Raw genomic sequence first — 56,592 nt, 5'->3', positions numbered from 1 at the left:
CTGACAGCCAGGCCCCGCAACAGTGGGCGCCGCTGCAAGGCGAGGCGGCGGCCAGCCAGCCGCAGGCCGAACCGCTGGAACTGCGCTGGTGGGAGAGCTTCCACGACGCCCGCCTGAGTGCCTTGATCCAACGCGTTGCCGAGCGCAATCTTGACCTGCAGATGGCCAGCGCCCGCCTGCTGCAAAGCCGCGCCCTGCGCAGCACCGTAGCTGCCGACGAAGTACCGTCAGTGGACGTGAACGCCGGCTACAGCCGTGCACGCAACAGTGCCGAAGGCCTGAGTGACCCGTCCGGCAAGGCGGGCAAGGAAGCCTTCAACCTCTGGCAGGGCGACCTGGTGGCCGGTTGGGAGCTGGACCTGTGGGGCCGTGTGCGACGCCAGGTCGAGGCTGCCGATGCCACGGTCGAAGTGGCCGAGAACGACCGCCGCGGCGTGCTGCTGGCATTGCTTTCGGAAACCGCCGGCAACTACATCCAGCTGCGCGCCGTGCAGCACACCATCGATGTGACCCGCGACAACCTCAAGGTCGCCCAGCACAGCCTGAAGTTGTCCGAGAACCGCCAGGCCGAAGGTGTCGCCACGCGCCTGGACGTGGCTCAGGCCAGTGCCCAGGTCGCCTCGATCGAGTCGCGCCTGCCTAGCCTGGAAGCGCGGCGCGACGACTTGATCAACGCCCTCAGCCTGCTTGCCGCCGAACCGCCGCGCAGCCTGCAGGCCGAGTTGCTGCAGGGCGGCGAACTGCCTGCACCACAGCAGAAGTTCGCCATTGGCCTGCCGTCCGAACTGGCCGAACGCCGCCCGGACATTCGCCAGGCCGAGGCTCGTTTGCATGCTGCCACCGCCAGCATTGGCGTGGCCAAGGCCGACTTCTACCCCAGCATCCGGCTGTCGGGCAGTGTCGGGTTCCAGGCCATGCAGCTGTCCGATTTCGGCGCCTGGGATTCACGCCGCTTCGCCTTCGGGCCGCAGCTGTCGCTGCCGATCTTCGAGGGTGGCCGGCTCAAGGGCACCTTGGAGCTGCGCGAGGCGCAGCAGCAGGAAGCGGCGCTGAACTACCGCAAGGTGGTGCTGGGTGCCTGGCATGAAATCGACGATGTGCTACGCCTGTACAACGCCAGCCAGCTGCGCCGCGACCACTTGGCCGAGGCGGTGCGGCAGAACCGCATCGCCCTGGAAACTGCCCAGCGCCAGTATGTGGAAGGGGCGGTGGACTTTCTCAATGTGCTGACGGTGCAGGGGGCTTTGCTGGCCAGCGAGGAGCAGTGGATCGACAGTTCTGCGGCGGTGTCGCAGGCGCTGGTGGGGTTGTACAAGGCCCTGGGTGGTGGCTGGCAGGCGTTTGATGAGCAGCCAGCGAAGAAAGTGTGATTTTTTGGGGCTGCAAAGCAGCCCCGGCAATTGTCCTGATTACCGAGGAGGCACAGATGCACATTTCCCTGAACGGCAAGCGCGCCATCGTCAGCGGCTCCACCGCCGGCATCGGCCTGGCCATCGCCATCGGCCTGGCCGAGGCGGGGGCCGAAGTGGTCCTCAACGGTCGCACCCAGGCCCGGGTCGACGAAGCCCTCAAGGTAGTGCGCGAGCGCCTGCCGCAGGCGCGCATAATCAGCATCGCTGCCGACCTGAGCACCCAGGCCGGCGCGCAGACGCTTTTCAAGCAGGTGCCGCACACCGACATCCTGGTCAACAACCTGGGCATCTTCGAGCCCAAGCCGTTCTTCGAGATCGAGGATGAAGACTGGCAGCGTTTCTTCGACGTCAATGTGCTCAGTGCCGTTCGCCTGTCGCGCCACTATGCCCCGGGCATGGCCGAGCGCAAATGGGGGCGAGTGGTGTTCCTGTCCAGTGAGTCTGCACTGCAGATCCCGACCGAGATGGTTCATTACGGCATGACCAAGACCGCATTGCTGGCGGTGTCGCGCGGGCTGGCCGAGACCCTGGCTGGCACTGGGGTGACGGTGAACTCGGTGTTGCCGGGGCCTACGCGTTCGGAAGGCGTGGGCGATTTCTTTGCCAGGCTGGCCGAGGAGCAGGGGGTGTCGACTGAAGAGCTGGAAGCCAACTTCCTGGCCGAGCACCGGCCGACCTCGCTGATCAAGCGGCTGGCGACGGTGGAGGAGGTGGCGAACATGGTGGTGTACCTGGCGTCGATGCAGGCCAGTGCCACTACCGGGGCTGCCTTGCGGGTGGATGGCGGGGTGCTGCGTTCCATTGCCTGATCTGTTTTGCCTGTGCTGGCCTCTTCGCGGGTAAACCCGCTCCCACAGGGATCGCACAGGACTCAAATTCTGTGGGGTACCTGTGGGAGCGGGTTTACCCGCGAAGAGGCCAGCACAGGTAACCATTCGATCAGAGCGGGCGCAGCAGGCCAAACCGCTTGCGCAACGCCCAATCCAGCACCCGCCGTGGCAGTAACCGGGCCATCAATGGCAACGCCGTACTGCCGTTCCCCAACCGCACCACCGCTGGCACCGGCGACTTCCCGACCGCCGCCAACACGCCCTGGGCAAACACTGCCGCCGAGGTGGGCTTGTCCTGCGAAGCCCGTGCCCGTGCCTGCACATGCTCGCGCAACGGCCACCACGCCGAATCCGCCGCCAGCACCTGCTCGGCCTGGCGCTGGGCATTGCTGGCGAACTGCGAGGCAATCGCCCCTGGCTGCACTTCCATAACCTGCACACCAAACGGCGCCAGTTCCAGGCGCAAGGCATCGCTCAGGGCATGCACGGCGGCTTTCGAGGCGCAGTAGGCGCCGGCGAACGGCGTGACCAGCACGCCTGATACGCTGCCGATGTTCACCACCAGGCCCCGTGAGCGGCGTAGCTGTGGGAACAATGCGCGGGTAACGCCGACCACGGCGAAGACATTGGTTTCGAACTGCTGGCGCAGGGCATCCACGCCGCCATCAAGCAGCGGGCCCATGGCGCCGTAGCCAGCGTTGTTGATCAGGATATCGAGGTTTTCCAGATCCTCGGCCAGGCGGCCCAGTGCCTCGCTGTCGTTCACATCAAGTTGCCGGGCGGTGAAGCCGGCGGCGTTCAGTTGCTCGACATCCTCAGGTTTGCGGGCGGTGGCCCAGACGTGGTGGCCGGCATCGCGGAAGGCGTCGGCCAGGGCGCGGCCGATGCCGCTGGAACAACCGGTGATCAGGACGGTGGGCATGGTTGGGGCCTGTGTCAGGGAGGATTGGTTTTTCCTGTGCCGGCCTCTTCGCGGGTAAACCCGCTCCTACAGGTACCCCACAGAATTTGAGACCTGTGTAGTCCCTGTGGGAGCGGGTTTACCCGCGAAGAGGCCGGCACAGGCGATACATTAGTTGGCAAACGTACCTTGCAGATGCTCTGCACGAAACTCCAGGGTCTGCGGCCGGTACCCGGAGCGCAGTGGCGGCAGTGGCAGGCAGTCCTTCCACTCGGCCCCTGGCTGCAGTTCACCCGGCCCACGGTAGCGCGGGGCGTTGTAGGTGTTCTCCGCCAGGTTCACGGTATCGCCCGGCGCATACGCCGCCACCCGCCAGCGCAACTCGGTCAGCGGCACGTCATTGCCATTCTTCATGCGCACCTGCAGGGCGCGGTCGGCGGGGCATTGTTCGGGGGCGTAGGTCAGGCGCAGGTCCAGGCGGGCTAGTTGCGAGGTTTCGCGGGTGTCCTGCCAGACGACGAACAGGGCCACCAGGCCCAGGCCACAAACGGCAGCCAGCGAGATCGGCAGGGCCTTGGCCGGGTAGCGCAACAGCAGCACCAGCCAGGTGAGGATGAGGAAGGCACCGATGATCATGGGACGTGCAGACCTTGATTGCGCGGGGTCTGACCATCGTAGCCCGAAATGGAGAGTGGCTCAAAAAGCGGGGCCGCAAAGCGGCCCCAGGGGTTGCATTACTGCGCGATGGTCTTCACCGAAACACCACGCTCGATGGGTGTAGAGGTACGCCCGTACACATCCTCGAAGCGCTCGATGTCATCCTCGCCCAGGTAGCTGCCGGACTGCACTTCGATGATCTCCAGCGGGATCTTGCCCGGGTTGCGCAGGCGGTGCACCGAGGCGATCGGGATGTAGGTGGACTGGTTCTCGGTCAGCAGGAACACGTTCTCGTCACAGGTCACCTCGGCGGTGCCGGATACCACGATCCAGTGCTCGGCACGGTGGTGGTGCATCTGCAGCGACAGGCTGGCGCCCGGCTTGACGGTGATGTGCTTGACCTGGAAGCGGCCGCCCATGTCCACCGAGTCGTACGAGCCCCACGGGCGATACACTTCCAGGTGGTTCTGGGTTTCGCTGCGGCCCTGCTCGTCGAGGGTCTTGACCATCTGCTTGACGCCCTGGACCTTGTCCTTGTGGGCAATCATCATGGCGTCCTTGGTCTCGACCACCACGATGTTCTCCAGGCCGATCACCGACACCAGCTTGCCGTTGCCGTGGATCATGCAGTTGTGGCTGTCCTGCACCACCACATCGCCCTTGGTGACGTTGCCGTTGTCGTCCTTCTCGTGCACTTCCCACAGCGACGACCAGCAGCCCACGTCGCTCCAGCCAGCCGACATCGGCACCACGCAGGCGCGCTGGGTCTTCTCCATCACCGCGTAGTCGATGGAGTTGTCCGGGCAGCAGGCGAAGGTGGCTTCGTCGATGCTCAGCACATCACCGTCTTCCTGGCTGCGCTCCAGGGCCAGCACGCAGGTGTCGTAGATGTCGCCGTCGTGCTTTTTCAGCTCTTCGAGGAAGCGGCTGGCACGGAACAGGAACATGCCGCTGTTCCAGAAGTAGCCGCCGGCCTGGACGAACTCGGCGGCGCGTTTTTCGTCGGGCTTCTCGACGAACTGCGCCACGCGCGCCACGCCTTCAGGCAGCAGGGCGTCCTGGCTGGAACGGATGTAGCCGTAGCCGGTTTCCGGCTTGGTCGCCGGCACGCCGAACAGCACCATCTCGCCACGCTCGGCGGCCACGGTGGCCAGGGCCAGGGCGCGTTGCAGGGCCTTCTGGTCATCGATCACGTGGTCGGCGGGCAGCACCAGCATCAGCTCGTCGCGGCCTTCGTTGACCAGTTTCATGGCAGCCATGGCCACGGCCGGCGCGGTATTGCGGCCGAACGGTTCCATCAGGATGCCTTGGGTTTCCAGCTTCAGCGCGGCCAGTTGCTCCTGGACGATGAACTTGTGGTCCTTGTTACAGACCACGATCGGCGTGTCCATGCCTTCGAACACCAGGCGTTCCAGGGTTTGCTGGAACAGTGTGTGTTCACCGGTCAGGGCCAGGAACTGCTTGGGGAACTGCTTTCGCGACAGAGGCCACAGACGGGAACCGCTACCACCAGAAAGAATTACCGGGATCATCATGTTTCTCCAATAGTCGTTGAGAGGCAGGGGAATCAGTTGCTAGCCACGGGGCGAGTTACCCACACCGGCGACAAGGCGTTGCCGGAACCCGTTACGTACAGCACTGCGGCTTCGCCGCGCTCCAGGGCGACGGGTTTGACGTCACCCACTTTCTTGTCTCCTTGGAACAGCGCCAGGTTGACCTTGACCGGGTTGATTTCGCGTTCGCCGCGGCCGTTGGCGGCCACCGGCTTGACCACTTCGGTCTTGCCGTCGGCAGTCTTCAGGGTCAGTTGCTGGTCACTCAGGTTCTGCACGCGAACCAGGGCTTTCTGCTTGTTCTTGAACGGCGGCTCTTCGATCAACTGCGGGTTGCCGCTGGCGCTGTTGACCAGGGTGTAGTACTTGTCCGCAGCCAGCTTGACCGGCACGCTCTTGCCACCGACCTGAGCGGTGTAGTCACCCCCTGGCAGGAAGCTGAAGTCACTGCTGCCCTGTGCACCAACCTGTTTGATCTGGGTGTTGCCGACCGAAGCTGCCGCCGGTGCGCTGGAAGCGTTGTAAAGGCGCACGAAGGTCGAGCCTTTCGGCGCGCTCGGGCCATACAGCGCGGCGTCGGCGCCGGCGAAGGCCTGCATGGAGGCCAGGGACAGGCCGGCAGCGAGGGTGAGGGCTTTGGCAATGGAAGTCTTGGTAGTCATATGTATGTTCCTCTGATTAGTGGTTAGTCCGGGTGGACGACAAAGCCAGGTTTTCTTCGGATTTACGGGTGTTCTTCAGCTGGGCGATCCACTGTGGATCGAAGCTGCTGAGGTCGTTCTTCATTGGCAGATAACGTTCGGGGAATTCCCACACCACCACCTGGGGTGCGGCGTTCTTCAAGGCATCGCTTTGCAGGTACTTGAGCATCGGCAGCAGCGGGCCATGGCCGTCTTCGGCGTAGTTGGCCACATCGCTGCGCAGGGCCTGCTGCAGCGCGCCGAGGAAGTTCCAGTGCGGGTTGGCGCTGTAGCTGGTGCCCACCAGCGCAACCGGGATCTGCGTGTCGGCGAACAGTGCGTCACCGGCTTCACCTTCGGCCTCGACCGGGCGAGTGGTGCGTTGCTGCAGGTTGTCCGGGGCCGGCAGAAGGTTGCTGAACAGCGGGTCCAGTGGCAGGAAGTTGGTCAGGTCGCCCTTGTATGGCGCGGTGCCGCCGGCTTCGGTGATGAACGCCTGCGGGTCGCCGTTGAGCAGGCTCTGGCGGCTGACCGCTTCGGCCAGTGCCTGCGCAGCCACTTCGGCGCCCATCGGCGTCCAGTGGGTGTCGGTGCGCAGGAACACCTGGCCGCGCGCCTTGGCCTGCTCCATGGGTGCCATCAGGTCCGGGGCGAACACGTTGGCCTGGCGTGCCTGGGCATGGAACTGGTTGTACAGATCGTCATGCAGACTGGTCGGCAGTTCGTTGCCCAGGTATTCGGCGTACACCCGCGCCTTGGCTGGCACGATCGCCAATACAAGCTGGCTGCCGTGCTGCTGCAGGGTGTCGCGCACGCCACGGATCAGCGCCAGGTTTTCCTGCATCAGCTGCTCGGCACCGGCGGTGGGCTTGAACTCTTCGTCACTGAACAGCCACTGGTCGCGGCCCAGCACCACGCCAGGGCGGCCTTCGTTGAACAGCTTGAAGTCCATCGCCGCCCACAGGTTGGTACCCAGGCGCTTGATCGGGAACTGCTCGTCGTAGTGGGTCTCGGCGGCCTTGGCCAGCTTGCCGTTGAGCAGGGTCATCTGCTCGGTACGCTGGAAGCTTTGCAGGCCACCGGTGGACCAGACGCCCATGCCCACCAGCAGGCCGAGGAACGACAGCGAATAGGTAATGCGTAATGTCCGGGTCATGTCATCAACCTCAGAACTGGAAGTAGAGGAACGGCGAGTAGCTCTGCGCCGAAAGCTTGAGGATCGAGGCTACGAACAGCAGCAGCACCAGGGCGCGGGTCATCACCCGGGTCCAGTCCAGGCCGATCGAACCGTCGCTGTTGACCTGCACCGGGGTGGCCTTGGGCGTTGGCCGGGCGTTGCGGTAGAAGTCGCGCAGGCCGAAGAACGCCAGGGTGATGTAGGCGACCACCAGGGTGGCTACCTGCAGGCCGGTGAGCTGGGCACGGTTGAGTTCCGACAGCTGCCAGTCGCCGAAGCTGAACATGGCGCCGTACATGCGACCGGCCACTTCCAGGTTCTCGGCACGGAAGATCACCCAGCCGACCACCACCAGCAGGAAGGTGAATGCCCACTTCACCGGGTTGAAACGCTGGGGGGTGGTGTCGATGCCCAGCGCGCGCTCGATGGCCAGCCACATGCCGTGCCAGGCGCCCCAGATGATGTAGGTGAAGTTGGCGCCGTGCCACAGGCCACCCAGCAGCATGGTCAGGAACAGGTTGCGGTAGGTGTTGAAGGTGCCTTTGCGGTTACCGCCCAGGGTGATGTACAGGTAGTCGCGCAGCCAGGTCGACAGGCTGATGTGCCAGCGCCGCCAGAACTCGGTGATCGACTGGCTGATGTACGGCTGTTTGAAGTTCTCCATGAAGCGGAAGCCCATCATCAGGCCCAGGCCGATGGCCATGTCGCTGTAGCCGCTGAAGTCGAAGTACAACTGCGCGGTGTAGGCCAGGGCGCCGAGCCAGGCATCCCCGGTGGTCGGGTTCTGCAGGGCGAAGCAGTGGTCGGCCACTACCGCCAGGGTGTCGGCGATGAACACTTTCTTGATGAAGCCCTGCATGAAGCGGGTGCAGCCTTCGGAGAACTTGTCCAGGGTGTGGGTGCGGTTGTTGAACTGGTCGACCAGGTCCTTGAAGCGCAGCACGGGGCCGGCGATCAGGTGCGGGAAGATCGCCACGAACGCCGCGAAGTCGATCAGGTTGCGGGTGGCCGGGGTGTCGCCGCGGTACACGTCGATGATGTAGCTGATCGACTCGAAGATGTAGAACGAGATACCGATCGGCAGCAGCACGTGGGTGAGGATGAACGGCTCCAGGCCGAACGAGGAGATGATCGCGTTGAGGCTGTCGACGCCGAAGTTGGCGTACTTGAAGTAGCCGAGAATCGCCAGGTCCACACCGACGCCGAGCAGCAGCCAGCGCTGCGCGGGCTTGGTGCGCACACCGGCGGCGCCGACTTTCAGGCCGATCCAGTAGTTCCACAGGGTGACCCCGGCGAACAGGGCCAGGAAGTCCACCCGCCACCAGGCGTAGAAGATGTAGCTGGCGACCAGCAGCAGCAGGTTGCGATAGCGTTGCCCGCTCAAGTAGTACAGGCCGAGGAAGATCGGCAAGAACAGGAACAGGAACACGTTGGACGAGAAGACCATCCCGGTTCTCCTTTTTGTTCACAGCATCCGGGGCAAAGCGCCCCCCAAACCCCCCACATGTTCGTGGCGGGCTACCTAGATTCCTGTGGGAGCGGGTTTACCCGCGAAGAGGCCGGCACAGGCACCGCACATGGCAGGTCTGGCCTTTTCGCGGGTAAACCCGCTCCCACAGGGGTTTTACGTTACTTTTTCGATTCCGCGCTCGGGTCATAGACCCGGGTCAGGTCGCCGCCCAGCCGGAAGCTGTTGAACGGCTGCATACCGCGCTTGCGCTGCAGGGTGTCGCCACTGCACGCATACAGGCTGCAGTAGGGCTCCATCCACGAGTACTTGCTGTCGATCTTCAGGTCTTTCATGTCCTGTTTCTCGCCATTGCGGGCCTTGAACGCGCTTGGGTCCTTTGAACCGTTCAGTACCCGCTGCGCCAGGCGCTGCAGGGCGTTGTTGTTCTCGCCGCGCACGTCCACGCCATTGACCTGGGCGAAGCTGGCGATCATCGTCAACGGCGGCAGGGCGTAGTTGTGGTAGGCCAGGGCGCGTTGCTTGCGCTTCAGTTCGTTGGGCAGGAAGCCCTGCTCGTCTACCTGGTTGGCGCCAACCCTGTATTCCTTCACGGCCCAGTCGAACAGGTCGCGACGGTCGGTAGCCACGGCGGTGGCCATTACCGCCCAGGCAGCCCAGTAGCTGTGGTTGTTGATCTTCTCCAGTGGCAGGTCGCTCCAGTCGCGCACGGTCTGCTCGGCCAGGCGGGCGAACCATTTTTCGATCAGCTCGGCCTCGGCCTGGTGCGCGGCCAACGGCTGCGAATTGGAGAACTTCAGGCGCAGCCACGAACCACTCATGCTGCCCAGCGCCCATTTGCGCATAGACTTGCCGGTGTGGTTGTAGTCGGTGGACATCAGCGCATCGGCGCGGGCCCAGCTGCCCAGCCAGGCCAGGGTGCAGTCGAGCTGCGCCGGGCGGCCGTCACGCATGTACTGGCCGATCATCTTGCTCACGCCTTTCTCAAGGGTGGTGATGTCTTCGGTGGACTTGCGAAAGGCCTTTTCCGAGTCGGCGTTGAGTGTTGCCCGCGCCTTGTCCGAGCCTTCGTACTTGCTGCGGAACTGCAGGGCACCGGTATACGGTTTGGGGGCAGCTTCGCAGCGGAAGTTACCGTCGCCGGTCTTGAGCTTTTCGATCCCCTCGTAGTAACCCTGGGGCGGTACCAGCGCGGCGTGCGCGGCACCGCCGCACAACGCCAGGGCGAGCAGGGCGGGGCGGGAAATTCGCTTGAACGGGATCATGGTCGCCTCACTGGCCGGCCTGCGCGGTCTGCGCAGGCACGGCGAAGTTGTTGCGTTTGCAAAGCTTGGCTTCGACCTTCTGGGTACCGCTTTCCGGTCCCTGCACCTCGAACGCCAGCAGGCTCTGGCTGGCCCAGTCCTCGTCTTCGCGCATCTGGAAGACGAAGCGGCCGTCGGTGTCGGAGGTTTCCGGTTTTTCCAGCTTGATGTCCTCGTGGCGGCCGTTGAGGTACCAGAGGGTCGCCTGCAGCACCTTCACCGACGGGTCTTCGAACTTGATGTCCATCTGCATGTTGCGGTTGATCAGGTCTTTGATCACGCCGCCCTTGCCATTGACCATCAGCTCGTTCTTGCCGGGCTTGAGGGTGGCGCTGGCGCTCATCAGGGCCGGGCGGTCATCGCAGCCGTCGTCGAGCAGGCCAAGGATTTGCCGCCAGATGGTTTCCTGGTCCAGGCGATACAGCGGGGAGAATTCCCAGATCAGGATCTTCGGCGGGTTCTTCTGGAATTCTTCGCTGCCCAGGTACTGGATCATCGAACCTTCCAGGCCACCACCAGGGAAGGCCACGTTGAGCACGTCGGCGCCGATGTACTGCTCAAGGAAGCCGGAGAAGTTGTAGTTCTTGCCACTGTGGCTGGTGCCGACCAGTGTGATCTGCGCGTTGCCGCCGTCACCGAACAGATCGTCGCCGCCACCGGTGGAACCTTTCGGCTCGGTGGCGAACTGGTCCATGTACTGGACGGCATAGCTGGTGCCGCACAGCTGGCCGGCCACGTTATGCAGGGTGCCGGTCTTGCCCATGCGCCCGGACTTTTTCGTTTCGAATTCCTTGCGCGGGATGCCTTCGAAGGCCGGCATCTTGTGCACGGTATCGGCCACGATCCTGGCCGCGCGCTCGGCGCCGTAAGGCGTCCAGTGCTGGTCGCCACGGAAGTAGAAGTCCTTGCCCTGGTCGGCAGCGGCCAGCTGTTCGTTGGTCAGGGGCGACAGGTCGGGCACGTTGTAGCCCATGCTGGCAAAGCGCTTGAGCATGGCCTGGTAGTTGCCCAGGGCCTTCTGGTAGTCGAAGGCCGCCTTTTCCGCCGGGTTGAGCATGTTGCGGTTCACCAGGCCACGGGTCGGCTGGTACACCACCACCAGTTCCACGCCGCGCTTCTTGAACGCGTCGTGCACTTGCTGCAGGCGCTTGTAGCCGGCCGGGGTGGTATTGAACTCGGTGCGCAGGTCTTCGCGGGTACGGAACAGCCAGTCGCCCTGGGCCTGCACCAGCGTGGTGAAGTTCTGCTGGTAACGGGTGGTGTAGCGGCTTGGGTCATGCGCTTCAGGGCACAGTTGGCAGCAAGGCTCGGCGCTGAAGGTGGGGGCCTTGACGTCTTCGGCGCGCACGCCCTGGCTGATCGCCAGAAGGGCGGCGGACAGGCCCAGCAGTTTCATCAGATGTGGAGTCATGGTCTGGGCTTCCTTAATCGATCATTTCGGTCTGGCGTTCGACCGGGTCGATCAGCACAGCCTTTTGCTGGCGTACCAGCAGGTCGAGGATTTCGTCCTGGCGTTCGCCGAGGATGCCGTTGAGGCTGATGCCGTTGGCCTTGCGCGGGGCGAGCATGGATACCTTGTAGAGCTCGACCGACAGCGGCGAGTCGATCGACAGCGGGCCCGAGCCGTTGGCCGCCAGTTCGCCACCGACCAGGATCAGCGACACCTTGGTGTCGAACGGGTCGAGGGCGATGTCGCGGTCGGTGTTGGACAGGTCCTTGATGTGGCCGTACACGCCGACCAGGCCGTTGGCCATTGCGACGTTTTCGTACAGGCGGATGTTCACGCTGTTACGCACACGGATGCCGTGGCGGCGGTTGTTGATCAGCTTGTTGCCCCAGATCAGGTTGTCGCCACTTTCGTACAGGGTGATGCCGTCGGTGTGGTTGCGGTAGATCTCGTTGTAGGCAATCAGGTTGTTGACGCTGTTACGGTCGATCACCACGCCAGAGAGCTTGTTGTCGAAGCTCTTGTTGTTGATGATCCAGCTGTCGTTGACCTCACGCGAGACGATGATGCCGTGCTTCTTCTTGGTGCCGTACACCGTGTTGCCGGCGATGATCAGCCGGTGCGAGCGGTCGTGCGGGTCGATGCCGTAGACGATGTTGTCGCGGTAGGTGCTGTCCTTGACCACGAAGTCCTGGGTTTCGTAGCAGTAGAAGCCGTACCACATGTCGCTGAACTCGGAGCCGATGATCCAGCCGGTGGGTTCCGGGCGGCCCATGCGCTTGGCCATGTTCGGCGTGTACTGCGAGATGCTCACGCCGTACGACTTGGACTTGGCGTAGCCGAAGCTGGCCATCTTGGTGTTGACGATGTAGGTCTCGGTACCGCCCCACGACAGCAGGAACGGGCGGAACTCCTTGGGCGAGCGGAAGGTCGCCGGGCCGTTTTCCTTTTCCCGCCAGCCGGTCACCTGGGTGTCGGTGACGAACAGCTTGCCGTCGTTGACCAGGAACGAACCGCCTTCCTGGGACAGGCGCAGTTGCTTGACCTTGCCGTCGATCTCGAGGATGCCCTTCTGCCCGACCACGATCGGCAGGCGCGCCAGGTAGACCCCTGGCTCGACTTCGCTGAGGTACTGCTTGGGTACCTTCTTGCTCAGCTCGACCAGGTCGACATGGCCGTCATCGACGAAGATCGCCTGCGGAATGCCATGCTGGCGCTGGACCCACTCGGCCGCCTTGTTGTCGCCGCCGACGAATTCCTTGAGGGTGTCCTCCTGGAACATGCGGCGCAGGCTGACCTTGCCTTTGTGGCGACGGTCGATTTTCTTCTGCACCGCCTCGGCGGTGTAGCCGGTCAGGTCAGGCAGCTTCGGCGGGTCCATGTGCAGCGGCTCGACCGGTGCACTGGAGACCGTGTAGGTCTTGGCCTGCTGCAGTTCCTTGGCGATCACCTGGGGCTCTGCGGCAGCCACCAGGCCGCTGGCCAGCAGCAAGGCGCTGGCCAACAGGCTGTGACGTAAGTGCGGGTGAAGGTTCATAACGGTAAGTCCTCTACCGGCCTCAGAAGCGCCAGATCACGTCGACGAAGGCGCGGTGCATGTACGAGTCCGCTTCCTTGCCGTAGGCGTCACCCGGCTTGAACACACCGGCGCGCAGGCGCACCAGGGCAGATGGCTCGTCGATGGCCTGGCTCATCGAAGCCGGCAGCAGGCCTTGCTTGAAGTACTTGGTCACGACCACGTCCATTTCCTGGCCAAGGTCTTTTTCGCCATCGACCAGCGGGCGGTTCACACCGTTGTCGTTGACCACCGCATTGATGCCGCTGGAACCGATGTTCTGGTTGCCATCGACACGCCAGAACTTGTGGTAGATGAAGCTGGCGTCGTAGTCGTCGCGCAGCTGCCAGGAGGCGAACAGGGTGGCCGCCTGCAGGTTGCCCAGCTCGCCACGGAAGGCTTCACCGAAGCGGTGCACGCGCGAACGGGTGCCGGTGTAGTTGGAGCGGTTGCTCTCCAGGCCGGTCTGCTCGTAGTTGCTCGAACCGTCGTCGCCACCACCGCCGCTGCCACGGGCGTAGGCCGCACCGACCTGCCATTGCGGGTCGAGGCGCAGGCGGATGCCGAGGTCGGTGGCCCAGGCGTTGACGTCACCGCTCTGCTTGCCGGTGGCCACGGTTTCGTCACCGACGACCTGGCTGCTGAGGGTGTCGCGGTCACCGGTCAGCCAGGTGACGCTGCCCCAGTAGTTGACGGTGTGGTCGTTGCGCCAGTTGTAGGCGTCGCTGTTCGCTTCCAGGCCCAGCCAGGTGAGGTCGCCGGTGCGGGTCTTGTCCAGCGCATCGACGGTTTCGCCCGGGTTCTTCAGGCTGCCGCCGTCGTGGGTGTGGTGGGCGCGTACGCCGACCCAGTGGCCAGGGGTCCACTGCGTGGCGACGTTGCCGTAGAGGTGCGTGCGGTCCTTGTCTTCCGGGGCCAGCTCGGTGAGGTCGGTGCGGTATTCGCTGAAGCGCTGGGCCACGCCCAGGTCGGCCTTGAGCAGGGTGGTGTCGAAGGTCCAGTTCAGCGCCTCGATATTGGTGTCACGCCACATGCCATCGTCGCTGCGCAGGCGCTGGCGACCGAAACGCAGCTGTTCGCCGGGGTAGGCGGTGAGGCCGCTGTAGCCGACCCAGAATTCGCGCATGGCCAGGTAGCTCTTGTCCTGTTCACGGCCGTCGGCGGCGGTGTCGGTGCTGGTGCCGTCGTCGTTCTGGCGCAGGGTATCGGTTTCAATGGTGTCGGTCGCGGTGACGGCTTGGCCCATGGCATAGGCGCTCCAGTTGCCACGCTCGCCATATACCCAAGGGCGCAGATCGAGACCGAGGCCGTTGACGTCGCCGCCGGAGCGGGTGCCCAGGTCACGGTCGTCTTCCGACTGGCCGGTGATCTTCACATCCAGGCCGAAGTTCTTTTCAGCGGTCATTTCCGCCAGGGTCGGGCAGGACCACAGCAGGGCGAAGCTCAGGCCGATGCCAGCTTTCACGAAGGGATTGAGCGTCATAGCGAGTCCTCACCGGTTACTTCTTTTTCGTCGTCTTGCAGGGCTTCGATGGCCAGGGTGCTGTTGGCACCTTGCGCCATGCTGCCGCGCGCCTGCTTCTCTTGTGCCAGCAGTTGCTGGGCCTGGCTGCGCTGGTCAGGCGTAAGTTGCTGGTCGAGCTGCTGCAGCAGTTCAGCGGATTGCGGCGACGGGTTGGCCTGGGCCAGCTGGGCGAATACCCAAGCGTTACCTGGTTGCGGGCGAATGCCGTGGCCTTCGCTGAACAGCTGGGCCAAGGCGTAGTCGGCGCTGTTCTGTCCGCCACGGGCGGCGGCCAGCAGGTGGTCGACGGCCTTCTGCGGCTCGACATTGCCCAGGTAGCCGCGGCGGTACAGCTGGCCCAGGTAGTAATGGGCGCTGACTTCGCCGGCGTCGGCGGCAGCCTGCAGGTGTTCTTCGGCTTTGGCCGCGTCCGCAGGCACGGTCTTGCCTTCGTAGTACAGGCGGCCCAGCAACAGTTCGGCGCGTGGCTGTTCGGCTTCGCGGCCCTTGTCGATGTAGGCCATCAGCTGGTCGGTATCGCCCAGCTCGGGGAAGTCGTACACCAGTTGCGCCAGGCTGACCCAGGACGCCGGGTTGGCCGGGGCCACCTGTTCGAGCAGGTCCTTGGCGGTTTTTTCGTCGGTCTGGCCGAGGCTGCGGTCAGCCAGTACCCGGGCAACGCTGTCGACCCGGGTGGCCGGCACTGCGCCACGGGCGTAGGCAGCCTTGAGCTGGCCGAGCAGGGCAGCCTGCTGGTCGGCCTGGCCGCGCTTCTGGTACACGGTGGCCAGCTCGACGTAGCAGATGTCGGTGGTGTTCAGGGCGGCCTTGCAGATTTTCTCCACTTCGCCCAGGTGCTGGTCGTAGGTGCCCTGGGTGCGGTACAGCAGCACCTGGGCCAGGCCCGCTTCCGGGTTACCGGCGGCGCGCCACTGGTCGATCTGCTGCTGCGCGTTGACCTTGGGGAAGCTCTGCGGGTAGGTCAGGTAGAGCATCGCCAGCGGGATCAGGGTGTTGCTTTCGCCCTGCTTGGCGGCTTGCTTGAGCAGGGTTTCGGCTTCTTCGCGCTCGGCCTGGGTGCTGTCGGGCTTGGCCACCAGCAGGCGGCCAAGGCGCGCCTGGGCACGCGGCGAAATGGCGGCCGCGGCGCGGTAGGTGGCCTCGGCTTCCTTGATTTTCGCCGGATCGCGGGTGGCGACCTTGATGTCGGCCAGGCCCACTTGCGCTTCGCTGTAGCCCAGGTCGGCCAGCGCCTTGTAGTTGCGCTCGGCCAGTGCCGTGTCACCGCGCTTCATGGCTTCGTTGGCCAGGCGCTGGTCGGGCAGGCCTGCACAGCCGGCCAGGGTGATGGCTGCAGCCAGGGCACACAGGCCCAGGCTGGCGCTTTTCTTGTGGGGAATCATGTTGTGGTCCTCTTACAGCCCACGGGCCATGGCTTTGTCGATCAGCCAGTTCAGCGATGGGCCACGGTCGCTGTTGACCGAAGCCGGGCGACCGGCGAGTTCGGCGGGCAGTGCGCTGTCAGGCTTGATCTGCACGCGGATGTCGGCGGCCAGGTCTTCGCTGTTGAGGCTGGCGCTGCTGACGATCTGGCCGGTACGCACTTCGTCTTCGCCGGCTACCTGGAAGTTGACGCGGGTGCCTGGCTTGACCTCGTCGAACTGGCGGTAGGTGAAGCGCGCCTCGACCATCGGGTTGGTGGTGCGCGGGATCAGCTGGAAGATCGGCTGGCCCTTGGCGGCGTACTGGCCGTTGTCCACCAGCTGGCGGGCAACCACGCAATCACACGGGCTGGTGAGGGTGCCGGACAGCTGCTTGCCGAACAGTTCCTCGATCTTCGCCGGCTCCAGCTGTGCGTCTTCCAGGTTGCCCTTGAGCATGTCCAGCATGCTGGTGGTGAAACTGGCCAGTGGCGCGCCCTTGGCGATCTGCCCACCGCTTTCGACCAGGCTGTTCACGGTGCCGTCGCGCGGCATGGTGACGTTGGTGGTGGGCACTGCGACCACGCCGGCTTCGGCATGGCTGACGAAGTACATGCCGTACAGCGACTTGGCGATGAAGCCGAAGGCGGCGACACCGACCACGAACACGCCGAGGGTGACGGTGACCGCCTTGAGACGGCCGAACGCGCTCAGGCCGGCACCGCCGTCCTTCTGCTTGCGCGCCTTGGTGAAGTTGTCGCGCTGCAGGGTGCTGAGCACATCGCCGGCAGTGATCAGCTCACCCGACAGGTGCGAGGTGATGATGTGGCGCAGCGTGGCGATGTCGCGGAGCTCGAGGTTCTGGAACTGCGCGCCGGTACGGCCACTGCCCGGATTGTAGGAGCGCACCTGGAACTCGATGTCCATCGACAGGCCGAGGTTGTCGACCGTGAACTGCAGCCGCCCGCGGAGCACGTCGCCAACCGACAGTTGTTGCTTGGTGTGGAAACTCAGGCCACCGGCGGAGAGGTCGTCGACCTTCACATCGTGGGCCTGGCGCTGAGGGTCGAGGAACCGCAGCTTGGCGGGGATGCGTACCCGGGCATGCTGGCGCTGGGCTTCGGACTCATGCACGACGTTGACGTTCACGGCGGTATTCATGTGGTTTGTTCCTGTTAGTTCCGATCCGGGTTGGGCTCACACGACCATGAACAGCACAGCAACGAAGATGCTGGCAGCCGAGAAGGTCATGGTCCGCGAGGACCAGGTGTTGAACCATTGTTGAAAGCTGGCGAGGTCACGCTTGAGGGCAGTGGGCTGACGCGTCCAGGACTGCTTGTCGAGGCGGAAGAACACGTAGATCTTCATCAGCGCGCCGATGATCTGGTTGTAATAGAGAATCAGCGGGTAGGCCGGGCCTACGTTGTGGCCGGAGCACAGCAGCATGATGGTGAGGATCAGGCGGGTGATGCCGATCCACAGCAGGTACACCAGCAGGAAGCCCAGGCCGAACTTGAGGCTGGCGATCACCGCCACGGTCAGGCCCAGCAGGCTGGTCCACATCGACACGCGCTGGTCGAACAGCACGATGCTGGTGAACAGCCCCAGGCGGCGCAGGCCCAGGCCAAGCGCGCGGGAGTTCTGCCGCAGGTTGTTGCCGTACCAGCGGTACATCAGCTTGCGGCTGGCCTTGAGGAAGCTCTTCTCCGGCGGGTGCTCGACCGTGTTGATGGCGGCGTCCGGCACGTAGAAGGTGTCGTAGCCCAGGCGCATCAGGCTGAACCAGCTGGACTTGTCGTCACCGGTGAGGAACTTGAAGCGGCCCAGGCGCCAGTGCATCAGCGAGTCGCTTTCGACGTCGGCGATGAACTCGGGGTTGGTCACCACGCTGGCGCGGAACATCGACATGCGTCCGGTCATGGTCAGCACGCGCTTGGACAGGGCCATCGAGCACATGTTGATGTGGCGCTGGGCGAAGCGCAGCTTGTGCCACTCGCTCATGATGTAGCCGCCACGCACTTCGCAGAACTCGTTGGTAGTCAGGCCGCCGACGTTGGGGAACAGCTTGAACCACGGCACGGTCTTGCGTACCACGCCATCGCCCAGCACGGTGTCACCGTCGATTACCGCCACCACGGCGTTCTCGTCCGGCAGCATGCGCGAGATCGCACGGAAACCGTAGGCCAGGCCGTCACGCTTGCCGGTACCGGCGATGCGCACGATGTCCAGCTTCACGTGGGCTGGCGGGTTGTATTTGGCCCACAGGCTTTTCACCAGCAGTTCGTCCGACATCTCCACCAGCGAACAGACCACGGTGGTGGGGAAGCCACAGTTGATCGCCTCGCGGATCACCGAGCTGTACACCTGGGCGGTGGTGAGTGCTTCGATGCGGAAGCTGGTCACCATCAGGTACACGTGGGACGGGTCGGCGTCCTTGCCCATTTTCTGAACCTTGCGGCGCAGGTACGGGTATACGCCGTAGAGGAAGATCATGCCGCGGATGAAATGGGTGGCGCCCATGGAATAGCGCCAGATGCCGACTGCGCCGACCAGGAAGATGAAGTGCTTCGACTGCGAGTCGAAGATATCGGCTGGCAGGGCCAGGGCGATCAGCATGAGCAGACTCATGTAGAGCAGCCAACCGGCGCACTGCAACAGCACTGTCTGGATCCTTTGCATGTTCAGCATCCGTCGAGAATTCGGGAAAAGGTGGGCAGCGGGGGTGGGGAGGCCCCCGCTGCCCGGCCAGCACTTACCAGCAGATGCCTTCGGTGCGGCTGGTGGCGCAGGTCGGTTTGCTCATGAAACCGACCAGGTCGATCACGTGCTTGCCGGCCGGCGCTTGCTGGGCCAGTGCACGGAACTGCTCGTCACGGTTGCCCAGGACGATGATGTCGGCGTTGTCGATCACCTTCTGGAAGTCGGCGTTGAGCAGCGACGACACGTGCGGGATCTTCGACTCGATGTAGTCCTTGTTGGCGCCGTGTACGCGGGCGTACTGGACGTTCTCGTCGTAGATATCCAGCTGGTAGCCCTTGCCGATCAGGCGTTCGGCCAGTTCCACCAGCGGGCTTTCACGAAGGTCGTCGGTGCCGGCCTTGAAGCTCAGACCGAGCAGGGCGACCTTGCGCTTGTCGTGGGCTTCGATCAGCTCGAAGGCGTTCTGCACCTGCGATTCGTTGCTGCGCATCAGCGAGTCGAGCAGCGGTGCGCGTACATCGAGGCTGGCGGCGCGATAGGTGAGGGCGCGCACATCCTTGGGCAGGCACGAGCCGCCGAAGGCGAAGCCAGGGCGCATGTAGTACTGGGACAGGTTCAGCACTTTGTCCTGGCAGACCACGTCCATCACGTCACGGCCATCCACGCCTACGGCCTTGGCGATGTTGCCGATCTCGTTGGCGAAGGTGACCTTGGTGGCGTGCCACACGTTGCAGGTGTACTTGATCATCTCGGCCACTTCGATCGGCTTGCGGATGATCGGTGCGTCGAGCTCTTCGTACAGGGCCTGCAAGATGTCGCCGCTGGCGCTGTCCAGTTCGCCGATGACGGTCATCGGTGGCTGGTCGTAGTCCTTGATCGCGGTGCTTTCACGCAGGAATTCCGGGTTGACCGCAACGCCGAAGTCGACGCCGGCTTTCTTGCCCGAGCAGTCTTCGAGGATCGGGATCACCACGTTCTTCACGGTGCCCGGCAGCACGGTGCTGCGTACCACGATGGTGTGGCGGCGCTCGCTGTCACGCAGCACGTAGCCGATTTCGCGGCACACCGATTCGATGTACTCAAGGCCCAGGTCGCCGTTCTTCTTGCTTGGGGTACCCACGCAGATCATCGATACGTCGCTGGCACGGATGGCTTCGGCGAAATCGGTAGTACCGCGCAGGCGGCCGTTGGCGATGCCCTGTTGCAGCAGTGCTTCCAGGCCAGGTTCGACGATGGGCGACTTGCCCTGATTGATCAGGTCGATCTTGGTGCTGGACACGTCCACACCGATCACTTCATGGCCTCGCGCCGTCAGGCAGCCTGCACAGACCGCACCTACATAACCCAAACCAAAGATGCTGATACGCATCGCTATCACCTCATGTGTTTATCACGTCGGCACCTCCGGAGAGAGCCGGACTGGGTTGATTAACAACAGTTTTCGGGCGCACGGATCCATGGCGAAATGCACACTTCGCCGAGCGCAGGCAAAATAAATCCGGAGCGCAAAAAGTTATGCACTCAAATGTGGCAGTAAAAAGCCATTAATTAAAAAACGTGCCCTGGAATGCAGCCGTCTTTATTGCAATGCGCTACATGGCGCTTTGCTGTGCTTGTTTTTTCAAGTGGAAAAATCCTTTGAAATCAACCACTAGGACGAATTGTAAGGGACGCGTCTCTCCTGCATGGACAGGGTTTTCGGGGGTTCCCGTCATACCTGTCGAAGTTGTTGGGGCGGGTAGTGGATACCTGCCGTTGTCATCTGTAAGTCATCTCTCACAGCCCAGGGGCAGGAAAATCGTTACGGCACTATGAGCGATTCGTCGTAGCAGAAGTTCCGGGGTGGGTTCGGCGCGGATGAAAGATTTCTAAATATTTTTTCAGTGGCGGACAATTTCAATCTGATAGCACTCGGTGGTTTTGCCCCGATATATAAAGGGCGAAACTGTTGCGAGATATTTTTATGCCAGCATCGAAAAATATTTTGAAAAATTCGTCAAAAAAGCTACGAACGGTCTTATGGCGCTTGGCTATAAGTTGCGGTGTGTCGTTTTTTTGGCGTCGGATTTGTGGCGTGATGGCGATATGAAGCGTGCCCTGTTGCGGTGCAGGGGAGGTGCGTAATGGCTGCTGGCCTCTTCGCGGCTAAAGCCGCTCCCACAGGTTTTGCACTGATCTTGAGTTCAGTGAAGTACATGTGGGAGCGGCTTTAGCCGCGAAGGGGGCGTGACAGGATCACTCGGAAGGATGATCCCGCAGGAACACCAGGTGGTCCGGCTTCGACTGTTCGGCACTGTAGTAGTACCCCTGCACATCGAACTGCTTGAGCTGCTCCGGGTCGCTGATGCGCTGCTGGATCACGAAGCGGCTCATCATGCCGCGGGCTTTCTTGGCGTAGAAGCTGATGATCTTGTATTGGCCGTTCTTCAGGTCCTTGAAGTCGACGTTGATCACCCGGGCCTTGAGCGCACTGCGTTTCACCGCGCTGAAATACTCGTTGCTGGCCAGGTTCAGCAGCACGTCATCGCCCTGTTCGGCCAAGGCCTGGTTCAGCCATTCGCTGATGCGTGTGCCCCAGAAAGCGTACAGGTCCTTACCCCGGGCGTTGGCCAGCTTGGTGCCCATTTCCAGGCGGTAAGGTTGCATCAGGTCGAGCGGGCGCAGCAGGCCATACAGGCCCGAAAGCATGCGCAAGTGCTGCTGGGCATAGCTGAAATCGTCCTCGCCCAGGCTTTCGGCGTCGAGGCCGGTATACACGTCACCCTTGAACGCCAGCAGCGCTTGCTTGGCATTGGCCGGGGTGAAGTCCGGGGTCCAGCTGCCGAAGCGCGCGGCATTCAGGCCGGCGAGCTTGTCGGACAGGTGCATCAGTTCGCTGATCTGCGCTGGCGACAGATCGCGCAACTGCCGGATCAGCTCCTGAGAGTCGTCCAGGTACTGGGGCAGGGTGAAACGCTCGGTCACCGGCGGGGTGTCGTAGTCGAGGGTCTTGGCGGGTGAAATCACCGTCAGCATCGGGTCGGCTCCTGGCATCGTTGGCCGGGAATTCTACGGGCTGGGCGGTGCAAGTCCAAACTATGGCGACGATAGTCACAGACCATGGTCGGTGCAGAGGCTATAGTGCGCGTTTCGCCGTTGCGGAGCCTTCAACCGTGCGTATTGCCTTTGCCTTGCTGGCCGCTCTGCTGAGCCTGGCCGTGCAAGCCGCCCCTTCAACCCAGGTAAGCCTGGACCGCAGCCTGTGGCCCGAAAAACTGGACAGCCCGGCGTTGTTCGATGTGGCCTCGCGAGCCGAGATCCTCTCGTTCGCCCAGGTGCTGCACGAAAGCGAACTGCTGGACGACGCGGCGCTGGCGGCACGCTTGGGGCTACGGCAGGTCAACCTGCAGAAGGTGCGCCTGGTGCGGGCGCGCATGTGGCAGCGGTTGTGGGAAGGTTATCAACAGGCGCAGCGCAGTTGCGAGCAGGATGCGTCGTTCTGCTATCCGGTTACGTCAATGGCGGAGTTGCGCACGCAGGCAGCGACGTTCGCTGCCGATGTCGGCACGTTCTACACGGGCTGGATCGAGCCGAGCCACCAGTTCCATGTGCGGTACCTGGACGAACAACTGCGCAAGGCTGCGTTGCTGCCACAGACCAGCAGCGAGGTGGAGCGGTTGTCCTCACGCGAGCGCAATGGGGATGAACTGAACGACCGCATGTTCCTGCTGACCTTCGTCGGCGGGCCCGGGCCGGATGGCGGCAGTACCGATCTGCTGGCTGATTATCTGCGCCGGCAAAAGCTTGAAGGCACGTTCTTCGTGCTCGGCAACCGCCTGCAGCAACGCCGCGACGCCGGTGCGGCAGATGCCTTGCGCCAGCTCTATCGTGGGCATTGCGTGGGGATTCAGGGTTGGGAGTACCGCTCCCATGCGCAGTGGACAGACTGGCAGGATTCATTGCGGCGCAGCCAGGCTCGGGTGCAGGCCGACTTGCCGGAGCAGTATGTACCGTTGTTTCGGCCGCCCTACGGGCAGCGCCGGGCCGATGGCGAGGCGTTCATGGCCAGCCAGCAGTTGCAAGTGTCGTTGTGGGACATTGATGCCCAGGATGATGGCGCACTGAGCGCCGAGGCCTCTGCCCAGCGGGTGCTGACCTTGATGCTGCTGTGGCGCAAGGGCGTGATCCAGTTCCATGACAGCCTGCCCAGGGCGCAGCCGGCGGTGGAGTGGTTGTTGCGCAATACGGCGCAGAGCGGGATTGGTTGGGAAGATTGCCAGGGATATGCCAACCGGGGGTGAGAGGGGGCTGCTGCGCAGCCCATCGCCGGCAAGCCAGCTCCAACAGGTACCGTGCATGGCTTGCTGGCGATAGCTACTGCAATGGCAGCCTGATTTTTGACTGTAGTCCTCACGCGCCCCCTCGCCAACCCCTGTTCGTCATTTGGAAAAATAAACTTCACCTACGCGTAAAAAGACTTTTTTTAGTCATCATTTTTGCGGTATGAAGAAACCAGACAGCCGATTCCTGCAGCACAGGTGGCGTCATCCAGGCCCACCTAGCCAGGTTCGCTTCCCGCCCGTAACAACGCGGATACGGGGGCAGCGGCAGTCACTCTGCGGCGTAACAGACCACGCCGTGTGGCTTCGACATAAGGTGACCGAGTATGGATGACCAAGGACGCAACCCTTCCTCCAGCAAGCCTATCCTGTATGTGCTCGATACCAACGTCCTGATTCACGACCCCAACGCGTTACTGAACTTCGAGGAGCACCATGTCGCCATCCCGATGACGGTGCTGGAGGAACTCGACAAGCTCAAGACCGGCAAACAGACCATCGCCGCCGAATGCCGCCAGGCCATTCGCTTGATCGACCAGACCCTTGGTGACGCCTCGCCCAGCGATGTCGAGCAGGGCGTGCCGATCCAGCGTGGCAAGAGCGGGCCCAAGGGCTTCCTGTCCATCCTGATGACTCCGCGCAACGAGCCGAACAAGCTGCTGCCGGAAAACCTCAACGACAACATCATCATCAACCAGTTGCTCGAAGTACGGGCCCGGCGCACCGACCTGGACGTTGTGCTGGTCACCAAAGACATCAACATGCGCCTGAAGGCACGTGCCTGTGGCATCGCGGCCGAGGACTACAGCACCGACCAACTGGTCGATGACGTGTCATTGCTGTCCAAGGGCTACCATTCGGTCACCGGCTCGTTCTGGGACCGGGTGAGCAAGGTCGATACCCGCCAGGAGCGCGGCCGCACCTGGCACCGCGTGCAATTGATCGACAACCTGCCGGCGGTTCACGTCAACGAGTTCATCATCGATGAACAGGGCTTCGTAGGCTGGATCAAGGGTATCCGCAACGACGAACTGCTGTTGCTGGACCTGCACCAGGAACCGCTGCTGCACCAGGAAGCCTGGGGCTTGAAACCGCGGGACATCCACCAGAGCCTGGCGTTGTTCGCCCTGCTTGACCCGGATATCCACCTGGTCAACCTGACCGGCGCCGCCGGTTCCGGCAAGACCATCCTTGCCCTGGCCGCAGCCATCGAACAGACCATGGTAAGCAAGCGCTACCGGCGCATCATCGCCACCCGCAGTGTGCAGGGGCTGGACCAGGAGATCGGCTTCCTGCCGGGCACCGAGGCCGAGAAGATGGAACCTTGGCTGGGCGCCATCACCGACAACCTCGAAGCCTTGCACATGGATGACGAAAGCACCCATGGCAGCGTCGAGTACATCCTCGAGCGCGTGCCGTTACAGTTCAAGTCGCTGAACTACATCCGTGGCCGTAGCTTCCAGCAGAGCCTGATCCTGATCGACGAGTGCCAGAACCTGACGCCGCACCAGATGAAAACCATCATCACCCGTGCCGGCTCCGGGTCCAAGGTGGTCTGCCTGGGCAACCTGGCGCAGATCGATACCCCCTACCTGTCCGCGACCAGCTCGGGCCTGACCTACCTGACCGAGCGCTTCAAGGACTTCCCCCATGGCGTGCACATCACCTTGCAGGGCGTGCCACGCTCGGTGCTGGCCGAGTATGCCGAGTCGCATTTGTAACCCTGTCCGCCGGGCGGTTCGCCGCCCGGCTTTTTCGCGGGCACGGTTGACGCACCCCTCTGCTCAAACCTGACTCACAGGTTTACACTGCGAGTTCCCTTCACAGGAGCAGAGCAGTGCTGACACATCTTGATTCCCAGGGGCGGGCCAACATGGTCGACGTCACTGAAAAGGCCGTGACCGAGCGTGAGGCCACCGCCGAGGCGCGGGTGCGCATGTTGCCGCAGACCTTGCAGATGATCGTCGACGGTGAACACCCCAAGGGCGACGTGTTCGCCGTGGCGCGCATTGCCGGGATCCAGGCGGCGAAGAAGACCAGCGAACTGATCCCGCTGTGCCACCCGCTGATGCTGACCAGCGTCAAGGTCGAGCTGAGTGCCGAGGGGCAGGACGCCGTGCGTATCGTCGCCCGCTGCAAGCTGGCCGGGCAGACCGGCGTGGAGATGGAGGCGCTGACCGCCGCCAGCGTGGCTGCGCTGACGATCTATGACATGTGCAAGGCTGTGGATAAAGGTATGGTCATCGAGCAGGTGCGCCTGCTGGAAAAGCTTGGCGGCAAGAGTGGCCACTACAAGGTGGAGGCGTGATGAAGGTCAAGGTGATGTACTTCGCCCGTTACCGCGAATTGTTGGGCGTGGATGCCGAGCGGGTGGAGGGTGCGTTCAAGGTGCTCGACGATGTGCGCCAGGCCTTGGTGGCCAAGGGTGGGCAGTATGAAGTGCTGGCCGAGCAGAACCTGATGTGTGCGCGCAACGAAGAACTGTGCAAGCTCGATGAGCCGCTGGAAGAGGGCGATGAAGTGGCGTTCTTCCCGCCGGTGACCGGAGGCTGAACATGGCTGTGCGAGTCCAGGAAGGTGCGTTCGACCCGGGAGCCGAGACCAATGCCATGCACGCGGCCAATGTCGGTGTGGGCGCGGTGGTCGGTTTTGTCGGCTACGTGCGGGATTTCAACGATGGCCGCGAGGTGGCGGGGATGTTCCTCGAGCACTATCCGGGCATGACCGAAAAGGCCTTGGCCAGGATCGTGGTGGAGGCAGAGCAGCGCTGGCCGTTGCTCAAGGTGGAGGTGCTGCACCGCATCGGTGCGCTCGAGCCGGGTGAGCCGATCGTGTTCGTCGGCGTGGCCAGTGCCCATCGGCAGGCGGCGTTCGATGCCTGCAACTTCATCATGGACTATCTGAAGACGCGGGCGCCGTTCTGGAAGAAGGAAAATACCCAGGAAGGGGCACGGTGGGTGGAAGGGAAACAGAGTGATCAGGATGCGGCGGAGCGCTGGTAGATCCTTGTTTGATGGCCGGGGCGAAGCCCCGGTTCGCGGGTGAACCCGCTCCCACAGGTGCATCACAGGTTTTGAAAGCTGTGCAGTACCTGTGGGAGCGGGTTTACCCGCGAAGAGGCCGGCACAGGTCAATGATGCTTGCGCGGCACCGGCTTCAGCAGCTCATCCGGCGGCATTTCACACTTGATCTTGCGCCCCAGCAGCTCTTCGATCGCTGGCAGCTGGTACGAGTCATCCTCACCGGCAAAGCTGATCGACACACCACTGGTGCCCGCACGGCCTGTACGGCCAATGCGGTGCACGTAGTCGTCCGGGTCTTCCGGCAGGGTGAAGTTGATCACGTGGCTGATGCCATCGATGTGAATGCCACGCCCCGCCACGTCGGTGGCCACCAGCACGGTGATGCGCCCTTCGCGGAAGTTCTCCAGGGTACGGATACGCTTGTGCTGCGGCACGTCACCCGACAACTGCGCGGCATTGATGCCGTCGCGCACCAGTTTTTCCTCGATGCGCCGCACTTCGTCCTTGCGGTTGGCGAACACCATCACCCGTTCCCACTTGTTCTGGGTCACCAGGTTGTACAGCAGCTTGTACTTGTCGCTGCCGGCCACCGCATAGACGTGCTGCTCCACCGTTTCGCTGGCAACGTTCTCCGGCTCGATCTCGACGATGGCCGGGTTGGTGGTCCACTGCTTGGCCAGGTTCATCACGTCGTCGGTGAAGGTGGCGGAGAACAGCAGGGTCTGGCGCTCGCTTTTCGGCGGCGTCTGGCGAATGATCTGGCGCACCTGGGGGATGAAGCCCATGTCGAGCATGCGGTCGGCTTCGTCCAGCACCATCACTTCGACCATGTCCAGGTGCACCTCACCGCGCTGGTTGAAGTCCAGCAGGCGCCCCGGAGTGGCCACCAGTATGTCGCAATGGCGCGCTTCCAGGGCCTTGAGCTGCTTGTCGAAGTCCATTCCGCCGACGAAGCTCATCACGTTCAGGCCGGTGTACTTGGTCAGGGCGATGGCGTCCTTGGCGATCTGTACCACCAGCTCACGGGTGGGCGCGATGATCAGCGCACGTGGCTCGCCCATGTAGCGTTCCTTCGGCGGCGGCGTCTGCTGCAGCTGGGAAATGATCGAGATCAGGAACGCCGCAGTCTTGCCGGTACCGGTCTGGGCCCGGCCGATGGCGTCCTGACCGCGCAGGGTGTAACCCAGCACCTGTGCCTGGATAGGCGTGCAGTACGGGAAGCCCAGGTCGTGGATGGCATGCATCAGTTCGTTGGACAGCTTGAAGTCGTGGAAGCGGGTCTTGCCTTCCTGTGGCTCGACCACGAAGTCTTCCGGTTTCCACAGGCTGGCCTGCGGCTTGGGCTTGCGCTCGCGACGCGGTTTGTCCTTGGCCGGCTTGTCGGCGGCTGGCGTAACGGCGGCAGGCTGTTCGGCCCGGGGAGTGGGGGTGGCGCGTGGTGCGGCCGGTTTTTCCGCAGGCCGGGCCTCGCTGGCGGGCGCAGGCGCAGGCGGCGTCACGCTGGCAGCAGGAGCGACGGCCTGTGGCGCGGCGTCTCCCTTGCCGAAAATTTTCTTGAGTGCCTTGAGCACGATCGTCTCATCAACTGGTTAAGGAATGTACGCCGGGCAGTGTAATGCAAGATTCAGGCGCGGCGTAGTGGAATAGCCTTACAACTACAGACAGCCCTGGCTTATTGCAATTGCTTGCTCAGCCAGTCGTGGATGTCGCTCAACTCTTCCACCACCACTTCGTGTTCCATCGGGTATTCGTGCCAGCGGGCGGCAACGCCCCAGGTATTGAGGTACTCGAAGGCGGTGCGGCCCATGGAAGGGATCACCACCGGGTCGTGCACACCATGCAGGCACAGGGCCGGGGTGCGTTGCTGGCAGGCGCTCAACTGATGCTGGTCGTTGAAGGTGGGGGCGTAGGTGGACAAGGCGATCACGCCACCCAGCGCTTCTTGCCACTTTATATAGGCAGTGTGCAGAACCACCGCGCCCCCCTGGGAAAAGCCAGCCAGGAAAATCCGCGACAGGCTGATGCCTTTGGCCTGCTCGGCCTTGATCAGGCTAATGACCTGTTCGGCCGATTCCTCCAGCTGCGCCTCGTCGATGGCGCGGGCCGGGGTCATGGCCTTGATGTCGTACCAGCTGGGCATGGCGTAGCCGCCGTTGATGGTTACCGGGCGGGTGGGAGCCTGGGGCATGACGAAACGGGTGCTGAGCAGGCGTTCCTGCATGAATTCGGCCACTGGTAGGAAGTCGTAACGGTCGGCACCCAGGCCGTGCAACCAGATCACACAAGCGTCTGCGGTTTTCTGCGGTTCGAGAATCAGCGGGTTGGTCATGACTGCTCCGAAAGTGTGCGGGTCTTGTTATGGCGTGCGTGAAAAGAAGGCGCTGGAAATGATTGTCGGAAAAAGAATGTCGCAACGATACAACTTTCCCTACTTGACGAGCGCTTAAACGCTACAGCCGCAAATTTTGGTACGCGCTTTGCAATTCACCCAATGATGCAAAGGGCAGGCCGTGACGGTAACACCCTTTGCACGCGAAGGCTGTCACAGAACAGTCCATTGCGCCATTGACCCAATAACAAGCCAATACGGGTCGGATACGCCTCAAAAGGGTGCGGTGCAATTCCGGCTCGATACAACAAGAGCGATTTGGAGGTTGTGAATGAAGATGTTGAAAACCACCCTGGCAGTCCTGACCGCTGCCGCCGCGCTGGGCGCCGTGAGCAACGCCCAGGCCGGCGCCACCCTGGATGCGGTAAAGAAGAAGGGCTTCGTCCAGTGTGGCGTGAGCGACGGTCTTCCAGGCTTCTCGGTACCTGATGCGCAGGGCAAGATCGTTGGCATCGACGCCGACGTGTGTCGCGCTGTGGCCGCCGCCGTGTTCGGCGACGCCACCAAGGTCAAGTTCAGCCAGCTCAACGCCAAGGAACGTTTCACCGCCCTGCAGTCGGGCGAAGTCGACGTGCTGTCGCGCAACACCACCTGGACCAGCTCGCGTGATGCCGGCATGGGCCTGGTATTCGCCGGTGTTACCTACTACGACGGCGTTGGCTTCCTGGCCAACAAAAAGCTGGGTGTATCCAGCGCTAAGGAACTCGATGGCGCGACCATCTGCATCCAGGCCGGTACCACCACCGAGCTGAACGTGTCGGACTACTTCCGCGCCAATGGCCTGAAGTACACCCCGATCACCTTCGACACCTCGGATGAAAGTGCCAAGTCGCTGGAATCGGGCCGTTGCGACGTGCTGACCTCCGACAAGTCGCAGTTGTTCGCCCAGCGCTCCAAGCTGGCCGCGCCGACCGAGTACGTGGTACTGCCGGAAACCATCTCCAAGGAACCGCTGGGCCCGGTGGTGCGTAAAGGCGACGAAGAATGGTTCAGCATCGTCAAGTGGACCCTGTTCGCCATGCTCAACGCCGAAGAGGCGGGCATCACCTCGAAGAATGTCGAGGCCGAAGCCAAAAGCACCAAGAACCCGGACGTCGCCCGCCTGCTGGGCGCGGATGGCGAGTACGGCAAGGACCTCAAGCTGCCCAAGGACTGGGTAGTGCAAATCGTGAAGCAAGTCGGTAACTACGGCGAAGTGTTCGAGAAGAACCTGGGCCAGAGCACCGACCTGAAGATCGACCGTGGCATGAACGCCCTGTGGAACAACGGCGGCATCCAGTACGCGCCACCTGTGCGCTGATGGCTGCACCCTGCGGCGGCATCCCGCCGCCGCAGGCTGTTCGGAACCCTACTTTCCGGGGCACTTCATGCAAAATCGAATCGGCGCACAAAAGGGTTTATCCCTGAGCGATCCACGTGTGCGCGCGTGGCTGTTCCAGATTCTCACGATAGTCTTCGTGGTCGGTCTGGGCTGGTATCTGTTCCACAACACGCAAACCAACCTGCAACACCGGGGTATCACCTCGGGCTTCGACTTTCTCGACCGCAGTGCCGGCTTCGGCATCGCCCAGCACCTGATCCCCTACGTGGAATCAGACAGCTATGCGCGGGTGTTCGTCATCGGCCTGCTCAACACCTTGCTGGTGACGTTCATCGGCGTGGTGCTGGCGACCATCCTTGGCTTCATCATCGGTGTGGCGCGGTTGTCGCCGAACTGGATGATCAACAAGCTGGCGACCGTGTATGTGGAAACCTTCCGCAACATCCCGCCGTTGTTGCAGATCCTGTTCTGGTACTTCGCCGTGTTCCTGACCCTGCCGGGACCGCGGGGCAGCATCACTATCGACGACACCTTCTTCATCAGCAACCGTGGCCTGAACATGCCCGGCGCGTCCATGGCCGAAGGCTTCTGGCCGTTCGTCGTGGCCCTGGTCCTGGCGCTGCTGGCCATCGTGGTGATGGTGCGTTATGCCAACAAGCGCTTCGACGAGACGGGCGAGCCATTCCACAAGTTCTGGGTGGGGCTGGCGCTGTTCATCGCCATCCCAGGCGTTTGCGCACTGCTGTTCGGCAGCCCGGTGCACTGGGAAGTGCCGCAATTGAAAGGATTCAACTTCGTCGGTGGCTGGGTACTGATCCCCGAGCTGCTGGCGCTGACCCTGGCGTTGACCATCTACACTGCTGCGTTCATCGCCGAGATCGTGCGCTCCGGTATCCGTTCGGTCAGCCATGGCCAGACCGAGGCCGCGCGCTCGCTGGGCCTGCGCGAGGGGCCGACCCTGCGCAAGGTGATCATCCCCCAGGCACTGCGGGTGATCATTCCGCCGCTGACCAGCCAGTACCTGAACCTGGCGAAGAACTCGTCGCTGGCGGCCGGTATCGGCTACCCGGAGATGGTCTCGCTGTTCGCCGGTACCGTGCTCAACCAGACCGGCCAGGCCATCGAGGTGATCGCCATCACCATGAGTGTCTATCTCGCCATCAGCATCAGCATTTCGCTGCTGATGAACTGGTACAACAAGCGCATTGCGCTGATCGAGCGGTGAGGATACGCCAGTGAATGCCCATGTTTTCAAACCCGACATGCCGCCACCGGTGAAAACCGTCGGCGTGCTCGCATGGATGCGTGCCAATCTGTTCTCCAGCTGGCTCAATACGCTGCTGACCCTGTTTGCCATCTACCTGGTTTGGCTGATCGTGCCGCCGCTGCTGCAGTGGGCGTTGCTTGATGCCAACTGGGTCGGCACCACCCGCGCCGACTGCACCAAGGAGGGCGCCTGCTGGGTGTTCGTGCAGCAGCGTTTCGGCCAGTTCATGTACGGCTACTACCCGGCCGAGTTGCGCTGGCGCGTGGACCTGACCGTGTGGCTTGCCGTGCTTGGCGCCGCCCCGCTGTTCATCAAACGCTTCCCACGCAAGGCCTTCTACGGCCTTGGCTTCCTGGTGGTGTACCCGCTGCTGGCCTACACCCTGCTGCACGGGGGCGTGCTGGGCCTGGAAAGCGTACCTACCAGCCAGTGGGGCGGGCTGATGCTGACCCTGGTGATTGCCACCGTGGGCATTGTCGGCGCATTGCCGCTGGGAATCCTGCTGGCCCTGGGGCGGCGCTCGAAAATGCCTGCGGTGAAGGTGGTGTGCGTGACCTTCATCGAGTTCTGGCGCGGCGTGCCGCTGATCACCGTGCTGTTCATGTCATCGGTGATGCTGCCGTTGTTCCTGCCTGAGGGCATGAGCTTCGACAAGCTGCTGCGGGCGATGATCGGCGTGATCCTGTTCCAGTCGGCGTATATCGCCGAGGTGGTGCGTGGCGGCCTCCAGGCCATCCCCAAGGGCCAGTACGAAGCTGCCGCGGCCATGGGCCTTGGCTACTGGCGGGCGATGGGCCTGGTGATTCTGCCGCAGGCGCTCAAGCTGGTGATCCCAGGCATCGTCAACACCTTCATTGCCCTGTTCAAGGACACCAGCCTGGTGATCATCATCGGGCTGTTCGACCTGCTGAACAGCGTCAAGCAAGCTGCTGCCGACCCGGCCTGGCTGGGCATGGCTACCGAGGGCTACGTGTTCGCCGCCCTGGTGTTCTGGATTTTCTGTTTCGGTATGTCCCGCTACTCCATGCATCTGGAGCGCAAGCTGGACACTGGCCACAAGCGTTAGGAGTTTCGAAATGAGTGAAGCGATCAAGCAGCCTGCCGGCCCCGAAGGCATCATCCAGATGCAGGGCGTGAACAAGTGGTACGGCCAGTTTCATGTGCTCAAGGACATCAACCTGAACGTGCGTCAGGGCGAGCGCATCGTGCTGTGCGGGCCGTCCGGCTCTGGCAAGTCCACCACCATCCGTTGCCTCAACCGCCTTGAAGAGCACCAGCAGGGGCGCATCGTGGTCGATGGTGTGGAGCTGACCAACGACCTCAAGCAGATCGAGGCCATCCGCCGCGAAGTGGGCATGGTGTTCCAGCACTTCAACCTGTTCCCGCACCTGAGCATCCTGGAGAACTGCACCCTGGCGCCGATGTGGGTGCGCAAGATGCCGCGGCGCAAGGCCGAGGAAATCGCCATGCACTACCTGGAGCGGGTGCGTATTCCGGAGCAGGCGCACAAGTACCCGGGGCAGTTGTCCGGTGGCCAGCAGCAGCGTGTGGCGATTGCCCGCGCGTTGTGCATGAAACCGAAGATCATGCTGTTCGATGAACCGACCTCGGCGCTGGACCCGGAGATGGTCAAGGAAGTGCTCGATACCATGGTGGGCCTGGCCGAGGATGGCATGACCATGCTCTGCGTGACCCACGAGATGGGCTTTGCCCGGACCGTGGCGAACCGGGTGATCTTCATGGACAAGGGCGAGATCGTCGAGCAGGCAGCGCCGGATGACTTCTTCGACCGGCCACGCAGTGACCGGACCAAGTTGTTCCTGAGCCAGATCCTGCATTGATGTAGCCGGGGGCCGCTTTGCGGCCCATTCGCAGCACAAGGCTGCTCCTACAAGGGAAATGCGATCTCCTGTAGGAGCAGCCTTGTGCTGCGAATGGGCTGCGAAGCAGCCCCCCAGAGACCAGATCGCAGCCTTACTTCTCTTCCTTGGCGACTGCCGGCGCCGGTGGCGGCCGCAGGCCCACCTCGGCGATCAGCTTCAACTGCTGCCCATTGCGCATCACCTCGATGGTGATCTTCTCGTTGGGCTTGATCCGCGCCACCTGGTTCATCGACTTGCGCCCATCACCGGCCGGCTCGCCGTTGATGCTCAGGATCACGTCACCCAGCTGCAGCCCGGCCTTTGCCGCCGGCCCTTCGCGGAAGATGCCCGCCACCACGATGCCCGGGCGGTCCTTCATGCCGAACGATTCGGCCAGTTCCTGGCTCAGTGGCTGTACTTCGATGCCCAGCCAGCCACGGATCACCTGGCCGTGCTCGATGATCGACTTCATCACCTCCAGTGCCAGTTTCACCGGGATGGCGAAGCCGATACCTTGCGAACCGCCGGACTTGGAGAAGATCGCCGTGTTGATGCCGATCAGGTTGCCGTTGGCATCCACAAGCGCACCGCCGGAGTTACCCGGGTTGATCGCCGCGTCGGTCTGGATGAAATCTTCGTAGTTGTTCAGGCCCAGCTGGTTGCGGCCAGTGGCGCTGATAATACCCATGGTCACGGTCTGGCCGACCCCGAACGGGTTGCCGATGGCCAGCGACACGTCGCCGATGTGAATGTTGTCGGAGCGGCCGATGGTGATCGCCGGCAGGCTCTTCAGGTCGATTTTCAGCACCGCCAGGTCGGTTTCCGGGTCGCTGCCGATGACCCGGGCCAATGTCTCGCGGCCATCCTTCAGGGCCACGACGATCTGGTCGGCGCCGCTGGTGACGTGGTTATTGGTCAGCAGGTAACCCTCGGGGCTCATGATCACCGCCGAGCCCAGGCTCGACTCCCAGCGGCGCTGCTTGGGCAGGTTGTCGCCGAAGAAACGGCGGAACTGCGGGTCCTCGAACAGCGGGTGGGCGCTCTTGTTCACCACCTTGGTGGTGTACAGGTTGACCACCGCCGGGGCGGCCAGGGTTACCGCGTCGGCATAGGATACCGGGCCCTGCATGATCCGCGTGGTCTGCGGTGCCTGTTGCAGGTTGACGTCCTGGCTGGGCAGGCCGACCCACTCCGGGAAGCGCTGGATGATCAGCATGGCGATCAGTACGCCGGTAAGCAGGGGCCAGCCAAAATAACGCAAAGCCTTGAACATGAATGAATCCTGGAAAGAGCCGGGGATGGTGACCGTGCGGTGGGCATGAGCGCGCGCGATCATACACCGGTTCCCCCAGTGCCGGCGACGGCCCATAATGGCCGGCATTATACGGGCGTTGCATGGGCGTTGTGCCCGAGAAAAACGCAGATTTCGAGGAGATTTTCATGGCCGTCGCTCTGAACACCCTGGTCGAGGAAGCCGAGCGTTACCTGGGCAGCGCGAAGATCCAGGATTATTGCCCCAACGGCCTGCAGGTCGAAGGCCGGCCGCAGGTCAGCCGCATCGTCAGCGGCGTTACCGCCAGCCAGGCGTTGCTGGATGCGGCAGTCGAAGCCGAGGCCGACCTGGTGCTGGTGCACCATGGCTACTTCTGGAAGGGAGAGAACCCCTGCGTCACCGGCATCCGGCAGCGCCGGCTGAAGACCCTGTTGAACAACGACATCAGCCTGCTCGCGTTCCACCTGCCGTTGGACGTGCACCCGGACGTGGGCAACAACGTGCAGCTGGCGCGACAGCTGGACATCACCGTCGAAGGGCCGCTGGACCCGGAGAACCCCAAGGTGGTCGGCCTGGTCGGCTCGCTGGCCGAGCCGATGACCGCGCTCGATTTCGCCCGGCGGGTGCGGGAGGTGCTGGGGCGTGAGCCTCTGCTGGTCGAAGGTGAGCAGATGATCCGACGGGTCGGCTGGTGCACCGGAGGCGGGCAGGGCTACATCGACACGGCGATCGCGGCCGGGGTGGACCTGTACCTGACCGGCGAGGCGTCGGAGCAGACCTACCATAGTGCCCGCGAGAATGGCGTCAGCTTCATTGCCGCCGGGCACCATGCCACCGAGCGGTATGGGGTGCAGGCGCTGGGTGATTACCTGGCGCGGCGCTTTGCCGTGGAGCACCTGTTCATCGATTGCCCGAACCCGATCTGACATCGGCGTCGCCTTCTTCGCGGGTAAACCCGCTCCCACAGGGACAGTGTTGATCCCAGGCCTGCGGGATCCCTGTGGGAGCGGGTTTACCCGCGAATAGGCCAGGCCTGCTGGCCCAAACCCGCAGTCATATCGTTAGACTTTTTCGATCTAGCCAGCCTCCTAAATAGAAGCAGCCGCTGTGATAAAGTGGCTCGCTCGAACACGGCCCGCAGGCCGTCCATAAGATCGTTTTTCGTGAGTAGCCATGGTCGACAAACTGACGCACTTGAAACAGCTGGAGGCGGAGAGCATCCACATCATCCGCGAGGTGGCCGCCGAGTTCGACAACCCGGTGATGCTGTACTCGATCGGCAAGGATTCCGCCGTGATGCTGCACCTGGCGCGCAAGGCCTTTTTCCCAGGCAAGTTGCCGTTCCCGGTGATGCACGTCGACACGCAGTGGAAATTCCAGGAGATGTACAGCTTCCGCGACAAGATGGTCGAGGAAATGGGCCTGGAGCTGATCACCCACGTCAACCCCGAGGGTGTGGCGCAGGGCATCAACCCGTTCACCCATGGCAGCTCCAAGCACACCGACATCATGAAGACCCAGGGCCTGAAGCAGGCGCTGGACAAGCATGGTTTCGATGCCGCCTTCGGTGGTGCGCGCCGCGACGAAGAGAAGTCGCGGGCCAAGGAGCGCGTTTACTCGTTCCGTGACAGCAAGCACCGCTGGGACCCGAAGAACCAGCGCCCGGAACTGTGGAACGTGTACAACGGCAAGGTCAACAAGGGCGAGTCGATCCGCGTCTTCCCGCTGTCGAACTGGACCGAGCTGGACATCTGGCAGTACATCTACCTCGAAGGCATCCCGATCGTGCCGCTGTACTTCGCCGCCGAGCGCGAAGTCATCGAGAAGAACGGCACCCTGATCATGATCGACGACGAGCGCATCCTCGAACATCTCACCGATGAAGAGAAAGCGCGCATCGTCAAGAAAAAGGTGCGTTTCCGTACCCTTGGCTGCTACCCGTTGACGGGTGCTGTCGAGTCGGAAGCCGAGACGCTCACCGACATCATTCAGGAAATGCTCCTGACGCGCACTTCCGAGCGCCAGGGCCGAGTCATCGACCACGATGGCGCCGGTTCCATGGAAGACAAGAAACGTCAGGGCTACTTCTAATTTTCAGGGTTACTCCATGTCGCACCAATCCGATTTGATCAGCGAAGACATCCTCGCTTATCTGGCTCAGCACGAGCGCAAAGAACTGCTGCGTTTTCTCACCTGCGGCAACGTGGATGACGGCAAGAGCACCCTGATCGGGCGCTTGCTGCATGACTCGAAGATGATCTACGAGGACCACCTCGAGGCCATCACTCGCGATTCGAAAAAGGTCGGCACCACCGGCGAGGAAGTCGACCTGGCGCTGCTGGTCGACGGTCTGCAGGCCGAGCGCGAGCAGGGCATCACCATCGATGTCGCCTACCGCTATTTCTCCACCGCCAAGCGCAAGTTCATCATTGCCGACACCCCGGGCCACGAGCAGTACACCCGCAACATGGCCACCGGCGCGTCCACCTGCGACCTGGCGATCATTCTGGTCGATGCCCGCTACGGCGTGCAGACCCAGACCCGCCGCCACAGCTACATTGCCTCGCTGCTGGGCATCAAGCACATCGTCGTCGCGGTCAACAAGATGGACCTCAAAGGCTTCGACCAGGGCGTGTTCGAGTCGATCAAGGCCGACTACCTGAAGTTCGCCGAAGCCATCAACCTGGTGCCGAGCAGCCTGCACTTCGTGCCGATGTCGGCGCTCAAGGGCGACAACGTGGTCAACCACAGCGAGCGTTCGCCGTGGTACGCCGGCCCGACGTTGATGGAAATCCTCGAAACCGTCGAAGTGTCGGCCGACCGCAACTTCACCGACCTGCGCTTCCCGGTGCAGTACGTCAACCGCCCGAACCTGAACTTCCGCGGTTTCGCGGGCACCATCGCCAGCGGCGTGGTGCACAAGGGCGATGAAATCGTCGTGCTGCCGTCGGGCAAGAGCAGCCGCGTCAAGTCCATCGTCACCTACGAAGGCGAGCTGGAAAACGCAGGCCCTGGCCAGGCCGTGACCCTGACCATGGAAGACGAGATCGACATCTCCCGTGGCGACCTGCTGGTGCATGCCGACAACGTCCCGCCGGTCACCGACCAGTTCGACGCCATGCTGGTGTGGATGGCCGAGGAGCCGATGCTCCCGGGCAAGAAATACGACATCAAGCGCGCCACCAGCTACGTGCCGGGCTCGATTGCCAGCATCACCCACAAGGTCGATGTGAACACCCTGGAGCAGGGCGCTGCCAGCGCGCTGCAACTGAACGAGATCGGCCGCGTCAAGGTGTCCCTGGACGCCTCGATTGCCCTGGACGGTTACGAAAGCAACCGCACCACCGGTGCGTTCATCGTCATCGACCGGCTGACCAACGGCACGGTCGGCGCCGGCATGATCATCGCCCCGCCAGTCCTGCCGCACGGCAGCACCGGCCATCATGGCAAGCTGTGCCATGTGGCCACCGAAGAGCGCGCCCTACGCTTCGGCCAGCAGCCTGCCACCGTGCTGTTCAGTGGCCTGTCCGGCGCTGGCAAGAGCACCCTGGCCTATGCCGTGGAGCGCAAGCTGTTCGACATGGGCCGTGCAGTGTACGTGCTCGACGGCCAGAACCTGCGCCATGACCTGAACAAGGGCTTGCCGCAGGACCGCGCAGGCCGCACCGAGAACTGGCGCCGCGCTGCCCATGTGGCGCGCCAGTTCAACGAAGCCGGTCTGCTGACTCTGGCCGCGTTCGTGGCCCCTGATGCAGAAGGCCGGGAACAGGCCAAGGCATTGATCGGCAAGGAGCGCCTGGTGACCGTTTACGTCCAGGCCTCGCCGCTGGCCTGCCGTGAGCGTGACCCGCAAGGCTTGTACGCTGCTGGGGGCGACAACATCCCGGGCGAAAGCTTCCCGTACGATGTGCCGCTGGATGCCGACCTGGTGATCGACACCCAGTCCACCAGTGTGGAAGAGGGCGTGAAGCAGGTGCTGGACGTGTTGCGTCAGCGTGGCGCGATCTAAGCGCTAGCCTGCAAGGAAAACCCCGCCTCGGCGGGGTTTTTTATTGAGCATCTTGCCATGCGTGTAGACCCTGATAGATGGCGTACCTTGTACGGTTTGACCGCTCTCTGCGCTTCATCCTACAAGCTGCGCCGCCTTTTCCTGCTGTGCCGGGCGAAAAAACCGACTTTTGGGTAGGAGGCCCTCCGTTCACTCTGGGTGCTCTAACAACTAAGGAGGCCTAGCGGTGAAATTTCCTCAATATTTTGCGGCATGTACGCTGGTATTGGCTGCTGGATTATCGGGTACGGCACACGCCGATCTTGGGGCCAAATGTTGCCCATTCAGCGATGTTCGGTTGAAGACCGATATCACCGAACTGTTGGGCTCCACCGATACCCTGCTGAAGATTCATGGGGTGCGGATGAAGTGGAAAGAGTCCGGCAGGGATGACCTTGCTGTGCTCGCCCAGGAGGTGCAGAAGGTGTACCCGGAGTTGGTGCATGAAAAAGACGGGTTGCTGACCGTCGATTACGAAAAGCTGGTCGTGCCTTTGATCGAGTCTGTTCGTGAATTGGATCGCCGCATCACGGCTTTGGAAAATTCTGCTGTCTCGCGCTAGTGGAGGAAAAACGACTGTGCGGCTAGCACCAGGGCTTGCCCCAGCTCGTTGAAGCCCTGCCATGGCGGGGCTAAATATGCTTTTCGGACACGGGTATCACCCGCCGTTCCTTCACTGCCTTGTAGGAAAAACTCGAGTAAATCTCCTTAACCCCCGGCAACCGTTGCAGCACTTCCCGGGTGAACTCGCCAAACGACTCCAAATCCCGCGCCAGGATCTCAAGCAAGAAGTCGTAGCGCCCGGAGATGTTGTGGCAGGCGACAATCTCGGGAATTTCCATCAGCCGCTGTTCGAATGCCAGTGCCATGTCCTTGGTGTGCGAGTCCATCATGATGCTGACGAACGCGGTGACGCCAAACCCCAGTGACTTGGGCGAGAGGATGGCCTGGTAGCCGGTGATGTAGCCGTTTTCCTCCAGCAACTTGACCCGCCGCCAGCATGGCGAGGTGGTCAACGCTACCTGGTCGGCAAGTTCGGCAACGGTGAGGCGGGCGTTGTCCTGCAGGGCAGCGAGCAGGGCGCGGTCGGTGCGGTCGAGGCGTGAAGGCATGTTTTGCCCTCCTGGTCCGGTAATTATTGTTTTTGTTCCAACAAGCACGCGTATGCGTGGGCCATTTTGGAAAAAATCGGGCAGCTCGGTGGCATAAGCTTATAGCAAACCACAAGAGGCTGTTGCCATGCGCGACTCCCATAACAACACCGGTTTTTCCACGCGGGCCATTCACCATGGCTACGATCCGGTTTCCCACGGTGGCGCCCTGGTGCCGCCGGTGTACCAGACCGCTACTTATGCCTTCCCCACAGTCGAATACGGTGCTGCTTGCTTCGCTGGGGAGGAGCCGGGGCATTTCTACAGCCGCATTTCCAACCCTACCTTGGCCCTGCTGGAGCAGCGCATGGCCTCGCTGGAGGGTGGCGAGGCAGGGCTGGCATTGGCGTCGGGCATGGGGGCCATCACCTCGACGATCTGGACCCTGTTGCGCCCTGGCGATGAGCTGATCGTCGGGCGCACATTGTACGGCTGCACTTTTGCTTTCCTGCACCATGGCATTGGCGAATTCGGGGTGAAGATCCGCCATGTCGACCTGAACGATGCCAAGGCCCTGAAAGCGGCGATCAACAGCAAGACGCGGATGATCTACTTCGAAACGCCGGCCAACCCCAACATGCAGCTGGTGGATATCGCCGCGGTGGCCGAGGCCGTACGCGGGCATGATGTGCATGTGGTGGTCGACAACACCTACTGCACGCCCTACCTGCAGCGGCCGCTGGAGCTGGGGGCGGACCTGGTGGTGCATTCGGCGACCAAGTACCTCAGTGGCCACGGTGATATCACTGCCGGGCTGGTGGTGGGGCGCAAGGCGCTGGTCGACCGCATTCGCCTGGAAGGGCTGAAGGACATGACCGGGGCGGTGCTGTCACCCCACGATGCGGCGCTGCTGATGCGCGGTATCAAGACCTTGGCCCTGCGCATGGACCGCCATTGCGCAAATGCCCAGCAGGTGGCCGAAGTTTTGGCGCGGCAGCCGCAGGTGGAGCTGATTCACTACCCGGGTTTGCCGTCGTTTGCACAGTACGAGCTGGCGCAGCGGCAGATGCGTTTGCCGGGCGGGATGATCGCCTTCGAGTTAAAGGGGGGTATCGAGGCCGGGCGCAGGTTCATGAATGCCTTGCAACTGTTTGCGCGGGCGGTGAGCCTGGGCGATGCCGAGTCGCTGGCGCAGCATCCGGCGAGCATGACGCACTCAAGCTATACCGCGAAGGAGCGGGACCATCACGGGATATCGGAGGGGCTGGTGCGCCTGTCGGTGGGGCTGGAAGATGTGGAGGACCTGCTGGCGGATGTCGAGCAGGCATTGCAGGCCTGCAGCTAGGTTGCCTGGGCCGACCTCTTCGCGGGTAAACCCGCTCCTACAGGTCAGGCGCAGTATTTGAAACCTGCGCCGCCCCTGTGGGAGCGGGTTCACCCGCGAAGAGGCCAGTGAATCCAGCCCATGAAAAAGGCCTCTTGCGAGGCCTTTGTCATTTTCTGCAGATCAGCGCTTGAGCCCGTAGCTCTCGTCGAGCATGCCCGGCGAGTTCGGTGCTTTCGGCGCGTAGTCACGCGGCACTTCGGCATCCTTCGGCGGGGTCAAACGGTCGCGTGGGCCTTGCGCTGCCTCGGAGTGCAGGGCTGCCAGCAAGCGTTGGCGAGTGACGTCGTCCAGAGCCAGGCTGTTGGCGCCTTCGGCCAGGTGGTCCTGCACGTCCTGATAGCTTTGGGTCAGTTTCTTGACCAGCACGGCAGTGCTGTTGAAATGAGTAACCACTTCGTTCTGATAGCTGTCGAAGCGCTTCTGGATATCATCCAGTTGACGCTGGGTACTGCTCGGCGCGGCATTGGGCAGCAGGCGAGCGACGACGAACCCAACCACCACGCCGATGACCAGGGCCAGGGTCGGCAACAACCAAACAAGGAGCGAGAGTTCCACGAGTCCTTCCTCTATAAACGGCTTTGCTTTACGTTAACGGCTCAGACCTGCGCTGTATACCGCGAGCGATCGCAAATCAGAACAGAATTCCTCATCTAGACGAATCGACCCCTTCCGAGGTCACGGAGTAGTGCCTTGCTTGTCCGCGAAACCCCCTTGTTCATCGATGGCCCCAGCGGCCAGCTGGAAGCCTTGTACCTGGACGTGGCCAATGCACGTGGCGCGGTGCTGATCTGCCACCCCAACCCGGTCCAGGGTGGCACCATGCTCAACAAGGTGGTCTCGACCCTGCAACGCACCGCCCGCGACGCCGGCTACGTGACCTTGCGGTTCAACTACCGTGGCGTCGGGCAGAGCGCCGGCACCCATGACATGGGCGCTGGCGAGGTGGCCGATGCCGAGGCCGCTGCGGCCTGGCTGCGCGAGAAGCATCTGGGCCTGCCGCTGGTGCTGATGGGCTTCTCGTTCGGTGGTTTTGTCGCCACCAGCCTGGCCGGCCGCCTCGAGGCCACTGGAGTAGAGCTGCAGCAGCTGTTCATGATCGCCCCTGCGGTCATGCGCCTGACGGCGGATTTCCCGCTGCCGCAGCGCTGCCCGATCACCGTGGTGCAGCCTGACGCCGACGAAGTCGTCGCGCCGCAGCTGGTTTACGAATGGTCCGACAGCCTGTCGCGCCCCCATGAGCTGCTGAAAGTGGCAGAATGCGGACACTTCTTCCATGGCAAGCTGACCGATCTGAAGGATCTGCTGCTGCCGCGCCTTTCGAACTGAGCCAAGCCTGAATAAGCGAACACCCATGACCACGCGCATTCTCACCGGTATCACCACCACCGGCACTCCGCACCTGGGCAACTACGCCGGCGCCATCCGCCCGGCAATCCGTGCCAGCCAGCAGCCCGGTGTCGACTCGTTCTACTTCCTGGCCGACTACCACGCCCTGATCAAGTGCGACGACCCGCTGCGTATCCAGCGTTCGCGTCTGGAAATTGCCGCCACCTGGCTGGCCGGCGGTCTCGATCCGGACAAGGTGACCTTCTACCGCCAGTCCGATATCCCGGAAATCCCCGAGCTGACCTGGCTGCTGACCTGCGTCAGTGCCAAAGGCCTGCTCAACCGCGCGCACGCCTACAAGGCCTCGGTGGACAAGAATCTGGAAAACGGCGAAGACCCGGATGCCGGCGTGACCATGGGCCTGTACAGCTACCCGGTGCTGATGGCTGCGGACATCCTGATGTTCAACGCCAACAAGGTGCCGGTCGGTCGTGACCAGATCCAGCACGTGGAAATGGCCCGCGACATCGGTCAGCGCTTCAACCACCTGTTCGGCCAGGGCAAGGACTTCTTCGCCCTGCCGGAAGCGGTGATCGAGGAGAGCGTGGCGACCCTGCCGGGCCTGGACGGGCGCAAGATGTCCAAGAGCTACGACAACACCATCCCGCTATTCACCAGCGCCAAGGAGATGAAAGACGCCATCTCGCGCATCGTCACCGACTCGCGTGCGCCTGGCGAGGCGAAAGACCCGGACAACGCTCACCTGTTCACCCTGTTCCAGGCCTTCTCGACGCCGGCGCAGTGCGCCGAGTTCCGTGAAGAGCTGCTGCAGGGCCTGGGCTGGGGCGAGGCCAAGCAGCGTCTGTTCCAGCTGCTGGACGGCCAGCTGGCCGAGAAGCGCGAGTACTACCACCAGCTGATCGCCCGTCCGGCGGACCTGGAAGACATCCTGCTGGCCGGCGCTGCCAAGGCTCGCAAGATCGCCACGCCATTCCTCGAGCAGCTGCGCGAGGCCGTTGGCCTGCGTTCGTTCCGTAGCAGCGTGCAGGCCAGCACCGAAGTGAAGAAGAAGGCCGCCAAGAGTGCGCGTTTCGTCAGCTTCCGCGATGAAGACGGCAGCTTCCGCTTCCGCCTGCTTGCCGCTGATGGCGAGCAACTGCTGCTGTCGCGCAGCTTCGCCGACGGCAAGAGCGCCGGCGCCGTGAGCAAGCAGCTGCAGCAAGGTGGCGAGGCGGATGTACGCGTCGAAGGCCTGGGTTTCGGTCTGTGGCTGAACGGTGAACAGGTTGCCGAGGGGCCGCAGTTCGACAGCGCCGAAGCCCGTGATGCGGCTATCGAAAGCCTGCGTGCAGCGCTTGCGCCACAACCGGACTGAGGCATTTCGCCTGTAGGAGCGGGTTTACCCGCGAACACCGGCAAAGCCGGTGCCATCCTGCACTTAGTTGGTCTGGATGAGGCATATTGACGCAAGTCTGATTGCCATTAAGCGGGCCTGTCGCTACAGTGACGGCCCGTTTTTTGTTGCCTCGCTAACGAATCATGACGCCCCTAGAACGATATCAAGCAGATCTGAAACGTCCCGACTTCTTCCATGACGCGGCGCAGGAAACTGCGGTGCGTCACCTGCAGCGCCTGTACGATGACCTGGTACACGCGCAGAACAACAAGCCGGGCGTGTTCGGCAAGCTGTTCGGCAAAAAGGAGCAGACCCCGGTCAAGGGCCTGTACTTCTGGGGTGGGGTAGGGCGCGGCAAGACCTACCTGGTCGATACCTTCTTCGAGGCGCTGCCGTTCAAGCAGAAGATGCGCACGCACTTCCACCGCTTCATGAAGCGTGTGCACGAGGAAATGAAAACCCTCAAGGGCGAGAAGAACCCGCTGACCATCATTGCCAAGCGCTTCAGCGAAGAAGCCAAGGTCATCTGTTTCGACGAATTCTTCGTGTCGGACATTACCGACGCGATGATTCTCGGCACCCTGATGGAAGAGTTGTTCAAGAACGGCGTATCGCTGGTGGCTACCTCGAACATCGTGCCGGACGGCCTGTACAAGGACGGCCTGCAGCGCGCGCGTTTCCTGCCGGCCATCGCCATGATCAAGCAGTACACCGAGGTGGTGAACGTCGACAGCGGGGTCGACTACCGCCTGCGTCACCTGGAGCAGGCCGAGCTTTACCATTACCCGCTCGATGAAGCGGCTCACCAGAGCCTGCGCGCAAGCTTCAAAGCACTGACCCCCGAGTGCACCCAGGCGGTCCAGAACGACGTGCTGATGATCGAGAATCGCCCGATCAATGCCCTGCTTACCTGTGACGACGTGGCCTGGTTCGACTTCCGCGCCCTGTGCGACGGCCCCCGCAGCCAGAACGACTACATCGAACTGGGCAAGATCTTCCATGCCGTGCTGTTGAGCAACGTGGAACAGATGGGGGTCACCACCGACGACATCGCCCGCCGCTTCATCAACATGGTGGACGAGTTCTACGACCGCAACGTCAAGCTGATCATCTCGGCCGAGGTGGAGCTGAAGGACCTGTATACCGGTGGGCGCTTGGCCTTCGAGTTCCAGCGCACCCTGAGCCGCTTGCTGGAGATGCAGTCGCACGAGTTCCTGGCGCGGGCGCACAAGCCTTGAAATTGCCGGGGCCGCTTTGCGGCCCTTTCGCGACACAAGGCCGCTCCTACAGGATTACGCGATTCCCTGTAGGAGCGGCCTTGTGTCGCGATGGGCTGCAGGGCAGCCCCATTGGCCTCAAGCCTCTTGCATGAACTGTTGCCGATACTGGTTCGGCGACAACTCGGTATGCTGGCGGAACAGCCGCGCAAAGAAACTGGCATCGTCATAGCCCACCTCATAACTGATGGTCTTGATGCTCTTGCGCGTGCTCGACAACAAGCCCTTGGCCGTCTCGATCCTCAACCGTTGCAGGTAGTGCAGCGGCTTGTCACCCGTAGCGCTCTGGAAACGCCGCATGAAATTGCGAATGCTCATGCCGTGGTTGCGAGCCACGTCCTCGAAGCGGAACTTGTCGGCGAAGTGCTCTTCCAGCCAGTGCTGTATCTGCAGGATGATCAGGTCCTGGTGCAGCTTCTGCCCGCCAAAGCCCATGCGTCCCGGGGTGTAGTTGCGCTGCACTTCGTAGAGGATGTCGCGGGACACGGCGCGGGCCACGTTGGCGCCGCAGAAGCGTTCGATCAGATAGATGTACAGGTCGCAGGCTGAAGTGGTCCCGCCGGCGCAATAGAGGTTGTCTGCATCGGTCAGGTGCTTGTCCTGGTTCAGCCGGATCTTCGGGAAGCGTTCGGCAAAGCTGTTGAAGAAGCGCCAGTAGGTGGTCGCTTCCTTGCCATCGAGCAGGCCGGACTCGGCCAGCCAGAATACGCCACTGGCCTCGGCGCACAGCACCGAGCCGCGGGCATGCTGTTCACGCAGCCACGGCAGTACCTGTGGATAACGTTGCAGCAGGTTGTCGAAGTCATCCCAGAAGGCCGGGAGGATGATCACGTCGGCGTCGTCAAGGCCGCCTTCGACCGGCAACTGCACATTGCTGAAGCTGTCCACGGGCTGGCCGTCCGGGCTCACCAGGCGAATCTCGAACATGGGCTGCAGGCCCAGGCCCAGTTGCTTGCTGTAGCGCAAGCTGGCGAGGTGGAAGAAATCCTTGGCCTGCATCAAGGTCGAAGCGAACACCTTGTCAATGGCCAGGATGCTGACGCGCCGCAGCGACGCGGAGGGTTGGGTAAACATCATTGTCATTGTTCTTATAGGGTAGAGTGGTCAATCACCGGCTGGATCGTCTTATTTTTTGGCGATTGTGTCTAGCCTGTGCAGCAGAGGGGCAGAGCCAACCGGTAGGAGCAGCCTTGTGCTGCGAAGAGGCCATTGCTGCCACAGGCAACCTTCAGCCATACAGGCCTCTTCGCAGCACAAGGCTGCTCCTACAGGTGTCCCACAGGCCTCGAAGTGCGCACAGGGTCCGGCTCAAGGCGCCGGGTTCGGTTGCTCCTGGTGAATCGCCTCGATCGCCGCCAGCAGTTCATCACTCAGGCTCAGCTCGAGGCTGGCAAGGTTGCTGTCCAGCTGTTCGAGGCTGGTCGCGCCAATGATATTGCTGGTCACGAACGGCTGCCGGGTAACGAACGCCAGGGCCATCTGCGCCGGGTCCAGGCCGTGCTCGCGGGCCAGCTGCACATAGCGGCTGCAGGCCGCCACGGTCTGTGGGTTGGAATAACGGGCAAAGCGGCTGAACAGGGTCAGGCGTGCGTTTTCCGGGCGTGCGCCGTTCTCGTATTTGCCGGAGAGCATGCCGAACGCCAGCGGCGAATAGGCCAGCAGGCCGCATTGCTCGCGGATGGCCACTTCCGCAAGGCCCACCTCGAAGCTGCGGTTGAGCAGGTTGTAAGGGTTCTGGATCGATACCGCTCGCGGCCAGGCGCGGCTTTCAGCCAGTTGCAGGAACTTCATGGTGCCCCACGGCGTTTCGTTGGACAGGCCGATGTGGCGGATCTTGCCCGCGCGTACCTGCTCGTCGAGCACTTCGAGGGTTTCTTCCAGCGGGGTGAAGTGGTCCTGTGGCAAATGCTGGTAGCCCAGCTTGCCAAAGAAGTTGGTGCTGCGCTCGGGCCAGTGCAGCTGGTACAGGTCGATGCGGTCGGTCTGCAGGCGCTTGAGACTCTCGTCCAGCGCCGCGACGATATGCTGGCGGTTGTGCTTGAGCTGGCCGTCGCGAATGTGGCTGATGCCGTTGCCGGGGCCGGCGACCTTGCTGGCCAGCACCCAGCCGTCGCGATCGCCATTGTCACGGAACCAGTTGCCTATGATGCGCTCGGTGGCGGCGTAGGTTTCGGGGCGGGGCGGCACCGGGTACATTTCGGCGGTGTCGATGAAGTTGACCCCGGCGGCCTTGGCCCGGGCAATCTGCTCGAAGGCCTCGGCCTGACTGTTCTGTTCGCCCCAGGTCATGGTTCCAAGGCACAGGGCGCTGACATTGAGGTCGGTACGGCCAAGCTGGCGGTATTCCATCGGATAGACACTCCTTGGCAAAGAAGCCCATCAAAGCAGGTTGAAATTTTTCGCGCAATCTGGATAATTCGGCACCTCTCCGTGTGGCGGAAGTGATGCACCACCACGCAGGAAGAACCCCGTCGAACATTGGCGTGCCTGACCCGAGCCCCCAAAAGCGTCAGCGTTCGGCTGCGCGCTTGCCCTTGGCAAGCTGTGCACTATCCAGTAAGATTCGCCGTCTATTTTTCGCTGGGCGGCCTCTGAGGCTTTAGAGAATGAAAACTTTTACTGCTAAACCGGAAACAGTAAAGCGCGAGTGGTTCGTAGTCGACGCCGCTGGCCAGACCCTGGGTCGTCTGGCTACCGAAATCGCTAGCCGTCTGCGTGGCAAACACAAGCCAGAATACACCCCTCACGTTGACACCGGCGACTACATCGTCGTTATCAACGCCGAGCAGGTTCGTGTGACTGGTGCCAAGTCTTCCGACAAGATGTACTACTCCCACTCCGGTTTCCCGGGCGGTATCAAGGAAATCAACTTCGAGAAGTTGATCGCCAAGGCCCCTGAGCGTGTTATCGAAACTGCGGTCAAAGGCATGCTGCCGAAGAACCCGCTGGGTCGCGACATGTACCGCAAGCTGAAAGTGTACGCGGGTGCTGCTCACCCACACACTGCTCAGCAGCCTCAAGAACTGAAGATCTAACGGGATAGTTCATTATGTCGGCGACTCAAAACTACGGCACTGGCCGTCGCAAGACCGCAACCGCTCGCGTATTCCTGCGTCCGGGTACTGGTAACATTTCCATCAACAACCGTTCTCTGGACGTGTTCTTCGGTCGCGAAACCGCTCGCATGGTTGTTCGTCAGCCGCTCGAGCTGACCGAAACCGTTGAGAAGTTCGACATCTACGTCACCGTTTCCGGTGGTGGTGTCAGCGGTCAAGCCGGTGCGATCCGTCACGGTATCACCCGCGCTCTGATGGAATACGACGAAACCCTGCGTGGCGCTCTGCGTCGTGCTGGCTACGTCACCCGCGACGCTCGTGAAGTCGAGCGTAAGAAAGTGGGTCTGCGTAAAGCGCGTAAGCGTCCTCAGTACTCCAAGCGTTAATACCGCTTCGGCAGTCGAAAAAAGCCCGGTTCTTTGGAACCGGGCTTTTTTTATGTCTTGAACTAACCTGTCAGCATGTCCGTGACGACTTGCCGCATAGACGCAGATCAAGCAAAGCGAGGGTTGTAGCCCGTTCCCCGGGTAATCACCTTGTCAGTGTGTGGATTTGTTTCTTACCATGGCGGCCAATTTTTAGTGCCACAGACATTACCTAAGTACAGGCCAGGTCCAACTGGTCAAGCAAGCTGATGGGAGAGGACTGAATGAGCAATGACGGCGTCAACGCAGGCCGGCGCCGCTTCCTCGTAGCCGCGACATCCGTAGTCGGGGCGGCGGGGGCAGTGGGGGCTGCGGTACCGTTCGTGGGGTCATGGTTTCCCAGTGCCAAGGCGAAAGCCGCGGGTGCACCGGTGAAGGTCAATATCGCCAAGGTCGAGGCCGGGCAGCAGATGGTGGCCGAGTGGCGCGGCCAGCCAGTGTTCATCGTGCGGCGAACGGACGAGATCCTCGGTAACCTGAAAAAGGTCGTAGGTGATCTGGCTGACCCCGAGTCCAAGGCCTCGGTGCAGCCCACCTACGTCGATCCGCAGGTTCGTTCGATCAAGCCGGAAATCCTCATCCTTGTTGGCCTGTGCACACACCTGGGCTGCTCGCCCACCTTCCGCCCGGAAGTCGCACCCGCTGACCTTGGCCCGAAATGGGTCGGTGGCTATTTCTGCCCATGCCACGGTTCCCACTACGACCTGGCCGGCCGTGTCTACAAGTCGCAGCCGGCGCCACTCAACCTGCCCGTGCCACCGCACTCTTACGAGTCGGACGAGATCGTCGTCATCGGCGTTGACCAGGAGAACGCATGATGAGCAAGTTCATGGACTGGATTGATGCTCGCTTCCCCGCGACCAAGATGTGGGAAGACCACCTGAGCAAGTATTACGCACCCAAGAACTTCAACTTCCTGTACTTCTTCGGCTCGCTGGCGTTGCTGGTGCTGGTCAACCAGATCGTCACCGGTGTGTGGCTGACCATGAGCTTCACACCCTCGGCAGAAGAGGCGTTCGCCTCGGTCGAGTACATCATGCGGGATGTGGAATACGGCTGGATCCTGCGCTACCTGCACTCCACAGGTGCATCGGCGTTCTTCATCGTCGTCTACCTGCACATGTTCCGCGGCCTGCTCTACGGTTCCTACCAGAAGCCGCGTGAACTGGTGTGGCTGTTCGGCATGCTGATCTACCTGGCGCTGATGGCCGAAGCCTTCATGGGCTACCTGCTGCCGTGGGGCCAGATGTCGTACTGGGGTGCCCAGGTGATCATCTCGCTGTTCGGTGCCATTCCGGTGATCGGTGGCGACCTCACCCAGTGGATCCGTGGTGACTACCTGATCTCGGGTATCACTCTGAACCGCTTCTTCGCCCTGCACGTGGTTGCCTTGCCGATCGTGATTCTCGGCCTGGTGGTCCTGCACATCCTCGCCCTTCACGAAGTGGGTTCGAACAACCCCGATGGCGTCGACATCAAGAAGAAAAAGGACGAAAACGGTATCCCGCTGGACGGTATCCCGTTCCACCCGTACTACACCGTCAAGGATATTGTCGGCGTGGTGGTGTTCCTGTTCGTGTTCTGCGCCGTGGTGTTCTTCTTCCCGGAAATGGGCGGTTACTTCCTGGAGAAACCTAACTTCGAGCAGGCGAACGCCTTCAAGACCCCCGAGCACATTGCGCCTGTGTGGTACTTCACGCCGTTCTACGCGATCCTGCGTGCGGTGCCTGACAAGCTGATGGGCGTCATTGCCATGGGTGCGGCCATTGCCGTGTTGTTCGTCTTGCCCTGGCTCGACCGCAGCCCGGTCCGCTCCATGCGCTACAAGGGCTGGATCAGCAAGCTCTTCCTGCTGGTGTTCTGCGTGGCCTTCGTCATCCTCGGCATACTGGGCGTGCTGGCGCCGACACCTGGGCGTACCTTGCTGTCGCAGGTGTGCACGGTGTTGTACTTCGCCTACTTCCTGCTGATGCCGTTCTACACAAGGCTCGAGAAGACCAAACCGGTTCCGGAAAGGGTGACTGGCTGATGAAAAAGTTGATTGCAGTATTTTTGCTGGCAGTGATGCCTGCCTTTTCCTTCGCTGCCGAAACGGGCCTGGAGCTGGACAAGGTCGACATCGACCTGAGCGACAAGGCCGCCATGCAGGACGGTGCGCGTACCTTTGCCAACTATTGCATGGGTTGCCACAGTGCGAAGTTCCAGCGTTACGAGCGGGTTGCTGATGACCTGGGCATCCCCCACGAGCTGATGCTCGAGAAGCTGGTGTTCACCGGTGCCAAGATCGGTGACCACATGCAGATCGGCATGAAGCCCAGTGACGCCAAGACCTGGTTCGGCGCTGCACCGCCCGACCTGACCCTGGTGGCCCGAGTGCGTGGTACCGACTGGTTGTACACCTACCTGCGCAGCTTCTATGAGGACCCGTCGCGGCCTTATGGGGTGAACAACAAGGTGTTCCCGAACGTCGGCATGCCTAACGTGCTGGTCGGCTTGCAGGGTAACCAGGTGGTTGGCTGCAAGCAGGTGCAGACCGTGACCGATGGCAAGAAGCAATTCGACCCACTGACTGGTAGCCCGCTGACCCATGAAGCCTGCGACCAGCTGACCATTACGCCGAATTCCGGTACCCTGACGACCGAGCAGTTCGACGAGAAGGTCAAGAACCTGGTGACCTTCCTGGCCTATTCGGCCAACCCGGTCAAACTGGAAAGCCAGCGCATCGGTACCTACGTGTTGCTGTACCTGGCTTTCTTCTTCGTATTCGCCTATTTGCTCAAGCGTGAATACTGGAAGGACGTGCACTGATCACGCAGTAGTTTCTGGTTGTTGAACGCGCCCGTGGTGGCCTGGCAGATCTGCCAGGTCCCCACGGGCGCGTTTTCATTTACAGTTTTACAAGCATCCCGTACGAGGAGGCGCTACATGGGCGCAACCAACAGGTTAGCCTGCTATTCCGACCCCGCTGATCACTATTCTCATCGGGTACGCCTCGTGCTGGCCGAGAAGGGCATCAGCGTGCAGGTCATCGATGTCGATCCCGGTCGACTGCCGCCCAAGCTGGCAGAGGTGAACCCTTACGGCAGCGTGCCGACCCTGGTCGACCGTGACCTGGCGCTGTATGAATCGACCGTGGTGATGGAGTACCTCGAGGAGCGTTATCCACATCCGCCGCTAATGCCGGTGTACCCGGTTGCGCGGGGGAACAGTCGCTTGCTGATGCACCGCATCCAGCGCGACTGGTGCTCCTTGGCCGATATTGTGCTCGACCCGCGCAGTAGCGAGGCTGCCCGAACCGAAGCGCGTAAGGCATTGCGTGAGAGCCTGACCGGGGTCTCGCCGTTGTTCGGCGAGTACGCCTGCTTCATGAGTGAGGAGCAAAGCCTGGTCGATTGTTGTCTACTGCCCATCCTCTGGCGTCTGCCGGTGTTGGGTATCGAGTTGCCGCGGCAAGCCAAGCCGCTGCTGGATTACATGGAGCGGCAGTTCGCCCGCGAGCCTTTCCAGGCGAGCCTGTCCTCTGTAGAACGTGAAATGCGCAAGCTTTAAGGAGCCGTTGATGAACTCCAGTCGCCCCTATCTGGTTCGAGCACTGTACGAGTGGATCGTCGACAACGATTGCACGCCCCATATGCTGGTCAATGCCGAATTCCCGAAGGTCCAGGTGCCGGACGGTTTCGCCAGTGATGGCCAGATCGTCTTGAACATCTCGCCAAGTGCCGTGCGCAGCCTGCACATGGACAACGACGCGGTCAGCTTCGAGGGCCGCTTCGGTGGCGTGGCTCACTCGCTGTACGTGCCGGTTGGCGCCATCCTGGGTATTTACGCCCGCGAGAATGGCCAGGGTATGGTCTTCGAGCTGGAGTCGTCCATGATGGATGACGATGAGCAGGAAGATGATGATGTGCAGCCGGATGACGATGGCCCGCCAGAGGGTGGTGGCCAGCCGCCACGTCCGACTGGTCGACCAAGTCTGAAAGTGGTCAAGTAATAAAAAAGGCGATCCAACCGGATCGCCTTTTTTTAATTGCGCCAGCCCTGCTTACAGGTCGCTGATGGTACGTACCTGGTCCTTGTTGATGCGGGTACGCTTGCCGTCGAGTTGCTGGAACTCATAGAAGCCGGCGTCACGGTCGAACTTCGGTACGTCGACGGCCTGGATTTCACGGCCATCGTTGAGGGTGATCAGGCTTGGTGTAGAGCAGCCGGCCAGGGTGGCGAAAGTGCCGAACAGCAGGGCAGGCAGCAGAAGCTTTTTCATGCGGTGTTTCCTGGATTTCTGAAAAGACAAGGTGTTGTGCTTGCCTGTGCTGGCCTCTTCGCGGGCAAGCCCGCGAAGAGGCCAGCACAGGCTGATGAATCAGTCGATGTACTCGAACAGCTTGACGATCTTCTGCACACCCGACACGCCCTGTACCACGGCAGTGGCCGAGTTGGCCTCCTGCTGGGTCACCAGGCCGAGCAGGTAAACGATGCCATTCTCGGTAATCACCTTGATGCGCGAGCTGGGCACGGCATTGTCGGTCAGCATCTGGGTCTTGATCTTGGTGGTCAGCCAGGCGTCGTTGTTGCGCGCCAGGATGGAGGAGGGTTGCATCACCTGCAGCTCGTTGTGCACTTTCTTGACGCGCTGTACCTGGCTGGCAGTCTGCTCGGCGAGGCTCTTGAGGTCGGCGCGTGGTGTCTGGCCGGCCAGCAGGACGATGCCGTTGTAGCTGCTGACAACGATGTGCGAACCTTTGTCCAGGTCAGGGCTGGCCTTGGCGATGTTGACCGAAGCCTTGGTTTCGATCAGCGAGTCGTCGATCTTGCTGCCGATGGTGCGCGTTCCGCGATCGTCCTCGATCGGCGAATTGCGGGTAGAGGTCAGTACCGAGCTGCAACCAGTGACGCTCAGGCACAGGGTCAGGGCCATAAGGCCGAGGCGCATAGGGGTCATTCTTCACTCCCGAACAGTTGGCTGTCGATCAGATCACACAGGCAGTGGATCGCCAGCAGGTGGACTTCCTGGATACGCGCGGTAACCGTCGAAGGTACGCGGATTTCCACGTCTTCAGGCAGCAGCAGCGAAGCCATGCCGCCGCCATCGCGACCAGTCAATGCTACGACAATCATTTCGCGGTCATGTGCGGCCTGGATCGCCTGGATCACGTTGGCCGAGTTGCCGCTGGTGGAGATCGCCAGCAGAACGTCACCGGGCTGACCCAGCGCGCGGATCTGCTTGGAAAAGACTTCGTTGTAGCTGTAGTCGTTGGCGATCGAGGTCAAGGTCGAGCTGTCGGTGGTCAGCGCGATGGCCGGCAGGCTCGGGCGTTCGCGCTCGAAGCGGTTGAGCAGCTCGGAGGAAAAGTGCTGGGCATCGCCGGCCGAGCCGCCGTTGCCACAGGCGAGCATCTTGCCCTCGTTGAGCAGCGCGTTGACCATGACCAGGCTGGCATGCTCGATGTGCGGTGCCAGGATGTCCATTGCCTGTTGCTTGGTATCGATGCTGGCCTGGAATAGCCGGCGAATTCGGGATTGCATGTCCATCTGGTGACCTTAAGTGGGGCGGTGGCCTTTGCTACGCGCAACAACGACCAGCCCGCGAAACATAGAGCAAAAAAATCGGAATGGGTTCAGCATTCGAAGGCGTTTTTCAGCCATTGAAGCGGTCTGCCTGCATGGTGGCTGCCCTGCAGGGCGACTACGTCGAAGCGGCAGGGGTGGTTGCCCCAGTGGGGCTCCTTCTGCAGGAACAGGCTGGCGGCGAGCACCAACCGTTTCTGCTTGCGCCCGTCGATACTGCCGAGGGCGCCACCGAAGCCCGCGTGCAACCGGTAGCGGACTTCGACGAATACTACTGTATCGGCGTCGAGCATGACCAGATCAAGCTCACCGCCTTTGCATCGCCAGTTGCGCGCCAGCAGTTGCAGGCCCTGCCCTTGAAGATATTCAAGGGCCTGGCTTTCCGCTGCCTGCCCGGCGCTGGTGGGCGACGCTGCTGCCATCAGCGAGGAGTGTCAGGCAGTAGCTGGACCTGGCCACCGACGAACTCGGCCCAAGGTAGCTGGCGCTCGACACGCTGGTTGGCGTTCATGCTCAGGCTGCCCGAAAGGCCCAGTACGCGGTTGTCCGGTAGCGCTTTCAGCTGGCCCAGGCGCGGCGCCAGGCTGTAGGCGTCGACGCCCATGGCATACAGGCGGCCCAGGCTGCCTGCCGCTTGCGGCCATTGCTGCACGACCTGCTGGCGCAGGCTGTTGCTGGTATCGAGCAGCCACGGGGTTTCGCAGAAGCGGATACCGTTCATGTCGTTGTACTGGTTGACGTCACCACTGGCGCTATACAGGTTCGAAGTGGCGTAGACCGGCACGTCACCGGCGTACTGGAAGTTCAGGGTCGGCTTGATCTGCTGGGCCTGTTGCGGGGTCGAGGCGAGGAAGATGAAGTCGATGTCCTGACGGCGCGACGGCTGCGCGGCGATGCTGCCACCTACCGTGCTCTGCAGGCTCTTGGCGCGGCCTTCGCTCTGGCGCAACTGGAACAGGTCGGCAATCTGCTGGGCCAATGCGACCGGCTGGGCGATGCGTTCGGCGGCGAGCAGAGTGCCACCGTTGCCTTCCCAGTCCTGGCGGAAGGCGGCAAGCACACGATCGCCCCATTCGCCGCTCGGCACCAGGGCAACTGCGCGGACCATGCCATCGGCGCGGGCGCGACGGGCCACTTCACGGGCTTCGTCTTCGGCAGCGAGGCCGAACTGGAACAGCTGCGGTGGAGCCTTCTGGCCGGCGTCGGCGTAGTTCAGGGCCAGGGTGGTGATCGGCAGTTGTGGCTTGGCAGCCAGTTGCTTGACCAGCGGTTTTTCCAGCGGGCCGATGACCAACTGTACGCCTGCGGCCTGGGCCTGGCGATAGAAGTCGTCGAGCGAGCCGATGCGCGAGCTGTCGAATACCTGCACGGCTGGCGCCTGCTGGCCGGCTTGCTGGGCCTGGAAGTGTGCAGCCATGAAACCGTCACGCAGGGCGCGGGCAACACCGGCAAGCGGGCCTTCCTGAGGCAGCAGCAGGGCAATCTTGGTCAGCGGTTGGCTGGCCAGCTCCTTGAGCTTGGTCAGAGCCAGCGGCAGTTGCTGGGCGGCCGGGTGGTCCGGGTGCTGTTTGACCCAGGCGTCGATCGCCGCTTGCTGCTGTTCCAGGGTACCGGCGCTTTTTACCGCGAAGGCCAGGCTGGTCCAGCCGGCAAGGGTCTGGTCGTTGCCTGGCTGCTGCAGTTGCTCTGCCGGCAGCGAGGCGACCAGTGCCCAGATGGCGTCATTGTTGGCGCTGGCGGCCTGACCGCTGAGCAGCGGGCCCAGCAGCACGCGCTGTTGCGCGGCGGCGAGGGCCTGGCCATCGGCTTCGAGGGCGGCCGCGTGCACGCTGTAGGTGCGCGCTTGCTGTTCTTCCGGCAGTTCGGCGACGCGCTGCAGGCTGGGGTGGGCCAGAGCGGCCAGGGCAGCCTTGGGCTGGTTGCGGCTCATGGCCAGCTCGGCACCGAGGGTGCTGGCGAACACTTGCTGGGCCGGCTTGAGTGTGTCCAGCGGCACCTGCTCGAGGATGCGTGCGGCGCGTGGGAAGTCCTTCTGCCTGTAGGCCAGGTCGGCTGCGCTCAGGCGCAGCAGCGCGGCGTCTTCCGCGGACTTGCTGGAAGCAGCCTTTTCGAGCAGTTGCTCGATGCTGGCGTCCGGGGTGCGTGGCAGTTCGCCCAGGCTGGATGAGGGCGAGCTGGCGCAGGCTGCCAGCAAGGCAGCAAGGCAGAGGGCTGTGAACAGCCGCAGGCAAGCGATCATGTAAAGGTCCTGTTACTCGATCAAGGTGGCCGGCAATTGTACCCAAGCGCTGGCCGGGGCGCGATGTTGCCGTGTCGATCCTTCACTATAGGAGGCCTGTCATCGGTCGTCGGCGAAGTTCTTTGCGCCCTGTTGCAGGCGCTCGGGCTACAATGGCGCCTTTGATCCGAACGACAGGTGTGCGCAGTGACTGATGTGGCAGGGGCTTCGAAATCCACGGTGGGGACGCTGTATGTGGTCGCAACCCCTATCGGCAACCTCGACGACATGAGTGCCCGGGCGCTGAAGGTGCTGGCGGACGTGGCCCTGATCGCGGCGGAAGATACCCGTCATTCGGTCCGTCTGCTGCAGCACTTCGGCATCGACACGCCGCTGGCGGCCTGCCATGAACACAACGAGCGTGACGAGGGCGGGCGTTTTCTCACCAAGCTGCTGGCAGGCGAGAATGTGGCGTTGGTTTCCGATGCCGGCACGCCGCTGATTTCCGATCCGGGGTACCACCTGGTGCGCCAGGCGCGTGCTGCGGGGGTAAATGTGGTCCCGGTGCCGGGCGCCTGCGCTCTGATCGCCGCGCTGTCGGCAGCCGGCCTGCCGTCGGACCGTTTCATCTTCGAAGGCTTCCTGCCGGCCAAGGCGGCGGGACGGCGGGCGCGCCTGGAGCAGGTAAAGGAAGAACCGCGCACGCTGATCTTCTACGAGGCCCCGCACCGTATCCTGGA

The 56,592-nt window shown here is 62.4% G+C and carries 54 protein-coding genes (2 of these 54 cut by a window edge); 27 read left to right on the top strand and 27 right to left on the bottom strand.

From position 1 onward, the window contains the following. Window positions 1-1,370: the 3' portion of an efflux transporter outer membrane subunit gene (locus tag RR51_RS06895; protein ID WP_039613024.1), read on the top strand. The gene continues 82 nt to the left of window position 1, outside the view; 1,370 of the gene's 1,452 nt are visible here — the last part of the coding sequence; its start codon lies beyond the left edge, outside the window; its stop codon occupies window positions 1,368-1,370. A 56-nt stretch (window positions 1,371-1,426) separates the two neighbouring features. Beyond that, the gene (locus RR51_RS06890; protein ID WP_039613023.1) at window positions 1,427-2,221 is read left to right on the top strand and encodes an SDR family NAD(P)-dependent oxidoreductase; all 795 of its coding nucleotides are present in this window, start codon (window positions 1,427-1,429) and stop codon (window positions 2,219-2,221) included. 130 nt (window positions 2,222-2,351) lie between these two features. Here RR51_RS06890 and RR51_RS06885 read toward each other — a convergent pair whose 3' ends face one another. The 15 genes from RR51_RS06885 to yaaA form a co-directional block, all read right to left on the bottom strand. Further along, window positions 2,352-3,164 (bottom strand): SDR family oxidoreductase, encoded by an 813-nt coding sequence (locus tag RR51_RS06885; protein ID WP_039613022.1) that lies wholly within the window; start codon window positions 3,162-3,164, stop codon window positions 2,352-2,354. Between the two features lie 150 nt (window positions 3,165-3,314). After that, complete coding sequence (locus tag RR51_RS06880) at window positions 3,315-3,779, bottom strand: hypothetical protein (RefSeq protein ID WP_039613021.1); 465 nt, start codon at window positions 3,777-3,779, stop codon at window positions 3,315-3,317. 98 nt (window positions 3,780-3,877) lie between these two features. Beyond that, entirely contained in the window at window positions 3,878-5,332 is a 1,455-nt protein-coding gene (locus RR51_RS06875; RefSeq protein ID WP_024087718.1) for a mannose-1-phosphate guanylyltransferase/mannose-6-phosphate isomerase, read from the bottom strand. 35 nt (window positions 5,333-5,367) lie between these two features. After that, window positions 5,368-6,015, bottom strand: a complete 648-nt coding sequence (locus RR51_RS06870) for an alginate O-acetyltransferase AlgF (protein ID WP_013974158.1) — start codon at window positions 6,013-6,015, stop codon at window positions 5,368-5,370. Between the two features lie 16 nt (window positions 6,016-6,031). Then, the gene (locus RR51_RS06865) at window positions 6,032-7,189 is read right to left on the bottom strand and encodes an alginate O-acetyltransferase (RefSeq protein ID WP_039613020.1); all 1,158 of its coding nucleotides are present in this window, start codon (window positions 7,187-7,189) and stop codon (window positions 6,032-6,034) included. Between the two features lie 10 nt (window positions 7,190-7,199). Beyond that, on the bottom strand, window positions 7,200-8,657 hold the full coding sequence (locus tag RR51_RS06860; protein ID WP_039613019.1) for an MBOAT family O-acyltransferase: 1,458 nt from the start codon (window positions 8,655-8,657) through the stop codon (window positions 7,200-7,202). A 182-nt stretch (window positions 8,658-8,839) separates the two neighbouring features. Next, window positions 8,840-9,943: a mannuronate-specific alginate lyase gene (locus RR51_RS06855; protein ID WP_013974156.1), complete on the bottom strand. Its 1,104-nt coding sequence runs from the start codon at window positions 9,941-9,943 to the stop codon at window positions 8,840-8,842. A gap of 7 nt (window positions 9,944-9,950) precedes the next feature. Next, window positions 9,951-11,393, bottom strand: a complete 1,443-nt coding sequence (locus RR51_RS06850) for an alginate O-acetyltransferase (protein WP_039613018.1) — start codon at window positions 11,391-11,393, stop codon at window positions 9,951-9,953. Between the two features lie 13 nt (window positions 11,394-11,406). Next, window positions 11,407-12,966, bottom strand: a complete 1,560-nt coding sequence (gene algG, locus RR51_RS06845) for a mannuronan 5-epimerase AlgG (protein WP_039613017.1) — start codon at window positions 12,964-12,966, stop codon at window positions 11,407-11,409. Between the two features lie 22 nt (window positions 12,967-12,988). Next, complete coding sequence (locus tag RR51_RS06840; protein ID WP_013974153.1) at window positions 12,989-14,467, bottom strand: alginate export family protein; 1,479 nt, start codon at window positions 14,465-14,467, stop codon at window positions 12,989-12,991. Continuing rightward, window positions 14,464-15,891, bottom strand: coding sequence for an alginate biosynthesis TPR repeat lipoprotein AlgK (gene algK / locus RR51_RS06835; protein ID WP_039613016.1), 1,428 nt, complete (start codon window positions 15,889-15,891; stop codon window positions 14,464-14,466). The genes RR51_RS06840 and algK overlap by 4 nt, the downstream gene beginning before the upstream one ends. A gap of 12 nt (window positions 15,892-15,903) precedes the next feature. After that, entirely contained in the window at window positions 15,904-17,070 is a 1,167-nt protein-coding gene (locus RR51_RS06830; RefSeq protein ID WP_013974151.1) for an alginate biosynthesis protein Alg44, read from the bottom strand. A 36-nt stretch (window positions 17,071-17,106) separates the two neighbouring features. Further along, on the bottom strand, window positions 17,107-18,588 hold the full coding sequence (locus RR51_RS06825) for a glycosyltransferase family 2 protein (RefSeq protein ID WP_003257137.1): 1,482 nt from the start codon (window positions 18,586-18,588) through the stop codon (window positions 17,107-17,109). A 73-nt stretch (window positions 18,589-18,661) separates the two neighbouring features. Further along, the gene (locus RR51_RS06820; RefSeq protein WP_003257136.1) at window positions 18,662-19,978 is read right to left on the bottom strand and encodes a nucleotide sugar dehydrogenase; all 1,317 of its coding nucleotides are present in this window, start codon (window positions 19,976-19,978) and stop codon (window positions 18,662-18,664) included. Between the two features lie 866 nt (window positions 19,979-20,844). Next, on the bottom strand, window positions 20,845-21,624 hold the full coding sequence (gene yaaA / locus RR51_RS06815) for a peroxide stress protein YaaA (RefSeq protein WP_039613015.1): 780 nt from the start codon (window positions 21,622-21,624) through the stop codon (window positions 20,845-20,847). A gap of 137 nt (window positions 21,625-21,761) precedes the next feature. On the opposite strand from yaaA, the gene RR51_RS06810 reads away from it, so the two are divergent. The 5 genes from RR51_RS06810 (at window position 21,762) to moaE (ending at window position 25,930) form a co-directional block, all read left to right on the top strand. Further along, a complete protein-coding gene (locus RR51_RS06810; protein WP_039613014.1) occupies window positions 21,762-22,889 on the top strand; it encodes a polysaccharide deacetylase family protein in 1,128 nt (375 codons plus the stop codon). A gap of 365 nt (window positions 22,890-23,254) precedes the next feature. Next, window positions 23,255-24,649 carry a PhoH family protein gene (locus tag RR51_RS06805; protein ID WP_013974146.1) on the top strand — a complete coding sequence of 465 codons (1,395 nt, stop codon included), beginning with the start codon at window positions 23,255-23,257 and terminating at the stop codon, window positions 24,647-24,649. Window positions 24,650-24,765: 116 nt separating this feature from the next. Then, complete coding sequence (moaC, locus tag RR51_RS06800; protein WP_013974145.1) at window positions 24,766-25,236, top strand: cyclic pyranopterin monophosphate synthase MoaC; 471 nt, start codon at window positions 24,766-24,768, stop codon at window positions 25,234-25,236. Continuing rightward, window positions 25,236-25,481 carry a molybdopterin converting factor subunit 1 gene (moaD, locus tag RR51_RS06795; protein ID WP_003251777.1) on the top strand — a complete coding sequence of 82 codons (246 nt, stop codon included), beginning with the start codon at window positions 25,236-25,238 and terminating at the stop codon, window positions 25,479-25,481. Before moaC ends, moaD begins: the two co-directional genes overlap by 1 nt. 2 nt (window positions 25,482-25,483) lie before the next feature. Further along, window positions 25,484-25,930, top strand: a complete 447-nt coding sequence (gene moaE, locus RR51_RS06790; RefSeq protein ID WP_039613013.1) for a molybdopterin synthase catalytic subunit MoaE — start codon at window positions 25,484-25,486, stop codon at window positions 25,928-25,930. Window positions 25,931-26,058: 128 nt separating this feature from the next. Here the strand turns inward: moaE and rhlB are convergent, their stop codons facing one another. Further along, on the bottom strand, window positions 26,059-27,522 hold the full coding sequence (rhlB, locus tag RR51_RS06785; protein ID WP_039613012.1) for an ATP-dependent RNA helicase RhlB: 1,464 nt from the start codon (window positions 27,520-27,522) through the stop codon (window positions 26,059-26,061). A 101-nt stretch (window positions 27,523-27,623) separates the two neighbouring features. Further along, window positions 27,624-28,280 (bottom strand): alpha/beta hydrolase, encoded by a 657-nt coding sequence (locus RR51_RS06780; protein ID WP_013974142.1) that lies wholly within the window; start codon window positions 28,278-28,280, stop codon window positions 27,624-27,626. A 331-nt stretch (window positions 28,281-28,611) separates the two neighbouring features. Between RR51_RS06780 and RR51_RS06775 the strand changes: the two genes are divergently transcribed. From RR51_RS06775 to RR51_RS06760, 4 genes are all read left to right on the top strand, one after another. Further along, window positions 28,612-29,640 carry an amino acid ABC transporter substrate-binding protein gene (locus RR51_RS06775; RefSeq protein WP_013974141.1) on the top strand — a complete coding sequence of 343 codons (1,029 nt, stop codon included), beginning with the start codon at window positions 28,612-28,614 and terminating at the stop codon, window positions 29,638-29,640. A 67-nt stretch (window positions 29,641-29,707) separates the two neighbouring features. Continuing rightward, window positions 29,708-30,886 carry an amino acid ABC transporter permease gene (locus RR51_RS06770; RefSeq protein ID WP_039613011.1) on the top strand — a complete coding sequence of 393 codons (1,179 nt, stop codon included), beginning with the start codon at window positions 29,708-29,710 and terminating at the stop codon, window positions 30,884-30,886. Between the two features lie 10 nt (window positions 30,887-30,896). Next, entirely contained in the window at window positions 30,897-31,994 is a 1,098-nt protein-coding gene (locus RR51_RS06765; protein ID WP_039613010.1) for an amino acid ABC transporter permease, read from the top strand. A 10-nt stretch (window positions 31,995-32,004) separates the two neighbouring features. Beyond that, on the top strand, window positions 32,005-32,769 hold the full coding sequence (locus RR51_RS06760) for an amino acid ABC transporter ATP-binding protein (protein WP_003251792.1): 765 nt from the start codon (window positions 32,005-32,007) through the stop codon (window positions 32,767-32,769). Between the two features lie 133 nt (window positions 32,770-32,902). Here RR51_RS06760 and algW read toward each other — a convergent pair whose 3' ends face one another. Continuing rightward, complete coding sequence (gene algW, locus RR51_RS06755) at window positions 32,903-34,063, bottom strand: Do family serine endopeptidase AlgW (protein WP_015271734.1); 1,161 nt, start codon at window positions 34,061-34,063, stop codon at window positions 32,903-32,905. 167 nt (window positions 34,064-34,230) lie between these two features. Here algW and RR51_RS06750 point away from each other — a divergent pair, with 167 nt between their 5' ends. From RR51_RS06750 to RR51_RS06735, 4 genes are all read left to right on the top strand, one after another. Beyond that, window positions 34,231-34,989 (top strand): Nif3-like dinuclear metal center hexameric protein, encoded by a 759-nt coding sequence (locus tag RR51_RS06750; RefSeq protein WP_015271733.1) that lies wholly within the window; start codon window positions 34,231-34,233, stop codon window positions 34,987-34,989. Window positions 34,990-35,236: 247 nt separating this feature from the next. Then, window positions 35,237-36,154, top strand: coding sequence for a sulfate adenylyltransferase subunit CysD (cysD, locus tag RR51_RS06745; protein WP_013974136.1), 918 nt, complete (start codon window positions 35,237-35,239; stop codon window positions 36,152-36,154). A gap of 16 nt (window positions 36,155-36,170) precedes the next feature. Next, on the top strand, window positions 36,171-38,072 hold the full coding sequence (gene cysN, locus RR51_RS06740) for a sulfate adenylyltransferase subunit CysN (RefSeq protein WP_039613009.1): 1,902 nt from the start codon (window positions 36,171-36,173) through the stop codon (window positions 38,070-38,072). Between the two features lie 226 nt (window positions 38,073-38,298). Further along, window positions 38,299-38,673 carry a tail fiber domain-containing protein gene (locus RR51_RS06735; protein ID WP_082044658.1) on the top strand — a complete coding sequence of 125 codons (375 nt, stop codon included), beginning with the start codon at window positions 38,299-38,301 and terminating at the stop codon, window positions 38,671-38,673. 70 nt (window positions 38,674-38,743) lie between these two features. On the opposite strand, the gene RR51_RS06730 is transcribed toward RR51_RS06735, so the two are convergent. Then, window positions 38,744-39,223: an Lrp/AsnC family transcriptional regulator gene (locus RR51_RS06730; protein WP_039613008.1), complete on the bottom strand. Its 480-nt coding sequence runs from the start codon at window positions 39,221-39,223 to the stop codon at window positions 38,744-38,746. A 127-nt stretch (window positions 39,224-39,350) separates the two neighbouring features. Between RR51_RS06730 and RR51_RS06725 the strand changes: the two genes are divergently transcribed. Further along, window positions 39,351-40,547 (top strand): methionine gamma-lyase, encoded by a 1,197-nt coding sequence (locus RR51_RS06725; RefSeq protein WP_039613007.1) that lies wholly within the window; start codon window positions 39,351-39,353, stop codon window positions 40,545-40,547. A 162-nt stretch (window positions 40,548-40,709) separates the two neighbouring features. Here RR51_RS06725 and RR51_RS06720 read toward each other — a convergent pair whose 3' ends face one another. Then, a complete protein-coding gene (locus tag RR51_RS06720) occupies window positions 40,710-41,144 on the bottom strand; it encodes a YhcB family protein (RefSeq protein ID WP_003257164.1) in 435 nt (144 codons plus the stop codon). Window positions 41,145-41,279: 135 nt separating this feature from the next. Between RR51_RS06720 and RR51_RS06715 the strand changes: the two genes are divergently transcribed. From RR51_RS06715 to zapE, 3 genes are all read left to right on the top strand, one after another. Then, a complete protein-coding gene (locus RR51_RS06715) occupies window positions 41,280-41,915 on the top strand; it encodes an alpha/beta hydrolase (RefSeq protein WP_023662821.1) in 636 nt (211 codons plus the stop codon). A gap of 25 nt (window positions 41,916-41,940) precedes the next feature. After that, window positions 41,941-43,290 (top strand): tryptophan--tRNA ligase, encoded by a 1,350-nt coding sequence (locus RR51_RS06710; RefSeq protein WP_039613006.1) that lies wholly within the window; start codon window positions 41,941-41,943, stop codon window positions 43,288-43,290. Between the two features lie 164 nt (window positions 43,291-43,454). Further along, entirely contained in the window at window positions 43,455-44,549 is a 1,095-nt protein-coding gene (gene zapE, locus RR51_RS06705) for a cell division protein ZapE (protein ID WP_013974130.1), read from the top strand. A 117-nt stretch (window positions 44,550-44,666) separates the two neighbouring features. Here zapE and RR51_RS06700 read toward each other — a convergent pair whose 3' ends face one another. Together RR51_RS06700 and RR51_RS06695 are read right to left on the bottom strand one after the other, a co-directional pair. Continuing rightward, the gene (locus RR51_RS06700; protein WP_169774643.1) at window positions 44,667-45,587 is read right to left on the bottom strand and encodes a GlxA family transcriptional regulator; all 921 of its coding nucleotides are present in this window, start codon (window positions 45,585-45,587) and stop codon (window positions 44,667-44,669) included. A 309-nt stretch (window positions 45,588-45,896) separates the two neighbouring features. Further along, complete coding sequence (locus RR51_RS06695; RefSeq protein ID WP_039613005.1) at window positions 45,897-46,937, bottom strand: NADP(H)-dependent aldo-keto reductase; 1,041 nt, start codon at window positions 46,935-46,937, stop codon at window positions 45,897-45,899. 257 nt (window positions 46,938-47,194) lie between these two features. Here RR51_RS06695 and rplM point away from each other — a divergent pair, with 257 nt between their 5' ends. The 7 genes from rplM (at window position 47,195) to RR51_RS06660 (ending at window position 52,060) form a co-directional block, all read left to right on the top strand. Continuing rightward, a complete protein-coding gene (gene rplM / locus RR51_RS06690) occupies window positions 47,195-47,623 on the top strand; it encodes a 50S ribosomal protein L13 (RefSeq protein WP_003260798.1) in 429 nt (142 codons plus the stop codon). A 14-nt stretch (window positions 47,624-47,637) separates the two neighbouring features. Continuing rightward, window positions 47,638-48,030, top strand: a complete 393-nt coding sequence (gene rpsI / locus RR51_RS06685; protein WP_003260797.1) for a 30S ribosomal protein S9 — start codon at window positions 47,638-47,640, stop codon at window positions 48,028-48,030. A gap of 263 nt (window positions 48,031-48,293) precedes the next feature. After that, complete coding sequence (petA, locus tag RR51_RS06680; RefSeq protein WP_015271723.1) at window positions 48,294-48,887, top strand: ubiquinol-cytochrome c reductase iron-sulfur subunit; 594 nt, start codon at window positions 48,294-48,296, stop codon at window positions 48,885-48,887. Next, the gene (locus RR51_RS06675) at window positions 48,887-50,098 is read left to right on the top strand and encodes a cytochrome b (RefSeq protein ID WP_003260795.1); all 1,212 of its coding nucleotides are present in this window, start codon (window positions 48,887-48,889) and stop codon (window positions 50,096-50,098) included. Before petA ends, RR51_RS06675 begins: the two co-directional genes overlap by 1 nt. Next, the gene (locus RR51_RS06670) at window positions 50,098-50,877 is read left to right on the top strand and encodes a cytochrome c1 (protein WP_013974125.1); all 780 of its coding nucleotides are present in this window, start codon (window positions 50,098-50,100) and stop codon (window positions 50,875-50,877) included. The genes RR51_RS06675 and RR51_RS06670 overlap by 1 nt, the downstream gene beginning before the upstream one ends. A gap of 117 nt (window positions 50,878-50,994) precedes the next feature. Then, window positions 50,995-51,618 (top strand): glutathione S-transferase N-terminal domain-containing protein, encoded by a 624-nt coding sequence (locus RR51_RS06665; protein WP_039613004.1) that lies wholly within the window; start codon window positions 50,995-50,997, stop codon window positions 51,616-51,618. A 10-nt stretch (window positions 51,619-51,628) separates the two neighbouring features. Continuing rightward, the gene (locus RR51_RS06660; protein ID WP_039613003.1) at window positions 51,629-52,060 is read left to right on the top strand and encodes a ClpXP protease specificity-enhancing factor; all 432 of its coding nucleotides are present in this window, start codon (window positions 51,629-51,631) and stop codon (window positions 52,058-52,060) included. A gap of 51 nt (window positions 52,061-52,111) precedes the next feature. On the opposite strand, the gene RR51_RS06655 is transcribed toward RR51_RS06660, so the two are convergent. From RR51_RS06655 to RR51_RS06635, 5 genes are all read right to left on the bottom strand, one after another. Beyond that, a complete protein-coding gene (locus tag RR51_RS06655; protein ID WP_003260792.1) occupies window positions 52,112-52,330 on the bottom strand; it encodes a YgdI/YgdR family lipoprotein in 219 nt (72 codons plus the stop codon). Window positions 52,331-52,429: 99 nt separating this feature from the next. Further along, window positions 52,430-53,008, bottom strand: coding sequence for a BON domain-containing protein (locus tag RR51_RS06650; RefSeq protein ID WP_015271720.1), 579 nt, complete (start codon window positions 53,006-53,008; stop codon window positions 52,430-52,432). Further along, window positions 53,005-53,598 carry a phosphoheptose isomerase gene (locus RR51_RS06645; RefSeq protein WP_028635193.1) on the bottom strand — a complete coding sequence of 198 codons (594 nt, stop codon included), beginning with the start codon at window positions 53,596-53,598 and terminating at the stop codon, window positions 53,005-53,007. The genes RR51_RS06650 and RR51_RS06645 overlap by 4 nt, the downstream gene beginning before the upstream one ends. 86 nt (window positions 53,599-53,684) lie before the next feature. Continuing rightward, window positions 53,685-54,056, bottom strand: coding sequence for a YraN family protein (locus tag RR51_RS06640; RefSeq protein ID WP_039613002.1), 372 nt, complete (start codon window positions 54,054-54,056; stop codon window positions 53,685-53,687). Further along, on the bottom strand, window positions 54,056-55,873 hold the full coding sequence (locus RR51_RS06635; RefSeq protein ID WP_039613001.1) for a penicillin-binding protein activator: 1,818 nt from the start codon (window positions 55,871-55,873) through the stop codon (window positions 54,056-54,058). The genes RR51_RS06640 and RR51_RS06635 overlap by 1 nt, the downstream gene beginning before the upstream one ends. Window positions 55,874-56,059: 186 nt before the next feature. Between RR51_RS06635 and rsmI the strand changes: the two genes are divergently transcribed. Beyond that, window positions 56,060-56,592, top strand: the 5' portion of a protein-coding gene (rsmI, locus tag RR51_RS06630; RefSeq protein ID WP_039613000.1) for a 16S rRNA (cytidine(1402)-2'-O)-methyltransferase. It continues 343 nt past the right edge of the window; 533 of the gene's 876 nt are visible here — the first part of the coding sequence; it begins with the start codon at window positions 56,060-56,062; its stop codon lies off the right edge, out of view.

It is taken from the genome of Pseudomonas sp. C5pp, assembly GCF_000814065.1.
Lineage (GTDB): Bacteria > Pseudomonadota > Gammaproteobacteria > Pseudomonadales > Pseudomonadaceae > Aquipseudomonas > Aquipseudomonas asiatica.
This window is presented reverse-complemented; position numbering and strand designations above follow the sequence as displayed.

Coding starts and splice junctions, on each gene's coding strand:
- RR51_RS06695 (WP_039613005.1), bottom strand. CDS start 46,937: ATGGAATACCGCCAGCTTGGCCGTACCGACCTCAATGTCAGCGCCCTG.
- RR51_RS06850 (WP_039613018.1), bottom strand. CDS start 11,393: ATGACTCCACATCTGATGAAACTGCTGGGCCTGTCCGCCGCCCTTCTG.
- RR51_RS06780 (WP_013974142.1), bottom strand. CDS start 28,280: ATGACCAACCCGCTGATTCTCGAACCGCAGAAAACCGCAGACGCTTGT.
- RR51_RS06660 (WP_039613003.1), top strand. CDS start 51,629: ATGAACTCCAGTCGCCCCTATCTGGTTCGAGCACTGTACGAGTGGATC.
- RR51_RS06675 (WP_003260795.1), top strand. CDS start 48,887: ATGAGCAAGTTCATGGACTGGATTGATGCTCGCTTCCCCGCGACCAAG.
- RR51_RS06750 (WP_015271733.1), top strand. CDS start 34,231: ATGGCCGTCGCTCTGAACACCCTGGTCGAGGAAGCCGAGCGTTACCTG.
- RR51_RS06700 (WP_169774643.1), bottom strand. CDS start 45,587: ATGCAGGCCAAGGATTTCTTCCACCTCGCCAGCTTGCGCTACAGCAAG.
- RR51_RS06655 (WP_003260792.1), bottom strand. CDS start 52,330: ATGAAAAAGCTTCTGCTGCCTGCCCTGCTGTTCGGCACTTTCGCCACC.
- RR51_RS06775 (WP_013974141.1), top strand. CDS start 28,612: ATGAAGATGTTGAAAACCACCCTGGCAGTCCTGACCGCTGCCGCCGCG.
- cysD (WP_013974136.1), top strand. CDS start 35,237: ATGGTCGACAAACTGACGCACTTGAAACAGCTGGAGGCGGAGAGCATC.
- petA (WP_015271723.1), top strand. CDS start 48,294: ATGAGCAATGACGGCGTCAACGCAGGCCGGCGCCGCTTCCTCGTAGCC.
- RR51_RS06665 (WP_039613004.1), top strand. CDS start 50,995: ATGGGCGCAACCAACAGGTTAGCCTGCTATTCCGACCCCGCTGATCAC.
- algK (WP_039613016.1), bottom strand. CDS start 15,891: ATGATTCCCCACAAGAAAAGCGCCAGCCTGGGCCTGTGTGCCCTGGCT.
- moaE (WP_039613013.1), top strand. CDS start 25,484: ATGGCTGTGCGAGTCCAGGAAGGTGCGTTCGACCCGGGAGCCGAGACC.
- RR51_RS06825 (WP_003257137.1), bottom strand. CDS start 18,588: ATGCAAAGGATCCAGACAGTGCTGTTGCAGTGCGCCGGTTGGCTGCTC.
- RR51_RS06880 (WP_039613021.1), bottom strand. CDS start 3,779: ATGATCATCGGTGCCTTCCTCATCCTCACCTGGCTGGTGCTGCTGTTG.
- RR51_RS06650 (WP_015271720.1), bottom strand. CDS start 53,008: ATGACCCCTATGCGCCTCGGCCTTATGGCCCTGACCCTGTGCCTGAGC.
- zapE (WP_013974130.1), top strand. CDS start 43,455: ATGACGCCCCTAGAACGATATCAAGCAGATCTGAAACGTCCCGACTTC.
- algW (WP_015271734.1), bottom strand. CDS start 34,063: ATGTTCAAGGCTTTGCGTTATTTTGGCTGGCCCCTGCTTACCGGCGTA.
- RR51_RS06760 (WP_003251792.1), top strand. CDS start 32,005: ATGAGTGAAGCGATCAAGCAGCCTGCCGGCCCCGAAGGCATCATCCAG.
- yaaA (WP_039613015.1), bottom strand. CDS start 21,624: ATGCTGACGGTGATTTCACCCGCCAAGACCCTCGACTACGACACCCCG.
- RR51_RS06890 (WP_039613023.1), top strand. CDS start 1,427: ATGCACATTTCCCTGAACGGCAAGCGCGCCATCGTCAGCGGCTCCACC.
- RR51_RS06855 (WP_013974156.1), bottom strand. CDS start 9,943: ATGATCCCGTTCAAGCGAATTTCCCGCCCCGCCCTGCTCGCCCTGGCG.
- RR51_RS06770 (WP_039613011.1), top strand. CDS start 29,708: ATGCAAAATCGAATCGGCGCACAAAAGGGTTTATCCCTGAGCGATCCA.
- RR51_RS06865 (WP_039613020.1), bottom strand. CDS start 7,189: ATGACCCGGACATTACGCATTACCTATTCGCTGTCGTTCCTCGGCCTG.
- RR51_RS06725 (WP_039613007.1), top strand. CDS start 39,351: ATGCGCGACTCCCATAACAACACCGGTTTTTCCACGCGGGCCATTCAC.
- RR51_RS06860 (WP_039613019.1), bottom strand. CDS start 8,657: ATGGTCTTCTCGTCCAACGTGTTCCTGTTCCTGTTCTTGCCGATCTTC.
- cysN (WP_039613009.1), top strand. CDS start 36,171: ATGTCGCACCAATCCGATTTGATCAGCGAAGACATCCTCGCTTATCTG.
- RR51_RS06820 (WP_003257136.1), bottom strand. CDS start 19,978: ATGCGTATCAGCATCTTTGGTTTGGGTTATGTAGGTGCGGTCTGTGCA.
- RR51_RS06840 (WP_013974153.1), bottom strand. CDS start 14,467: ATGACGCTCAATCCCTTCGTGAAAGCTGGCATCGGCCTGAGCTTCGCC.
- RR51_RS06730 (WP_039613008.1), bottom strand. CDS start 39,223: ATGCCTTCACGCCTCGACCGCACCGACCGCGCCCTGCTCGCTGCCCTG.
- rpsI (WP_003260797.1), top strand. CDS start 47,638: ATGTCGGCGACTCAAAACTACGGCACTGGCCGTCGCAAGACCGCAACC.
- RR51_RS06645 (WP_028635193.1), bottom strand. CDS start 53,598: ATGGACATGCAATCCCGAATTCGCCGGCTATTCCAGGCCAGCATCGAT.
- rplM (WP_003260798.1), top strand. CDS start 47,195: ATGAAAACTTTTACTGCTAAACCGGAAACAGTAAAGCGCGAGTGGTTC.
- RR51_RS06885 (WP_039613022.1), bottom strand. CDS start 3,164: ATGCCCACCGTCCTGATCACCGGTTGTTCCAGCGGCATCGGCCGCGCC.
- RR51_RS06710 (WP_039613006.1), top strand. CDS start 41,941: ATGACCACGCGCATTCTCACCGGTATCACCACCACCGGCACTCCGCAC.
- RR51_RS06635 (WP_039613001.1), bottom strand. CDS start 55,873: ATGATCGCTTGCCTGCGGCTGTTCACAGCCCTCTGCCTTGCTGCCTTG.
- RR51_RS06805 (WP_013974146.1), top strand. CDS start 23,255: ATGGATGACCAAGGACGCAACCCTTCCTCCAGCAAGCCTATCCTGTAT.
- RR51_RS06830 (WP_013974151.1), bottom strand. CDS start 17,070: ATGAATACCGCCGTGAACGTCAACGTCGTGCATGAGTCCGAAGCCCAG.
- RR51_RS06870 (WP_013974158.1), bottom strand. CDS start 6,015: ATGACTACCAAGACTTCCATTGCCAAAGCCCTCACCCTCGCTGCCGGC.
- algG (WP_039613017.1), bottom strand. CDS start 12,966: ATGAACCTTCACCCGCACTTACGTCACAGCCTGTTGGCCAGCGCCTTG.
- RR51_RS06670 (WP_013974125.1), top strand. CDS start 50,098: ATGAAAAAGTTGATTGCAGTATTTTTGCTGGCAGTGATGCCTGCCTTT.
- RR51_RS06875 (WP_024087718.1), bottom strand. CDS start 5,332: ATGATCCCGGTAATTCTTTCTGGTGGTAGCGGTTCCCGTCTGTGGCCT.
- RR51_RS06640 (WP_039613002.1), bottom strand. CDS start 54,056: ATGGCAGCAGCGTCGCCCACCAGCGCCGGGCAGGCAGCGGAAAGCCAG.
- moaD (WP_003251777.1), top strand. CDS start 25,236: ATGAAGGTCAAGGTGATGTACTTCGCCCGTTACCGCGAATTGTTGGGC.